The organism is Rhizobiaceae bacterium (assembly GCA_023953835.1).
Classification (GTDB): Bacteria; Pseudomonadota; Alphaproteobacteria; order Rhizobiales; family Rhizobiaceae; genus Mesorhizobium_G.
The window spans coordinates 2,669,157-2,726,827 of record JAMLJB010000001.1 but is presented as its reverse complement, the minus strand read 5'-3'; the positions used below and the strand labels follow the sequence as shown (position 1 = coordinate 2,726,827).

The 57,671-nt window shown below is 61.6% G+C and carries 48 protein-coding genes, 1 pseudogene and 1 riboswitch (2 of these 50 cut by a window edge); of the genes and pseudogenes, 25 read left to right on the top strand and 24 right to left on the bottom strand.

Features of this window, described 5'->3' with window-relative positions:
- From M9924_12840 to M9924_12825, 4 genes are all read right to left on the bottom strand, one after another.
- Window positions 1-1,850 carry the 5' portion of an alpha/beta fold hydrolase gene (locus M9924_12840; protein ID MCO5065283.1) on the bottom strand. 13 nt of this gene lie to the left of the window's left edge, so only the first 1,850 of its 1,863 coding nucleotides appear in the window; its start codon is at window positions 1,848-1,850; the stop codon falls past the left edge of the window.
- A 26-nt stretch (window positions 1,851-1,876) separates the two neighbouring features.
- The gene (locus tag M9924_12835) at window positions 1,877-2,260 is read right to left on the bottom strand and encodes a phasin family protein (protein MCO5065282.1); all 384 of its coding nucleotides are present in this window, start codon (window positions 2,258-2,260) and stop codon (window positions 1,877-1,879) included.
- Window positions 2,261-2,350: 90 nt separating this feature from the next.
- On the bottom strand, window positions 2,351-2,869 hold the full coding sequence (locus M9924_12830) for a GNAT family N-acetyltransferase (GenBank protein MCO5065281.1): 519 nt from the start codon (window positions 2,867-2,869) through the stop codon (window positions 2,351-2,353).
- A 51-nt stretch (window positions 2,870-2,920) separates the two neighbouring features.
- Window positions 2,921-3,961, bottom strand: a complete 1,041-nt coding sequence (locus tag M9924_12825; protein ID MCO5065280.1) for a zinc-dependent alcohol dehydrogenase family protein — start codon at window positions 3,959-3,961, stop codon at window positions 2,921-2,923.
- 140 nt (window positions 3,962-4,101) lie between these two features.
- Between M9924_12825 and M9924_12820 the strand changes: the two genes are divergently transcribed.
- The 6 genes from M9924_12820 (at window position 4,102) to M9924_12795 (ending at window position 10,850) form a co-directional block, all read left to right on the top strand.
- The gene (locus M9924_12820) at window positions 4,102-4,632 is read left to right on the top strand and encodes a flavin reductase family protein (GenBank protein ID MCO5065279.1); all 531 of its coding nucleotides are present in this window, start codon (window positions 4,102-4,104) and stop codon (window positions 4,630-4,632) included.
- On the top strand, window positions 4,633-5,226 hold the full coding sequence (locus M9924_12815) for an NAD(P)H-dependent oxidoreductase (GenBank protein MCO5065278.1): 594 nt from the start codon (window positions 4,633-4,635) through the stop codon (window positions 5,224-5,226). It abuts the gene before it with no gap.
- Between the two features lie 67 nt (window positions 5,227-5,293).
- Window positions 5,294-5,677, top strand: a complete 384-nt coding sequence (locus tag M9924_12810; GenBank protein MCO5065277.1) for a hypothetical protein — start codon at window positions 5,294-5,296, stop codon at window positions 5,675-5,677.
- A gap of 237 nt (window positions 5,678-5,914) precedes the next feature.
- A complete protein-coding gene (locus M9924_12805; protein ID MCO5065276.1) occupies window positions 5,915-6,985 on the top strand; it encodes an HlyD family efflux transporter periplasmic adaptor subunit in 1,071 nt (356 codons plus the stop codon).
- Complete coding sequence (rbbA, locus tag M9924_12800; GenBank protein ID MCO5065275.1) at window positions 6,982-9,738, top strand: ribosome-associated ATPase/putative transporter RbbA; 2,757 nt, start codon at window positions 6,982-6,984, stop codon at window positions 9,736-9,738. The genes M9924_12805 and rbbA overlap by 4 nt, the downstream gene beginning before the upstream one ends.
- On the top strand, window positions 9,738-10,850 hold the full coding sequence (locus M9924_12795) for an ABC transporter permease (GenBank protein ID MCO5065274.1): 1,113 nt from the start codon (window positions 9,738-9,740) through the stop codon (window positions 10,848-10,850). Before rbbA ends, M9924_12795 begins: the two co-directional genes overlap by 1 nt.
- A gap of 7 nt (window positions 10,851-10,857) precedes the next feature.
- Here the strand turns inward: M9924_12795 and M9924_12790 are convergent, their stop codons facing one another.
- The 12 genes from M9924_12790 to M9924_12735 form a co-directional block, all read right to left on the bottom strand.
- On the bottom strand, window positions 10,858-11,997 hold the full coding sequence (locus tag M9924_12790) for an amidohydrolase family protein (protein ID MCO5065273.1): 1,140 nt from the start codon (window positions 11,995-11,997) through the stop codon (window positions 10,858-10,860).
- Window positions 11,998-12,035: 38 nt separating this feature from the next.
- Window positions 12,036-12,740 carry an ABC transporter ATP-binding protein gene (locus M9924_12785; protein ID MCO5065272.1) on the bottom strand — a complete coding sequence of 235 codons (705 nt, stop codon included), beginning with the start codon at window positions 12,738-12,740 and terminating at the stop codon, window positions 12,036-12,038.
- A complete protein-coding gene (locus M9924_12780; protein ID MCO5065271.1) occupies window positions 12,733-13,500 on the bottom strand; it encodes an ABC transporter ATP-binding protein in 768 nt (255 codons plus the stop codon). The genes M9924_12785 and M9924_12780 overlap by 8 nt, the downstream gene beginning before the upstream one ends.
- Window positions 13,500-14,807, bottom strand: a complete 1,308-nt coding sequence (locus tag M9924_12775; protein ID MCO5065270.1) for a branched-chain amino acid ABC transporter permease — start codon at window positions 14,805-14,807, stop codon at window positions 13,500-13,502. Before M9924_12775 ends, M9924_12780 begins: the two co-directional genes overlap by 1 nt.
- Complete coding sequence (locus M9924_12770; GenBank protein ID MCO5065269.1) at window positions 14,804-15,745, bottom strand: branched-chain amino acid ABC transporter permease; 942 nt, start codon at window positions 15,743-15,745, stop codon at window positions 14,804-14,806. The genes M9924_12775 and M9924_12770 overlap by 4 nt, the downstream gene beginning before the upstream one ends.
- Before the next feature lie 46 nt (window positions 15,746-15,791).
- Window positions 15,792-17,039, bottom strand: a complete 1,248-nt coding sequence (locus M9924_12765; GenBank protein ID MCO5065268.1) for an ABC transporter substrate-binding protein — start codon at window positions 17,037-17,039, stop codon at window positions 15,792-15,794.
- 256 nt (window positions 17,040-17,295) lie between these two features.
- Window positions 17,296-18,546: an ABC transporter substrate-binding protein gene (locus M9924_12760; GenBank protein MCO5065267.1), complete on the bottom strand. Its 1,251-nt coding sequence runs from the start codon at window positions 18,544-18,546 to the stop codon at window positions 17,296-17,298.
- Between the two features lie 382 nt (window positions 18,547-18,928).
- A complete protein-coding gene (locus M9924_12755) occupies window positions 18,929-19,990 on the bottom strand; it encodes an amidohydrolase family protein (GenBank protein MCO5065266.1) in 1,062 nt (353 codons plus the stop codon).
- Between the two features lie 78 nt (window positions 19,991-20,068).
- Window positions 20,069-21,679, bottom strand: coding sequence for a choline dehydrogenase (locus M9924_12750; protein ID MCO5065265.1), 1,611 nt, complete (start codon window positions 21,677-21,679; stop codon window positions 20,069-20,071).
- Window positions 21,680-21,695: 16 nt separating this feature from the next.
- Window positions 21,696-22,691 carry a hypothetical protein gene (locus tag M9924_12745; GenBank protein MCO5065264.1) on the bottom strand — a complete coding sequence of 332 codons (996 nt, stop codon included), beginning with the start codon at window positions 22,689-22,691 and terminating at the stop codon, window positions 21,696-21,698.
- Window positions 22,688-23,470 (bottom strand): alpha/beta hydrolase, encoded by a 783-nt coding sequence (locus tag M9924_12740; GenBank protein MCO5065263.1) that lies wholly within the window; start codon window positions 23,468-23,470, stop codon window positions 22,688-22,690. The genes M9924_12745 and M9924_12740 overlap by 4 nt, the downstream gene beginning before the upstream one ends.
- 21 nt (window positions 23,471-23,491) lie before the next feature.
- On the bottom strand, window positions 23,492-24,553 hold the full coding sequence (locus M9924_12735; GenBank protein ID MCO5065262.1) for an aminopeptidase: 1,062 nt from the start codon (window positions 24,551-24,553) through the stop codon (window positions 23,492-23,494).
- A 294-nt stretch (window positions 24,554-24,847) separates the two neighbouring features.
- Here M9924_12735 and M9924_12730 point away from each other — a divergent pair, with 294 nt between their 5' ends.
- The 12 genes from M9924_12730 to larB all read left to right on the top strand — a co-directional run bounded on the left by M9924_12730 (window position 24,848) and on the right by larB (window position 36,834).
- On the top strand, window positions 24,848-25,603 hold the full coding sequence (locus tag M9924_12730; GenBank protein ID MCO5065261.1) for an SDR family oxidoreductase: 756 nt from the start codon (window positions 24,848-24,850) through the stop codon (window positions 25,601-25,603).
- 26 nt (window positions 25,604-25,629) lie between these two features.
- Complete coding sequence (locus M9924_12725; GenBank protein ID MCO5065260.1) at window positions 25,630-26,055, top strand: heme-binding protein; 426 nt, start codon at window positions 25,630-25,632, stop codon at window positions 26,053-26,055.
- Window positions 26,056-26,111: 56 nt separating this feature from the next.
- Window positions 26,112-27,188, top strand: a complete 1,077-nt coding sequence (gene torT / locus M9924_12720) for a TMAO reductase system periplasmic protein TorT (protein ID MCO5065259.1) — start codon at window positions 26,112-26,114, stop codon at window positions 27,186-27,188.
- A gap of 272 nt (window positions 27,189-27,460) precedes the next feature.
- Complete coding sequence (locus M9924_12715; protein ID MCO5065258.1) at window positions 27,461-28,213, top strand: GntR family transcriptional regulator; 753 nt, start codon at window positions 27,461-27,463, stop codon at window positions 28,211-28,213.
- A 612-nt stretch (window positions 28,214-28,825) separates the two neighbouring features.
- Entirely contained in the window at window positions 28,826-29,143 is a 318-nt protein-coding gene (locus M9924_12710) for a hypothetical protein (protein ID MCO5065257.1), read from the top strand.
- 55 nt (window positions 29,144-29,198) lie between these two features.
- Window positions 29,199-30,716 (top strand): sugar ABC transporter ATP-binding protein, encoded by a 1,518-nt coding sequence (locus tag M9924_12705; protein MCO5065256.1) that lies wholly within the window; start codon window positions 29,199-29,201, stop codon window positions 30,714-30,716.
- Window positions 30,713-31,735, top strand: a complete 1,023-nt coding sequence (locus M9924_12700; GenBank protein ID MCO5065255.1) for an ABC transporter permease — start codon at window positions 30,713-30,715, stop codon at window positions 31,733-31,735. The genes M9924_12705 and M9924_12700 overlap by 4 nt, the downstream gene beginning before the upstream one ends.
- A 5-nt stretch (window positions 31,736-31,740) precedes the next feature.
- A complete protein-coding gene (locus M9924_12695) occupies window positions 31,741-32,748 on the top strand; it encodes an ABC transporter permease (GenBank protein MCO5065254.1) in 1,008 nt (335 codons plus the stop codon).
- Window positions 32,749-32,847: 99 nt separating this feature from the next.
- Entirely contained in the window at window positions 32,848-34,140 is a 1,293-nt protein-coding gene (gene larA / locus M9924_12690; GenBank protein MCO5065253.1) for a nickel-dependent lactate racemase, read from the top strand.
- A 15-nt stretch (window positions 34,141-34,155) separates the two neighbouring features.
- Complete coding sequence (locus tag M9924_12685) at window positions 34,156-35,379, top strand: LarC family nickel insertion protein (protein ID MCO5065252.1); 1,224 nt, start codon at window positions 34,156-34,158, stop codon at window positions 35,377-35,379.
- Complete coding sequence (locus M9924_12680; GenBank protein ID MCO5065251.1) at window positions 35,369-36,166, top strand: adenine nucleotide alpha hydrolase; 798 nt, start codon at window positions 35,369-35,371, stop codon at window positions 36,164-36,166. The genes M9924_12685 and M9924_12680 overlap by 11 nt, the downstream gene beginning before the upstream one ends.
- Window positions 36,163-36,834 (top strand): nickel pincer cofactor biosynthesis protein LarB, encoded by a 672-nt coding sequence (gene larB / locus M9924_12675; GenBank protein MCO5065250.1) that lies wholly within the window; start codon window positions 36,163-36,165, stop codon window positions 36,832-36,834. The genes M9924_12680 and larB overlap by 4 nt, the downstream gene beginning before the upstream one ends.
- 141 nt (window positions 36,835-36,975) lie before the next feature.
- Here larB and M9924_12670 read toward each other — a convergent pair.
- Window positions 36,976-37,917, bottom strand: a pseudogene (locus M9924_12670) (aldo/keto reductase).
- Window positions 37,918-38,153: 236 nt separating this feature from the next.
- A riboswitch (guanidine-I (ykkC/yxkD leader) is annotated at window positions 38,154-38,263 on the top strand.
- Between the two features lie 222 nt (window positions 38,264-38,485).
- Here M9924_12670 and M9924_12665 point away from each other — a divergent pair.
- The 5 genes from M9924_12665 to M9924_12645 all read left to right on the top strand — a co-directional run bounded on the left by M9924_12665 (window position 38,486) and on the right by M9924_12645 (window position 46,694).
- Window positions 38,486-39,301, top strand: a complete 816-nt coding sequence (locus M9924_12665; protein MCO5065249.1) for a DUF1989 domain-containing protein — start codon at window positions 38,486-38,488, stop codon at window positions 39,299-39,301.
- Window positions 39,302-39,311: 10 nt separating this feature from the next.
- Window positions 39,312-39,962 (top strand): urea carboxylase-associated family protein, encoded by a 651-nt coding sequence (locus tag M9924_12660; protein ID MCO5065248.1) that lies wholly within the window; start codon window positions 39,312-39,314, stop codon window positions 39,960-39,962.
- Window positions 39,963-39,966: 4 nt separating this feature from the next.
- Window positions 39,967-43,503: an urea carboxylase gene (gene uca / locus M9924_12655; GenBank protein MCO5065247.1), complete on the top strand. Its 3,537-nt coding sequence runs from the start codon at window positions 39,967-39,969 to the stop codon at window positions 43,501-43,503.
- 265 nt (window positions 43,504-43,768) lie between these two features.
- Window positions 43,769-45,577 (top strand): allophanate hydrolase, encoded by a 1,809-nt coding sequence (atzF, locus tag M9924_12650; protein MCO5065246.1) that lies wholly within the window; start codon window positions 43,769-43,771, stop codon window positions 45,575-45,577.
- Window positions 45,578-45,782: 205 nt separating this feature from the next.
- On the top strand, window positions 45,783-46,694 hold the full coding sequence (locus tag M9924_12645) for an SH3 domain-containing protein (GenBank protein ID MCO5065245.1): 912 nt from the start codon (window positions 45,783-45,785) through the stop codon (window positions 46,692-46,694).
- Between the two features lie 49 nt (window positions 46,695-46,743).
- Here M9924_12645 and M9924_12640 read toward each other — a convergent pair whose 3' ends face one another.
- From M9924_12640 to M9924_12625, 4 genes are all read right to left on the bottom strand, one after another.
- On the bottom strand, window positions 46,744-48,891 hold the full coding sequence (locus M9924_12640) for an HAD-IIB family hydrolase (protein MCO5065244.1): 2,148 nt from the start codon (window positions 48,889-48,891) through the stop codon (window positions 46,744-46,746).
- A 143-nt stretch (window positions 48,892-49,034) separates the two neighbouring features.
- Window positions 49,035-51,299 carry a xanthine dehydrogenase family protein molybdopterin-binding subunit gene (locus M9924_12635; protein MCO5065243.1) on the bottom strand — a complete coding sequence of 755 codons (2,265 nt, stop codon included), beginning with the start codon at window positions 51,297-51,299 and terminating at the stop codon, window positions 49,035-49,037.
- Entirely contained in the window at window positions 51,289-52,347 is a 1,059-nt protein-coding gene (locus M9924_12630) for a xanthine dehydrogenase family protein subunit M (GenBank protein MCO5065242.1), read from the bottom strand. Before M9924_12630 ends, M9924_12635 begins: the two co-directional genes overlap by 11 nt.
- Entirely contained in the window at window positions 52,344-52,871 is a 528-nt protein-coding gene (locus M9924_12625; GenBank protein MCO5065241.1) for a (2Fe-2S)-binding protein, read from the bottom strand. Before M9924_12625 ends, M9924_12630 begins: the two co-directional genes overlap by 4 nt.
- A gap of 187 nt (window positions 52,872-53,058) precedes the next feature.
- Here M9924_12625 and M9924_12620 point away from each other — a divergent pair, with 187 nt between their 5' ends.
- Entirely contained in the window at window positions 53,059-53,652 is a 594-nt protein-coding gene (locus M9924_12620; protein MCO5065240.1) for a TetR/AcrR family transcriptional regulator, read from the top strand.
- 304 nt (window positions 53,653-53,956) lie between these two features.
- Here M9924_12620 and M9924_12615 read toward each other — a convergent pair whose 3' ends face one another.
- On the bottom strand, window positions 53,957-55,459 hold the full coding sequence (locus M9924_12615; GenBank protein MCO5065239.1) for an arylsulfatase: 1,503 nt from the start codon (window positions 55,457-55,459) through the stop codon (window positions 53,957-53,959).
- 262 nt (window positions 55,460-55,721) lie between these two features.
- Here M9924_12615 and M9924_12610 point away from each other — a divergent pair, with 262 nt between their 5' ends.
- Complete coding sequence (locus M9924_12610; protein ID MCO5065238.1) at window positions 55,722-56,606, top strand: helix-turn-helix domain-containing protein; 885 nt, start codon at window positions 55,722-55,724, stop codon at window positions 56,604-56,606.
- On the opposite strand, the gene M9924_12605 is transcribed toward M9924_12610, so the two are convergent.
- Both M9924_12605 and M9924_12600 read right to left on the bottom strand, forming a co-directional pair.
- Window positions 56,603-57,385, bottom strand: a complete 783-nt coding sequence (locus M9924_12605) for an ATP-binding cassette domain-containing protein (GenBank protein MCO5065237.1) — start codon at window positions 57,383-57,385, stop codon at window positions 56,603-56,605. The genes M9924_12610 and M9924_12605 overlap by 4 nt on opposite strands.
- A protein-coding gene (locus M9924_12600) for an ABC transporter permease (GenBank protein MCO5065236.1) crosses the window boundary here: on the bottom strand, window positions 57,382-57,671 show its final stretch. The gene runs 616 nt beyond the window's last position; only the last 290 of its 906 coding nucleotides appear in the window; its start codon lies beyond the right edge, outside the window — the gene reads right to left on this strand; its stop codon occupies window positions 57,382-57,384. The genes M9924_12605 and M9924_12600 overlap by 4 nt, the downstream gene beginning before the upstream one ends.

Sequence of the window (57,671 nt, the reverse complement as noted above, 5' to 3'; positions counted from 1 at the left end):
ACATAAGTGCCGGGCGCGGGACAAAGCGACGGCACTTCCACGGAATTCGCGGGCACATCATGTCCGGGGCGCGCCCTCAGCCAGTTCACCCAGGCCGGCCACCATGAGCCTTGCTGCTCGGTGGCCACTGCTGCCCATTCGTCGGGGTCGGGATGCGGCTCGCCGTGGCGGTATTTCAGATGCCGGTACGATCGGTGTGGGTGACCCGGCTCCGACACAATACCGGCATTGTGCCCGCCGCTGGTCAGCACGAAATCCATATCTGTGTCGAGCAGATGGGTAAGTTTGAAGACCGAGCGCCACGGAGCCACATGGTCCGTTACGGTGCCGACGCCAAAAACCGGAACGTCGATGTCCTCAACGTGCACGGCTCGACCGTCCGTCCGGAAACGACCCTGCGCAAGATCGTTGTGCAGATAGAGCTGCCGCAAATATTCGGAATGCATGCGAAAGGGCATGCGGGTTGCATCCGCGTTCCATGCCATCAGATCCGTCATCGGCGCGCGTTCGCCCATCAGATATTCATGAACCATTCGAGACCAGACAAGGTCCTGCGATCTCAGCATCTGGAAGGCGCCGGCCATGCGCCGCTGGTCGAGCATCCCCTCCGCCCACATCACGTCTTCGAGCAAAGAAATCTGGCTTTCGTCGATGAACAGTCCAAGCTCGCCGGGCTCCTCGAAATCGGCCTGCGCGGCGAAGAGCGAAAGGCTGGCGAGGCGGTTGTCGCCGTCCCGCGCCATGGCGGCGGCAGCGATGGTGAGCAGCGTTCCGCCCAGGCAGTAGCCGACGCCATGGACCTTTTGCACAGCGGTTAGCGCAGCAACCTCGTCAAGCGCCGCCATGATGCCCAGCTTGCGATAGTCCTCCAGACCAAGCTCGCTGTCCCCTCTTCCGGGATTGCGCCATGAGATGCAAAAGACCGTGAAGCCGCTGTCGACCAGATAGCGCACCAGCGAATTGCCGGGCGACAAATCCAGAATGTAGTACTTCATGATCCAGGCGGGCACGATCAGGATCGGTTCAGCCCGCACCGTTTCTGTCGTTGGCCGGTAGCGGATGAGTTCGATCAGTTCGTTCCGGAACACTACATCGCCCGGCGTGACGGCGACTTCGACGCCCGGTCGGAAATGCTCCGCGCCCGGCGGCGGCTTGCCTTCTGCCGTCCGCTGGAAATCCTCGACAAGGTTCTGGAACCCCGAAAGCAGGTTCGCGCCGCCTGCGCGCAGCGTCTTGTCGATCACCTCCGGATTGAGCGCCCACTGGTTCGACGGCGACAGCATGTCGAGAAGCTGGCGGCTGTAGAACTCCACAAGCTGTTCATGCTTTGCCGTGACGCCCTGCACGTCCGTGGTCGCGTTGTGCCACCATTGCTGGCTCAACAGGAATGACTGGTAGATCGCGCTGTAGGGGAAAGATTGCCAGGACGGATGCTGGAAGCGGCGGTCCTGCGGCAAAGGCGAGATGCACGGAGCGGCCGTATCCGGCTGGGCCATGCAACGGGCGAGGAAATGCTGGAAGCGCACCGCCTTTTCGACCGCCTTGGTCTGCAACTCGCGTTGCTTGCCGGGCGATGTCATCAGGTGCAGCGCCCAATCCTGCCACGCTTGCGCGAGGCTGACGGGCGAAAGACCGAGTGTCGCCGATGACATCCACGCATGGAAAAGCCGGTCGACATCGCGATAGACGCTCGAGGGAGCGGCCTGCGCCGTCTCGCCGCTTTCGGTCGCAGGCAAGCTTGCCGCATCACCCTTCGCGACTTGGGCGCTCAAGGCCCGATCGGCGCCATCCTCCGTGACCGTGGCTTTGCCCCGCGTGTCCAATGGCAATGCCGTTCCTGCGCCAGCCATTCCCTTGACCCCCGCGCGCCAGACCTTCAGGCGGCTGTCGCCGCCGCAATGTCCTCGATGGTCTGGTCGGTTTCTTCGCGCACGCGCTTTGCGGTCTCGGAAGCGAGCTTTGATCCCAGCGATGCGAATTTGCCGACCTCGGCGCTGTATTCCGACGCCGCGTTCTGCACGAAATTGCTCACGATATCGAACGTATCATTGAACTCGTCGCTTGAGGCAAGGTCGTCCATCAGCTTCATATCCTGCTCGCAACGCCGCTTCATGAAGCCGAGCGTTTCGATCTGATAGCGCATCAGTGCCTTGAATGCATGAGCCTGAAGTTGCGTCGTGGCATGAAAAAGCTTCTGGCCGTTCGCGATATACGGCGAGGACGGCATGGCAAGGGACGACAGGTCGAACTTTGCTTGCATGGTCAAATCTCCGAATTGCGTGCTGGTACAAACCGAATGATACGCGCGGCGTTCTTGCCGCGCGTTGATTTCGATCAAGGTGGCGCGGCTTCAGTTGAGCTTCTTGCGGATCAGCACCAGTGTCGGGTCCTCGGAATAGAATTCCGCGACGAAGCCCTGCTCCCGCTCCAGTTCGATTGCCTCATGATTTTCACGGCTTTCCAGCGATTCGAGCGTTTCAACGCCCTTTGCTTCGGCAAACCGGCAGATGTGGCGAAGCAGTTCCCAGCCGATACCCTTGTGCTTGTCTTCCGCGCGCACGGAGATTGCCACTTCGCCCTTCTTCAAGCCGCTGTCACAAGCCAGCATGGCCGTCGCGACGATGGTCTTTCCATCGTCCGCGAAGGCAAGGAAATTCTCGGTCTGCCGATGGTCGACCTGCGTCATCGCGACGAGACGGTCGTGGCTCACTTTGTGAATGCCGCCCAGGAACCGGAAGCGCAGATCTTCCGGCGTCACATGTTCGAAGAACTCCGCCAGCGCCGCCTCGTCGTCAGGCCGGACCGGGCGAACGTGAAGCGCCAGCCCGGCGCGCGTGGTGAGGTCGCGGCTCCAATCGTCTTTTGCCATGTCATTGCTCCAGAATGGTTTTTTCCAGCCGTTCGCACGTCCGGAGCCTCGTCATGCGTTCTCGATGATGACCTTGAGCGCATGTGTTTTTGCCGCACTGCCGAACGTCTCATAGGCGTCCAGTATCTGGTCCAGCTTGAAGCGGTGGGTGATGAGCTTGGATGGATCGATCTTGCCCGACCGAACGGTCTTGAGCAGCATCGGTGTGCTGACGGTGTCCACAAGGCGCGTTGTGATGTCGATATTGTGCGACCACAGCTTTTCGAGGTGCAGATCCGCCTTCACACCGTGGACGCCGACATTGGCTATGACGCCGCCCGGCGCGATGATCTCCTGGCACAACTCAAAGGTTGCCGGAATGCCGACCGCCTCGATTGCGGTGTCTACGCCGCGCCCCTCCGTCAGCGCCATCACCTGCGCCGCTGCATCCGCCCCGCTCGCCTTGACGACCGCGGTTGCTCCGAACCGTTTTGCCACCTCCAAACGGTTTTCGTCGAGATCGACCATGACAATCTCGCTTGGCGAATAGAATTGCGCCGTCAGCAAGGCCGCCAGTCCGATCGGGCCCGCGCCCACAATGCCCACAGTGCCGCCCGGCGCAACCTTGCCGTTGAGAACGCCGCACTCGAAGCCGGTCGGCAGGATGTCGCTCAGCATCACCAGCGCTTCCTCGTCGGCCCCTTCCGGGATTGGATAAAGGCTCGTGTCCGCATGCGGAATGCGCACAAACTCGGCCTGCGTGCCGTCGATGGTGTTGCCGAGGATCCAGCCACCTGTCGTGCAGTGCGAATACATGCCCTTGCGGCAATATTCGCATTTACCGCACGAGGAGATGCACGAAATCAGGACGCGATCGCCCTTCTTGAATTGGGTTACGCCAGCGCCGGTTTCCTCGACCACACCGACGCCTTCATGCCCGAGTATGCGACCGGGCGTGCAGGTCGGCACATCGCCTTTCAGAATATGCAGGTCGGTGCCGCAAATCGTCGTTCTTGTGATCCTGACGACGGCATCCGTCGGTGCGGCAATCTTCGGGACGGGCCGTTCTCCGAGCGACTTCTTGCCCGGTCCTTCATAGATGAGAGCTTTCATAGAATATCTCCTTCAGCGGCCCAGATGCCGGTTTTTTCCAGAGTGTTCGAAAATCGCAACCGCCGCATTGATATCGGTCAAAGCGAAGGGAATGCGTTTCGGGCATCTCTTTACATCCGTTGATGAACGGAGATGTGACGATGAACGAGCTCCCACTGGACAAGGTCTACCAGCTCATTGAGCCCGGCCCGGTCGTGCTTTTGACGACCAGCCAGAAGGGCCGCCCGAACGTCATGACGATGTCGTGGCACATGATGGTGGAGTTTACGCCGCCGCTCATTGCCTGCATCGTTTCGAGCGGAGATTTCAGCTTCGCCGCGCTCAAAGCCACGAAGGAATGCGTGATCGCCATTCCCGCTGTGGAGCTTGCTCGGAAGGTGGTCAAGGTCGGCAACTGCTCCGGTCAGGACACGGACAAGTTCGAGACCTGCGGGCTTACGCCCCTACCCGCCGCCTCGGCGAAGGCACCGCTTGTCGCGGAGTGCTTCGCCAATCTCGAGTGTCGGGTGGTCGATACAAAATTGGTGAACAAATACAACCTCTTCGTCTTGCAGGTCGTGAAAGCGTGGATCGATCCGGCGCAACCGGAGCCCAAGACCATCCACCATCGCGGCTATGGCAAATTCACGGTGGACGGCGAAGTCCTCCATCTTCAATCGAGGATGCCATAAATGCCACGCCGCATCCTCATCATTCTCGGCCATCCCGACGGCAGTCCGAAGCGTCTTTGCCGTGCACTTGCGGACAGCTATGCCGAAGGCGCGCTTTCGGCAGGTCATCAGGTCCGGCGCATCGACCTCGCCGAACTGGATTTTCCCCTCCTGCGAAGCACCGAGGAATTTCAGAACGGCACTGTTCCTCCCCCGCTCAGGGATGCGGTGGAAAAGATCGCCGAGGCCGAGCATATCGTCTTCGTTTTTCCGCTGTGGCTTGGCACGATGCCCGCGCTGCTCAAGGGTTTTCTGGAGCAGGTGATGCGGCCGGGCGTTGCCTTCGCCTACCCGGAGGCAGGCAAGCAAGGCTTTGCGAAAACGCTGCTCAAGGGCCGCTCGGCCCGCGTGGTCGTCACCATGGGCATGCCCGCCTTTTTCTACCGCCTCTGGTATCTTGGCCACGGCATCGCCGGGATGCGCCGCAACATCCTCAATTTCGTCGGCATCAGCCCTGTGAACGAGACGCTGTTCGGCATGGTCGAAGGTGCGGGCGACGCCAAACGCCGCGCATGGATCGAAAAGATGTGTGCGCTGGGAGCGCGCGCCGCCTGAACGTTTGATCCCAATCAAAGCACCCACCGCAAAAATGACCGATGGCTGCTGCAAAAGAGGAGATGCTATGACGAATCTGACCGATCTGACCCCCAATTTCCGCAGCATCCGGCTGCTTCTGGCGCGAGAAAAGGGCCATCCTGCCGGTGAACGCGAGGTGGGCTACGACATTCTCGCTCCGTTGGATGCGGAGGGAAAGCTGCTGGCGGCAGAATGGAAAACGCATCAGGCTGCGTGCCGGGTTCGCCAGTTCGGGACCGCAAGCGACCGCATCGGACGCTTGCGGCGCAAGCCGGGTGGCCAGTGGTATTTCGACTATGCCGAAGGCGAGCGTGACGATGAAATCGGCTTCCGCTTTGGCGACGAACGCTTCGTGGTCGGCGAATATGTGTCGATCAAGGCGGAAGGAAGCGAGCACACCTATCAGGTGGCGCGCGTCGAAAAGCCGTAACGCGGCACCGCCGCCGCCCTCATTCAGGGCCGCTGGAGCAACCCAGGATAGAACTGGGTTGCGAGCAGCGTCACGGATTGCTTCCGACGCCGTTCGCGGTCAGCATTGGCGGCGAATCGAGATGGCAATTGCCGAAATCCGATCCCGGACTCAACGAACGAGAAGCGAGCGAAACGCCATGATTGGTGTTCCACCAAGCCCCCAAAGAACCGGCCTCTTGCCGCAGAAGGTGCGCATATGAGCGGCGGGCGGCGTACATGGCTGATCGCAGGCCTGCTGGCGGCCATATTGGCCGGCGGCTACTATGTCTGGCGGCAAACGCAGCACGGCTCCCTTCCAGAGGGAATTGCGAGCGGCAACGGTCGCATCGAGGCGGTCGAGATCGACATCTCCGCAAAATCGCCGGGGCGCATCAAGGAAATTCTCGTGGACGAGGGCGCGCTTGTCAAAGCGGGCGACGTGCTCGCCCGCATGGACACCGCCCAGCTTGAGGCCCAGCATAGGCAGGCGGATGCACAGTTGCAGCGTGCAACCATAGGCGTGGACACGGCCCGGCTGCTGATCAACCAGCGCGAGGCTGAAAAGACGGCGGCGGCTGCGGTGGTCACACAACGTCAGGCTGAACTGGATGCCGCGCAGCGAAAACTGACGCGCACCGAGCAGCTTGCCGCGAACAACACAGCCTCACAGCAGGACCTCGACGACGATCGCGCTGCCTACCAGAGCGCAAAGGCGGCTGTCGCCGCGTCCGAGGCGCAACTGGCCGCGAACGAGGCGGCGATCAACGCGGCGAAAGCGCTGGTCGTGGACGCCGAGGCGGCGGTCGATTCGGCGCGCGCCGCAATCGAAGCCATCGATACGGAAATTGACGACGCGACCCTGCGCTCCCCGCGCGACGGGCGCGTGCAGTATCGTGTTGCCGAGCCCGGCGAAGTGCTGGGCAGCGGCGGCAGGGTGCTCAACCTCGTTGACCTGGAGGATGTCTACATGACGTTCTTCCTGCCCACGGCGCAGGCCGGGCGCGTGGCGATCGGCACGGAGGTGCGACTCGTTCTCGACGCCGCGCCGCAATACGTCATTCCGGCAAAGGCTACCTTTGTCGCCGATGTGGCGCAGTTCACGCCAAAGACAGTCGAAACCGAGGAGGAACGGCAGAAGCTGATGTTCCGGATCAAGGCGCGGATCACGCCCGAACTGCTGCGTAAATATATCCAGCAGGTGAAAACCGGCCTTCCGGGGGTGGCCTATATCATGCTCGACCCCAACGCCGACTGGCCGGCCAACCTGAACGGAACGCTGCTTCAATGAGCCGGGAAGCGCCGGTCGGCGGTTTTGCGGCCCGGCTGGAAGGCATCACCCTTTCCTACGGCAGCACGCTCGCGCTCGACGGCATCACCCTCGACATTCCCTCAGGCTGCATGGTCGGCCTGATCGGCCCGGACGGCGTCGGCAAATCCAGCCTTTTGTCGCTTATCGCGGGCGCGCGAACGATCCAGCAGGGCCGCGTCGAGGTGCTGGGTGGCGATATGGCCAGTTCCGCGCACCGCAATGTCGCCTATCCCCGCATCGCATATATGCCGCAGGGTCTCGGGCGGAACCTCTACCCAACCCTGTCCGTGTTCGACAATATCGACTTCTTCGGCAGGCTTTTCGGCCATCGGCGCGAGGAGCGGGAACGCCGCATCGAGGAGCTTCTGGAAAGCACCGGGCTCGCGCCTTTCGCGGACCGGCCCGCCGCCAAGCTCTCGGGCGGCATGAAGCAGAAGCTCGGCCTTTGTTGCGCGCTGATCCATGACCCCGACCTGTTGATCCTCGACGAGCCTACGACGGGTGTCGACCCCTTGTCGCGCCGCCAGTTCTGGGAGCTCATCGAGCGTATCCGCGCCGGCCGCGAAGGCATGAGCGTGATTGTGGCGACGGCCTACATGGAAGAGGCCGCGCGCTTCGACTGGCTGGTCGCGATGGACGACGCGCGCATCCTGGCTTGTGGCACGCCCGCCGAACTCCTTCACCGCACGAAGACGTCCGACCTCGATGCGGCGTTCATCGCGCTGCTTCCGGCGGAAAAACACGACGGCTATCGAAAAGTGGTCATACCGCCCCGCCCTCCCGGCTCCGATGGCGAGACGGCGATTGAGACCGAGCATCTGACGCGGCGGTTTGGCGACTTCACCGCCGTCGACGATGTCACCTTGAAGATTTCGCGCGGCGAAATCTTCGGCTTTCTCGGATCGAACGGCTGCGGCAAAACCACCACCATGAAGATGCTGACCGGGCTTCTGGAAGCCAGCAGCGGAACTGCACGGCTCTTCGGAAAGCAGGTCGACCCTCGCGACATCGAAGTGCGTCGGCGCGTCGGCTACATGTCGCAGGGCTTCTCACTCTATTCAGAGCTTACCGTTCGCCAGAATCTTGAACTGCATGCGCGCCTGTTCGGCATTCCCGCGCAGGACATTCCCGCGCGCGTCGCCGAAATGGCCGGTCAGTTCAATCTCGCCGACCAAATGGACGCCCTTCCAAACGCCCTGCCGCTCGGCATCCGCCAGCGGCTGTCGCTGGCGGTGGCGACCATCCATGCGCCCGACATATTGATCCTCGACGAGCCGACTTCCGGCGTCGATCCCGTCGCGCGGGACAACTTCTGGCGCATTCTCGCGGACCTTTCGCGGCGCCAGGGTGTCACGATCTTCGTATCGACGCATTTCATGAACGAGGCCGAGCGCTGCGACCGCATTTCGCTGATGCATGCCGGGAAGATTCTCGTCACCGACACGCCGGAGGCCATCGTCGCCAGTCGTTCGGCAGCAAGCCTTGAGGCGGCGTTTGTGGACTATCTTGAAGAAGCGGCATCGCCGGACGATGCGCCGCTGGCAGCCACTGCTGAAACCGGGCCTGCACTTATGCCCACGCCGGAAAGGGCCTCGCGGTCCCGCTTTTTCGACTTCGGCCGCATGTTCGCCTACACGCGCCGGGAGACGCTCGAACTTCTGCGCGATCCGATCCGGGCGACGCTCGCCACGCTCGGCAGCCTGCTGCTCATGTTCGTGATCGGCTACGGCATCAACATGGATGTCGAAGACCTTTCTTTCGCCGTCCTCGACAATGACGACACAACGATCAGCCGGGACTATGTGCTCCAGCTTTCAGGCTCGCGCTACTTTACGGAGAAGCCGCCGCTGAGCGGTTATGCCGACATGGACCGGCGCATGGAGAACGGCGAAATCAGCCTCGCGCTCGAAATCCCGCCGGGCTTCGGTCGCGACCTCACACGTGGTCGCGATGTCGCCGTCGGCGCATGGATTGACGGGGCGATGCCGACGCGAGCGGAAACTGTCCGTGGCTATGTCGAAGGAATGCACATGGACTGGCTCGCGCAAAAGGCCCGCGAGACATATGGGGAGGCGGCGACGCAAGGCAGTTTCCAGCTTGAGGTGCGATACCGCTACAACCCCGATGTCCGCAGCCTCGACGCCATCGCGCCCGCCGTGATCCCGATGCTTCTCCTGATGATACCGTCGATGCTGGCGGTGCTCAGCGTCGTGCGCGAGAAGGAACTCGGCTCCATCATCAACTTTTACGTCACGCCGGTGACCCGGCTCGAATTTCTGCTCGGCAAGCAGATTCCGTACATCGTCGTGGCGATGATGAATTTCCTGCTGCTGACCGCTTTCGCCATCTACGGCTTCGGCGTGCCTTTCACCGGCAGCTTCGCCACTTTCGCAGCGGCAGCACTTCTCTACGTTATCGTGACGACCGCGATGGGCCTGTTCCTCTCCACATTCATGAACAGCCAAATCGCGGCGATCTTCGCGACCGCCCTCATCACGATGATCCCCGCGTCCCAATATTCCGGGCTGATCGATCCCGTTTCGTCGCTGCAGGGCGTGGGAGCATTCATCGGCCAGATCTATCCGACGACCTATTTCGTGACCATTTCGCGCGGCACCTTCTCCAAGGGGCTCGGCTTCGAGGAATTGTCGAGTGCCTTCGTGCCGCTGCTGATCGCGGTTCCGGTGCTCATCAGCCTCGGCGCGGCGTTCCTCAGAAAGCAGGCCCGCTGATGCGCGCGGCGAACATCTTCCATCTGGGCGTCAAGGAATTGCGCGGGCTGCTGCGCGACCCGATGCTGCTGATCCTGATTGTCTATGCATTCACGGTGGCAATCTACACCGCCTCCAAGGCAATGCCGGAAACGCTTAACAGGGCGCCGATCGCCATTGTCGACGAGGACCAGTCCGCCATCTCGACACGCATCGTCAGCGCGTTCTATCCACCCTATTTCGTGCCGCCCCGGCTCATATCGCAGCAGGAGATGGACAGCCGCATGGACGCCGGCCTCGACACTTTCGCGCTCGACATCCCGCCGAATTTCGAACGCGACCTGCTTGCCGGCAACACGCCCACAATCCAGCTCAACATCGACGCCACCAGAATGTCGCAGGCATTCACCGGAGGCGGCTATGTGCAATCGATCGTCTCCGGCGAAGTCTCCGAATTTCTCGCGCGGCACAAGTCGGACGCGACATTGGCGGTCGGTCTCGATCTGAGGGCGCGCTTCAATCCCGAACTCAACAAGGGCTGGTTCGGCGCCATATCCGACGTCATCACCTCGATCACAATGCTCTCGATCATCCTGACGGGCGCAGCGCTCATCCGCGAACGCGAACACGGCACCATAGAGCACCTGCTGGTGATGCCCGTCACCGCATTTGAAATCATGGTCAGCAAGGTCTGGTCGATGGGCCTCGTGGTGCTGGTCGCGGCAGCGCTTTGCCTCGTCTTTGTCGTACAGGGCGCGCTTGCCGTGCCGATCAACGGCTCTCTCGGCCTTTTTCTTGCAGGCGCCGCTTTGGATATCTTTGCCATGACCTGCCTCGGCATTTTCCTTGCGACCGTCGCCGGTTCGATGCCGCAGTTCGGCCTGCTGCTTATGATGGTGCTCATGCCGTTGCAATTGCTTTCGGGAGGCATAACGCCGCGCGAAAGCATGCCCGAGATCATACAGTTCATCATGTTCGCAGCGCCCAACACGCATTTCGTGATGCTTGCGCAATCGGTGCTTTTCCGGGGCGCGGGGCTGGACGTGGTATGGCCGCAGCTCGCCGCCATGTTCGTCATCGGCGCAGCTTTGTTCGCCTTTTCCCTGCAACGCTTCCGGCAGTTCCTGAAATAGCCGCCGATCAGAACGACAATTGCCGGAACACGATGTCGCCCTCGCGGATCGTCATCTGCGGCAGGAGCATCTGCGGCAACGTCATCGTTTCGCCGAGCGCATTGGTCAGGCTGCGCCCGGATAGGTCGACGGCGAAAATCGCGACGTCGGCCACGGCGCCCGGCGCAAGCGTCCCTGCCCCATCGCCCAGTCCCAGCACCCTTGCCGGCGTGGCCGTGCAGGCGCGAACGACCTCCAAGAGAGAAATGCCGTGGGCCATATATCTCGACATGGTCAGCGGCAGCCCGAAGGAGATGTCGCGAAACAGCCCCGACTTGACCAGGTCGGTGCTTATGATGTCGGGGAGAAAACCGTCCGCAATCGCCCTTTGGGCGACCGCTTGCGAATGGTTCTTCTGGCCGTCCGCGGTGTCGAACAGGACACCCCTTTCCCGAGCCGCGCGTATTTTGGGCTTCACCCGTCCGTCGCCGTCGAGGATCGTGTACCCCAGTCCGTGATAGACATGGCAGGCGACATCGCCCGCGCGCAGAAGTTCGACAAGATCGCCGGGGTCGCAGGGCGGATTGGTGATGTGGACCGTGAGATTGCAGCGCAATTCGTCGGCCAGTTCAACAGCCTTTGCCAAGGGCCGAAGTCCTAGCGCGCCGACCATCTCGGCCCCGCAGCGAATTTTCAGGCCCTTCACCGTTTCGGGATAGCGGGCGAAAAACTCCTTCAGACGCCCCTTGTCGAACTTCGTGGGGTCGAGGTCTTCCGTGTGGAGGCTCGTCGTCAGCCCCTCCGAAGAGACGTTGAGCAGGGAGAGGATGCGCATCCGGCTTTGCAGCGCAACGCCCTTGATGAACGATTCCGCCGCATCGACACCTGTGCTGCCCGCATCCAGCACCGTGGTTATGCCCATCGGCAACAGCGACACGTCGGCGTCAAGGCCGTGAACGCTGCCGCCGTGGAACACATGCGCATGATGATCGATCAGCCCCGGGGTGACGATGCATCCGGTTGCGTCGATCACATCGGTCTCAGGAGAAAGCTCGCAGTCCGCCGCTGAGGCGATCCGGCCGCCCGCGATGACGATTTCGTCCTCGTGTGCATCCCCGCGGGAAGGATCGACGACCGTTCCGCCTCTGATGACGATATCTGCGTGCATTGGAAATCCTTTCGCGCCGGGTATCGCTCGTTCGGTGCTCAGGAAACCTCAAGCCATTTGCGCTTGATTTCGCCGTTGTTTGAAAATTCCGAAGGTGTCCCCTCAAAGACGACGGTGCCGTGCCCGACAACGATAACCCGCTCGACGACTTTCAGTGCAATTGTCAGTTTCTGTTCGACAAGGATGACCGCGATTCCCTTGCGCTGAATGTCGACGATCACGTTCATGACCACGTCGACGATCTTCGGCGCCAGCCCTTCGGTCGGTTCGTCGATCAGGATGAGCTTGGGATTGGTCAGGAGCGAGCGCGCCATCGTCAGCATCTGCTGCTCTCCGCCTGACAAATGCCGCGCAAGCGTATCGCGACGTTCCGCAAGGCGCGGAAAATAGGCGTACATCTGGTCGACGGTCCATTCCTCGGACGCTTGCACCGAAGAGCGTCGTCCGAGCGACAGATTTTCGTCCACCGTGAGATTCGTGAAAACCAGCCGCTCTTCCGGGACATAGGCGATGCCGCGCCGCACGATCTGGAACGGCTTTGCCCCGGTGATGTCCTCCCCTTCCATCTGGACGGAGCCGGAATATGGGACCAGGACCCCCATTATCGATTTAAGCAGCGTCGAACGGCCCGAGCCATTGCGGCCAAGTATGCTGATCGCTTCACCTTTTCCGATCCGGAACGAGAAATCCTGCAGGATCTGGCTCTCGCCATAGCCTGCGCACAAAGCTGAAACCTCAAGCATGCTCGTCGATCTCCACGCCGAGATAGGCTTCCTGCACTTTCCTGTTGCTGCGGATTTCCTCCGGCGTGCCTGTGGCGATGATCTGCCCGTAGACCAGCACCGACACCACGTCGCACAGCGAAAAGACCACATCCATGTCGTGCTCGACCACCAGCAGCGTCTTTCCCTCGGTGGTCCGTCGAATGAGTTCCACCGCACGCCGGGTCTCGTCGCGCGACATGCCTGCGGTTGGCTCGTCGAGCAGGATGATGTCGGGATCGGTGGAAAGCGACATGCCGATCTCGAGGCTGCGCTGCTCCGAATAGGAAAGGCTCCCGCCGGCCTCCTCGCTGCGATGCGAAAGCCCGATATCCTGCAACAGCGACCGCGTCTCCTCGCCTGCCCCGCGCCATGACGAAGCCGGACGCAGGAAGGAATAGCGGATGCCCTGCCGCGAAAGCCGACCGAAGCGAAGATGCTCGAAGGTCGAAAGCTGCGGGAAGAGCGAATTGATCTGGAACGAGCGGCCAAGGCCGGCGCGATTGATCAGGTGCGGAGCCTTGGTTTCGATCGGCGTGCCGTTCAGCAGGATGGAGCCGCTGGTTGCCCTCAGCCTTCCCGAAATCAGATTGAACAGCGTGGATTTGCCCGCGCCGTTCGGGCCGATGATTGCGTGCCGCTCGTTGCGCCTGACGGTGAGATCGACGCCACGAATGATCTCGATCTCGCCGAAGCTTTTCTTCAGATCGCGAATGTCCAGCACGATATCCGATTGTGCCATTATCTTCCTCCCGTCTGGCGTTGCGCCAGCGCCGTCATCAGCTTGTAGCTCCAGCGGCAAAGCGAAATTCCGACCGCGAAGCTGACGACAATAATCGCCCATGTGAACGGGCTTTCCGGGTTCCACGTCACACCGAGCACGCCAATTCCCTGTTGATCGGTCGCCGGGATCAGGGTGGTGTCGAAGACCGCATGGCCAAGCTCGACCGCCAGGATGATCGCAAGCGCGACGAGTGCCGCGCCAACCACAAAGAGAATCCACGACTTCAGCACGCCCGCAAGGCCGTAGCGCTGGAGCATCTGCCACTGGCCCTGCGCCAGTCCGAGGATCCCCGTCGGCATATACATGACGATCAGGACGAACAGGATGCCCTGATACAGCGGCCATGAGCGCGACATATCGGAGACGATGTTGCCCGCCAGCGTCATGATCGCCGCGCCGACCGCGGGCCCGAGGAACACACCGATGCCGCCGATGAAGGAATTGAGCACCACTTCGGCGGAGATGCTGTCGCTGAACACCAGATAGGTCGCGGACTCCCGGTTGATGGCCATGAGCGCGCCCGCCACGCCGGCAAACAGGCAGGCGAGGCTGAAGATCAAGGTCTTGGCGATGTGCACGTCGTAGCCGAGGAATGCGAGGCGCTCGTCATTGTCGCGGATTGCCTCGGCGGCACGGCCAAGCGGCGTGCCGATCCAGTAGCGGATCGCGATGATGCAGATGACCACCCAAAAGAGCGTCAGATAGTAGACCTGGGTGATATCGCCAAAATCGAAGCCGAGCCATGCCGGACGCCAGGCCGAGATGCCGCCCTCGCCTCCGAAAATCAGGTCGAAGGGCGTCGCGATCGACAGCATGATCTGGGCGAAGGCGACGGTGATGAGCGCGAAATAAACGCCGGTTCGCCGCGTCGCGAGCAGGCCGACCAGGCATCCGACAATCATCGCCGCGAGGCCGCCGGCAAGCGGGATGAGCGGCGTCGGAATGCTGATATCGCTCGTCTCCGCTGCCTGCATGGCGTGGATTGCCGCAAAGGTGCCGATGCCGAGATAAGCGCCATGGCCGAAGGAGAGCATTCCGGCCTGACCGTAGAGCATGTTGAAGGACATGGCGAACAGGCCCGCCACAAGCGCGTCGGCCGCAAGGCCGACATAGGCCGAGGACAGATAATAGGGCAGCACCGCAAGTATCGCGATGCCGGCGATCGGCAGCAGCCAGTAGAATGCACGGATGCTGCTCTTGCCGTTCGGCGTCATAAGCGCGCTCCCTTTGTGGACGCCCGAAGCGGGGTGCGAATTATGTGTCATCGTCCCTTCCCCAGAAGCCCTTCTGGACGCGCAAGCAGAACCAGCAGCATCAGCATGAACGGCGTTGCGCCCGAAAGCTGGGAGAGTTCAACCGTCAGGATCGAGGGACCGTCGGGCGCGGGAACATTGAAGCCCAGCGCCTGAATGAGAGTGAGCAGCGACCAGTCGAGGCCCGCCGTGAAGGATGTCACCAGGCCTACCAGCAGGGAGCCGATCAGCGCGCCGCCGAGCGAGCCGAGCCCGCCGATGACGATGACCACGAAAACCATCAACCCGACATCGGCGGCCATCGTGGGACTGGTGACGAAATAGGCCCCGGCGATTGCGCCCGCCAGCCCCGCAAGGCCGGTGCCGACGGCAAAGACCAGGAGGTGGACAAGCGGCACGTTATGCCCGAGCAATCCCACCATTTCAGGCTGGTAAACCGCCGCGCGAATAACGAGGCCGACGCGCGTGCGCGCCAGCAGCAGGTAGAGGCTGAGAAAGATGACCAGCGCTGCCAGCGCCATGAAAACGCGGTAGAACGGATATTGCGAACCCGAAAGGGACAGGATCGGGAAGCGCATATAGGCGGGCATCGAATAGTCGACCGACAGGTCGCCGAAACCCAGCCGGATCAACTCGCGTATCACCAGCGCGACCCCGAATGTCAGCAGCAGTTCATGGCCGTGACCGAGCTTGTGGACGCCTGACAGCATGTAGCGCTCCATGACGATGCCGAGCGCGCCGCAGACCAGCGGGGCGGCGACGACGCCCCACCAGAAATGGCCGGTCCCCGCCAGCACATAGCCCACATAGGCGCCAATCATGTAGAAGGAAGCGTGCGCGAAGTTGAGCACGCCCATCATGCCGAATATCAGCGTCAGCCCCGCCGAGACCAGGAACAGTATCATCCCGTAGCTGAGACCGTTGAGCAGGGAGAATGTTACATATTCCATGGCGGAACCTACATCCTGTCAAAGCGAACCAAATTTGAGCCGAGGGTCAAAGACCGGTCGGCCGTTCCATCTTGCAGGTCGGCTGGACCGCGGACACCGCGTCCTCTCCATTGATCACCTTAATCGGCTTGAAGCCCATATCGGTGCCGTCGACCTTGTACTTCGCGTCCTTGCTGACCTGCGAAACAATTACCGGCGCAATGATCTGGTGGTCTTCCTTGCGATAGTGGATCGCACCCGCGCCGGTCTGCATCGTGGTGTTTTCGAGCGCCACCGCCATGTCCTCGGCAGTCACCTTGTCCTTGCCCGCAAGCGAGTTGAGCGCCTTGAAGAACAGCGTAAGGCTTTGCACGGTTTTCGGGGCCGTCATGACCGGGTATTTGCCCGTCTTGGCCTTGTAGTCCTCGGCAAGCGCGGCGCTGTCGGCGTCGAGTTCGGCATTGAATGTGTTGACCGCAAAACCGCCCTCCGCGCTCGGCCCGGCTGCCGCCAGCGTGCCCGGCGTGTCGAGCTGATAGGCGCCGAGCGCATATTTCTGCCCGGCATCGCGAGAGGCTTTCAGAAACAGCAGGAGGTCGTTGCCGTAGTTTCCAGTGATCACCGAATCCGGCGATTTTGACGCGAGCGCCGCGACATAGGGCGCGAAATCCTGGATCTTCTGCACTTCATGCAATGTCTCGCCGACAACCGTATAGCCGCCGATGCCGGCATATTCGTTCACGGCCTTGTTGATGTCCTGTCCGAACGTATAGTTCTGGTTGAAGGCATAAACCTTGGTGCCAAGCGCACCGGCATCCTTCATGCCGAGCACGATCGCCTTGATCGCGGTGCTGACGTCCGACGATCCCCGGAAGTGATAGAACTGGCACTTGGTGCCGGTCAGTTCCATCGCCGCGCCGACCGTGTCCAGAAACAGCACGGTGTGGTCGGGGTTGCGCTTGTTGTTGCGCACCACCGCTTCGCTTATCAATGCTGCCGCAGCCGAGTTGCCGTTGACAATCACGTTGGCGCCATCGTCGAGGGCCTGCCTCAAACGGTCGGACACGAGGTTGGAAAGACCTTGCGTATCATACTCCCTCAACTCGACCTTGGGGCCCTTGTAGTCAGGCTTCGCCGTCTCGGTTTCCACCGTATATCTTGTCGCGCTCGCCATGAGATTGGCAATGAGCGAGTTTGGCCCGGACAGCGCCTCGATAACGGCCATCTTTACAACGGGCGGCTCGCTGTCTTGCGCGAGCGCGGGGTTCGTGGCCAGGACAGATACACAGCCAAGCACGAAAAAAGACTTCTTCATTGAGCATTCCTCCGAATTGATCGACTGCGAAAAAAAAGAAATTCAGGAAGTCTCACTCGTCTCGCCATCGACTGACGGCCGCTGCCTCAGAGAATGGAAGACATCGCAAGACGTGTGGCGGACGCCAGTTGCGTCCGATCGCTTCGACAAAAGTCAGCAAGGGTCGACCGCCGCGCTTCCTTGCGGGAAACGGCGCCCCCCGATCGGGAAGCGCCGTGCCTGTCGGGAAAGATGCACCGGCGGCCCACCCTCGGGTCTAAAGACCTTTCGGGCGTTCCATCTTGCAGTTGTCCTGCACGGCGGAGATGGCTTCAGAACCCGGGATCACCTTGACCGGCTTGAAGCCCATGTCGGTGCCATCTGCCTTGTACTTGGCATCCTTGCTGACCTTCGACACGACCACGGGCGTGATGATCTGGTGGTCTTCCTTCCGGTACGAGATTTCACCAATGCTGGTTTGCATCTTGGTGTTCTCCAGCGCAATGACCATGTCCTCAGCCGTCACCTTGTCCTTACCGGCAAGGGAGTTCAGCGCCTGGAAGAAAAGCTGCAGGCTCTTGACGGTCTTGGGAGCGACCATCACGGGATATTCGCCGATCTTCGCCTTGTAGTCCTCCGCGAGCGCAGCGCTGTCGGCGTCGAGTTCGGCATTGAAGGTGTTGACCGCAAAGCCGCCTTCCGCGCTCGGTCCGGCTGCCGCAAGCGTGCCCGGCGCATCGAGCTGGAACGCGCCGAGGGCATATTTCTGCCCGGCTTCGCGCGATGCTCTCAGAAACAGCAGCAGATCGTTGCCGTAGTTCCCGGTAATCACGGAATCTGGCGATTTCGATGCGATTGCAGCAACATAGGGCGCAAAGTCCTGAATCTTCTGCACTTCGTGCAACGTCTCGCCGACCACCGTGTAGCCGCCGATGCCGGCATATTCGTTCACCGCCTTGTTGATGTCCTGGCCGAAGGAATAATTCTGGTTCAGGGCATAGACCTTGGTGCCGAGCGCGCCCGCATCCTTCATGCCGATCACGATGGCTTTGATGACGCTGCTGACGTCAGGCGATCCACGGAAATGATAGAACTGGCACTTTGCACCGGTAAGCTCCATCGCGGCGGCGACAGTGTTGAGAAACAGAACAGTATGTTCGGGGTTGCGCGCATTGTGGCGGGCAATCGCCTCGCTCACCTGCGCGGCCAGCGCCGAGGAATTTCCCTGCACGATCACGTTTGCGCCTTCATCGATGGCCTGGCGCAAACGATCCGACACGAGGTTGGAAAGACCCTGCGTGTCATATTCTTTCAGTTCGATCTTCGGACCCTTGTAGTCGGGCTTCGCCATTTCGGTTTCAACCGTATAGCGCGTGGCGTTGGCGATATGCTTGGCCACCAGCGAATTGGGACCTGAAAGCGCCTCAAGCACAGCCATTTTCAGCACCGGACGATTGTCGTCCTGCGCCAACGCATGGCCCGCCGACAAGGTCAGCAGGCAGCCCAGAACCGCAGAATACTTCTTCATCAATACTTCCTCCCGGATAATCTTAAGCGACGGTCGACCCAGCACACCGTCACAACCCAAACCCCCATCCCTCATCCCGTAGAATGAAACATCATCTGCCCGGGGGTATCGCCAGATACGCTGCCACCTCCGCCTTGACCCGCAATCTTGCCTTCGCGGGGAGCCATTCAAAGGCTCCTGTCAGGCTTCCAGTGCGTCACATCTGTCGACATTTATAACGCGGTGTCAAGCCAAAAACGCCGGAATTTCATCAAAAAAATGTCACTAGTGTCGACATAATGAGTGCGTTTGACCGGCAATAGCCAAGAGCGCCGCGAGCGAGGCCACAGCCCCGGTCGCGTCGCGCCGTTGTCTTACATCCGTGTCGGCGTCGAGGTGGAACTCAGTCCGGCGGCGCCGCCAGGCGATAGGTCCTTGCCGCCGTTTCGTAGAACATCAGATCCTTTTCGTGCGAAGATGCCCCCGCAGCCAGCCGCTTGAAAGCATTCCACATTGTTCGATATGTAAAAAATGCCATATCGACCGGAAAATTACTTTCAAACATGCAGCGTTCGGGACCAAACGCTTCGATGCAATGATTCGCGAAGGGCTCCCAGATTCCGGCCAGATATTCCGACGACGCCGGAACTGGCCTGTCGCGCAGGTCGAAGCCGAAAAGCTGCATGCCGAGGCCTCCGATCTTCATGAGAACGTTCGGTCGTCGCGCAATGTCGGAGACAGCCGCGCGCCATTGCGCAAATGTCTCATCGAGGCGGTCGCGATAGGAACCCGTGCGGATGATTCCGCCGATGTGGTTCACGACGATCGTCGTCTGGGGAAACGCATCCGCCAGATCGGCCAGTTCGCCGAGTTGCGGATGATATACCCAGGCATCGAAAGTCAGGCCCATTTGCCCGAGATGCGCGAACCCCTGCCGGAAACGCGGATCGGGGATCATGCCCTCGACGAGTGTGCGCCGTGGCGGGCCGAGCGGGGTCTGCACCGTTTCGTCCGCGTCCCAGGCCGTGATGTGGCGAATGCCCCTGAAGCGGCCCTGCCCCGCTTCCATATGTGCTTCCAGAACCGGACGCACGGCATCGCCGAGAATGAGATCGGCATACCCCACAATCGCGGCATTGATGTTCACCTGCGGGTCCTGCGAGGACCACGCATGGCCGAGGCCCGCCATGATCTCGGTTTCTCCGACAGGCCGCATGTCGGCTGGTCCGTAGGAACGATAGCCTGCCTCGTCCTCCACATGCACCGTCGCAACGACGCGGTGCCCGTCATGAATGTCCAGCAGCATGTCCGGTGGCAGATAGCGCCAGCCGGGGCGATCCCACATGTGGTGATGCGCGTCGATGATCCGCTGGTCCGGTTCGAGCACATCCTCGCGGCGAAGCGCCAGCCAGTCGTGATCGACGGACGGATTGCGCATATTCGCGCCGATTGTCCTGTCCTTCATTCTTCCTCCACGAGAAACCGGACTAAGCCCCGCACAATCCGGGAGCCATGTCCCATCTCAAGCGACACGGTTCACTCCTCAGGCGCGCGCGTCGCTCTTGACCATGTCCGCGCACTTCTCGCCGATCATGATCGAGGTCACGTTCGTGTTGGCCGAGGTGATCTGCGGCATGATGGAAGCGTCGGCGACGCGCAGGCCCTCCAGCCCGTGGACGCGCAGGCGCTCGTCGACCACGGCCATTTTCGCGGTTTTCATCCCCATCCGGCAACTACCGCAAAGATGATAGGTCGAATCGCCGTTGGCGCGCGCATAGGCAAGCAGCTCTTCGTCGCTCTGCACCTTTTGCCCGGGCTTCATCTCGTTCACGTAAAACGGCTTCATCGCATCGGTGCCGAATAGCCTGCGGACAAATCTCAACCCGGCAACCGTCGTCTTCTGGTCGATCTCTTCCTTCAGATAGTTGACCAGAATCGAAGGCGCTTGCCGCGCGTCCGCCGACTTGATGTGCACATGGCCGCGACTTTGCGGGATATGCTGGTTGACGATTGCGGTCACGCCGGAAAAAGTGTGCGGAGCAACCGACAGGTCGTCGCCCGAAAACGGGAAGAAGTGGACCTGAAGGTCCGGCACTTCGAGGTCCGGCCTGCTCTTGGCGAACACGCCGACGACACCCGCCGCAACCGTCAGCGCGCCGTTGCGATGCAATGCATATTGCAGGCCCGCAAGCGCGCGGCGATACCAGTTCTTGACCTGGTCGTTGACGGTCAGCGGCGCGCTGACGCGGATAGATGTCTTGCAGTTGAAGTGGTCGTGAAGGTTCTCGCCCACGCCCGGCAGTTCGTGCTGCACGGCAATCCCGTGTTGGGAAAGCAGGTCACCCGGCCCGATGCCGGAAAGCTGGAGCAATTGGGGCGAGTTGATCGCGCCGCCCGATACGATGATTTCGCGGCCGGCGGACGCCCGACGCTTTTCACCGCCAACGCTGTATTCCACGCCCGTCGCGCGGCTGCCGTCGAGGATCACCCGCTCGACCAGTGCATCGGTCACGATGTGGAGGTTCTGGCGGTTGCGCGCAGGCTTGAGATAGCCGCGCGCGGTCGAGTTGCGCAGGCCGTTCTTCTGCGAGAGGTTGAAATAGCCGATGCCTTCCTGCGTCGGCCCGTTGAAGCCGTCATTGCGCGGCAGCCCAAGCTCGCGACCGGCGGCTATGAAGGCTTCCGTCAGGTCGTTGCGCCATTCCGCGTCGGTAACTTCGATCGGGCCGCTGCGCCCGCGATATTCGTCGTCGCCGCCCGCATAGGATTCGAGCTTGCGGAAAAACGGCAGAACGTCGTCGTAGCCCCAACCGGCATTGCCCATCTGGCGCCAGTGGTTGAAATCGGTCGGCACTCCGCGCAGGTAGATCATGCCATTGATCGAGCTGCTCCCGCCAAGCGTTTTGCCACGCGGCGTGAACATCTGTCGCCCGTCGATGTAAGGCTCCGGATCGGTGCTGTACATCCAGTTGTACTTGGCATTGGTGAACAGCTTGGCAAAGCCGATCGGCACATGCAGCCACACGCTCTTGTTCGGCGGACCCGCTTCGAGCAGCAGCACCTTCCAGGATGGGTTTTCGCTCAGCCGCGCGGCAATGACAGCGCCGGCAGAACCCGCACCGACCACAATAAAATCATAGTTTCCTTCCGCCATGACGCGCTCCTCCAGGTCACTTTGCCATGGGCGCGTGAAAGTTCGGGCGCCCGGATTTCGAATAGGCGTCTTCGATCAGCCCCATTACCGGAATCATGTCGGAGAGCGAGGCCAGCGGCTTTGCGCCGGTCCTTGCCCGTTCGAGGACATCGAAGACGAACGTGCGATAGTGCGGCACGTTGGTGGTTACGGATTCCCATGTCCGGCTGGCGCCATCGTTCTCGAGGCTTTCCACCGTGCCCGGATCATGGGCGATTGTGTAATGATGCGGCGAGCGAAACGCATAGTGCATATCGAAGGAACTGGTCGGCGCAGGATAGAGATAGCCTGTCTCGATCACGCACAGCGCGCCGTCCCGTTCGAGCGTGACAAGCGAATAGTCCTCGACGGGAAAATTCCAGGCCGTGTTGGCCATGGTCGCGGAGAGAACGCGCGTGCCCGGACCCAGAAGCCGCAATCCGAGATCGAAGAAATGCACCGCAAGATTGATGGTCGAGCCGCCGCCCGACAATGCGGGGTCGAGCATCCATTCGCACCCCGCCGCGATATAGCGCGCGGGAAAACCGGCGATGAAGCGGAAGCTCATATAGTGAAAGTCTTCTTCCGATTTCTGCCGCAGCAGGTGATCGGTGAAGTCGCCATTGCGCATCACCAGCGGAACGGCGGCGAACGAACCGCTCTTCTCGGCCCTGGCCGCAATGGCTTCGACCGCGGCCTGCGTCATGCCGCAGGGCTTTTCCAGCGCGAAGGGAATGCCTTCCGCAATCAGAAACTCCGCTTCGTCGGGCATGTCGATGTGTCGTCCGAGCGCAAAAACGAAATCCGGCTTGAGCCTGCGGCACAGGCGCTTGAAATCGACATCCCCTTCACAACCGAGACGGGCGGACATCTCCTTCACCACATCGGGGTTCGGGTCGCTGATGCCGACCAGCTCGACACCGGGCACGTCGCTGAACGGAACGAAATAGAGATCGAAATGCCAGTGGGAGGCGCCGAAAAAGACAACTCTCATTCCAACCCGCCTCCTTTGCCCGCCTGCGCACCTTGCCCCAAGAAATCCTGCACGATGCGCGCGAAGGCGGCGGCTGTTTCCAGTTGCAGCATATGAGGTGCGCCGGGGATCACCGTCATCGTCGCCCCCGCTATACCGCTTGCGATTGCCTCGGACGCTTCGCGCGGCGTGGCCTTGTCATTTTCCCCCGCGACCACCAATGTGCGGGCGCGAATTTCATTAAGGCGTGGCCGGGCGTCAAAACCCGCGATGGCGTTCCAGCCGTCCGACCAACCTTGTACATCGTTTGTCAACAGCCGTTCGCGCACCTGCGCGACGACCGGGCTGTCCTGAAACGCCGGATTGAACCAGCGCTCGAGAGTCGTGGGCACGATGCTCGCCATTCCATCGCGCTCTGCGGCCAGGCCACGTTCGCGTATCGCCTCACGAGCCGGTTCCCCGATGCCCGGGGGACAGGCGCACAGGATCAGGCGCGATACGTGCCCCGGATGGGACAAGGCCAAAGTCTGCGCGACCATGCCTCCGAACGAAACGCCGAGCACGGCGGCTTGCTCCATGCCGTGGTCAGACATCGTTTCAGCGACATCGTCGGCATAGACAGCGATCGCAGGCCGGTGCCCGGAAACGCGGGACTGGCCGTGGCCCCTCAGGTCAAGCCTGAGCACACGAAACCCGTCGAGCAGTCCCTCCAACCCTTCCCAGAAGGTAGCGTCCAGGCCGATGGGGTGCAGAAGAACCAGCGGCTCCCCCTGGCCGGTCGCGACCCCGTTCAACAGCATGATGCGTCCTCCCCAGGCGGCTTATGCGTCGCCTTCGATCGGCACGAGGAAGCGTCCATGCTCGATCCGCTTGACTCCGTCGACATACAGCGTCGGCTCAAGGATCACACCATCCATGTGGACCTTCGACATGATCGAGCCGCCCACGTCGACATTGGTGCCGAGACCGAAATGCATGGTTCCCATGATATTCTTGTCCTCGCGCTGGATGCCGCGAACGACAGCCTTGGCGTTGACACCCACGGACGCTTCCGCGGGACACATATAGGCGTTCTCGTCGCCATAGGTCGCGAGAAAATCGCGAAGGATTCGCGCATCGACGCCGCCCTCGATCTCGATGACGCGCCCGTCCTTGATCGTCAGCTCGATCGGGCTGCCGAGCAGGCCGAGATGGTGCATGGTGAGGTCGATCACCAGCTTGCCGTTGGCCGTCCCCTCGATTGGCGCCACGTTGAATTCGCCGGTCGGATACAGATAGTAGTACAGCTTTCCGGCAGGACGGTTCTCGTCCTTCTGGAAGTTGATGATCTTGTAAGGATCGAAATCCGCCGACGGCAGCGGCGGGATCCAGATCTTGTCCTCGACGCTATAGGTAAAATCGGTACCGTATTTCGAGGTGACGCGGCAAATCTTGGCGTCCGCGCCAAAGACGTTCTTGCCGACATAGTGCTTTCGCACCGCGATCTGGCGCATGTCGTCGGAAATCGCGCCCGACTGCAACCACTCCAGCTTCATGCCGCCATCGAGGCAGATCGACGGAATTCCCGCCTCCATCGAGCGCAGGCTTGCCCGGCAGTGCAGCATGCCCGTTGAAGAAACAAGGATGTTGGCGTCGGACTTCATCATCGCCTCGCAGACCGCTTCAGGCGGATCGTAGTAGTCTGCCGGTCGGCGGCTGAAAAGGGCCAGCGTCGCGTCCGCGCCAATGTCCGCCAGAATGGTCATGATCGCCTGCCACACCCTCGGGTCATGTTCGGTATCGGACAGGACCAATATGCGCTGGCCTTCCTTGATGTTGCGAACAAGTGGTCGGCGCAGATGCTCCAGCGTCCCCGTCAAAAGGCCGCTCGATCCTGTTGTCATGTCGTTTCTCCCGCTGGCGTTTTAATAGATATGCGTACCATATTGGTCGCGCCGCTTGCGGGCACACCTGTCGACATTTTCATTCTGATGTCAAGCTGACCGTCATTACAAAAATACTTACATGCAATTTTTGCACTGCAATATAGCAAATAATAGGTTTTAAAGCCTATAATTGGCAAAATATGTTAACTAGTGTCGACATTGCACATCAAATAGACATTCTTTTTCATATTAAGTGTCGACATATGAAAATCGACTTGCTATAGAGGCACTGCCAAAAAACGGGAGGTGGCGATGGCTGGCCGCATGGCGGGAAAGAAGGTCCTTCTGACCGGGGGCGCAACCGGAATCGGACGCGCGACGGCGGAGCTTCTTGTCTCGGAAGGTGCCCGCATCGTCATAGCCGACATCAACGTGGCCGAGGGAGAGAACCTTGCCGAACGGCTCGGCCCGGCAGCCCGCTTCCAGCGCTGCGACGTGACTGAAGAGGATGACATCCGCGCCACAATCGATGCGGCGGTCGCGTTCCTCGGCGGGCTGGATATTCTCGTAAACAATGCGGGCATGATCACGCACAAGCCCATCGCCGAGATGGACCCTGATCTTTGGGACCGCGTTTTTCGCGTCAATGTCCGATCCACATTCCTGATGAGCAAATATGCCGTTCCGCATCTGAAGGCTTCGGCGGGCGGCTCGATCGTCAACATGTCATCCATGGCGGGGCTTCGCGGCGCTCCAGGGCTTGCCGCCTATTCCGCCTCGAAGGCGGCCATCAACGGCTTCACCGTTTCGCTGGCGCTGGAACTGGCGCGAAGCCGCATCAGGGTCAATGCCATCTGCCCCGGCTGGGTCGATACGCCCTTCAACAAGCCGGTGATCGATTTCCTCGGCGGACCCGTCGCAACGCAGGAGGCGGTTCAGGCGGGCACGCCACTTGGACGCCAGGGCACCGTTCAGGAAATCGCCGCACTGGTTCTTTACCTGGCCTGCGACGAATCCGCGTTTATGACGGCACAGGCCATTTCCATCAACGGCGGTGCCCACAACTGACAGCGCCACAGGGAGGTATCTTGAAGATGAGCACCAGAATCGATGCGGCAGCGGCGCAGGCGGCAATCGCGGCGGCTGCCGACAAGGCGCGCCAGATCGGCGTCGCGATGAGCATTGCGATCATCGACGATGGCCGCGCCCTGGTCGCCTTCCTCAGGATGGACGGCGCGTTGCTTGGCTCCATCGAGATTTCACAGGCGAAGGCGTTCACCGCAAGGACGGTCAATGCACGCACCGCGGACCTGATGGCGGCAGTGCAGCCGGGCGGCCCGTTCTACGGCCTCGAGGTTTCGCACCGCCAGCCGATGGTCGTGTTCGGCGGCGGCGTGCCGATCGAAATCAATGGCGAGGTCGTCGGCGCAATCGGCGTCTCCGGCGGGTCCGCCGAACAGGACATCGAAGTTGCCGAAGCAGGCGCAGCCTCCTTCGCATCCGGGCGTCGCCCGTCATGAATCTCCGTCGAAGCAGATCTTCACACCAACCGCATCCAACAAGGGAGGATTCGAACATGAAGAAAAAACTCGGTCTGGCATTGGGCATTGCCCTTGCCGCTGTCATCGCCGGCACCTCGGCTCGCGCGGAAGACGTCAAGGAGTGGGGCTGGGCGCCCTACCCGGTCAATGCGTGGGAAGGCGACAAGTCGACGGCCAAGGAATATGAACTCCTGAAGCCGGAAGAAGTGCAGAAGAAGTGGCACCTGTGCGTGCTGATGCCGACGCTGACGGACAGCGTTTTCATCGGCATCAACTACGGCTTCGTGCAGGAAGCCCGGCGTCTCGGCCTCAAGATGACCATCTTCGACGCGGGCGGTTTCCAGAACCTGACCAAGCAGATCGCGCAATATGACAACTGCGTCGCCCTCGGGGCGGACGCGATCCTCTTCCAGGCAATCTCGGAAGAAGGTCTCGTGCGCAAGATCGAGGAAGGCAAGGCCGCCGGCATCGCGCAGATCGCCGTCGACAACATGGTCTCCGACAAGATGCCCTATGACGCGGGCGTGTTCCCGGACAATTATTCACAGGCGCAGGCTTCCGCCAAGTTCCTTCAGGACATGTTCAAGGACCAGGGCGAAGTCGGCATTCTTGACTTCCCCGGACCACAGGCCGCGAACTGGGCCGCCGTCTCCGCACAGGGCCACGAGGACCAGTTGAAGGGCAGCAATGTCAAGATCCTGGCCACGATCTGGGGCAATACCACGAAGAACGAGCAGCAGCGGCTTGTCGAGGATGCGCTCCACACCTATCCCGACGCCAAGGCGATCATCGGCAACGCGGTCATGAACGAGGTCGCGCCGAATGCGATCCGTGATTCCGGTCATGCCGAGATTCCCGTAGTCGGCGACTACCTCAACACCGGGTCGCTGGCAGCCGTGCGCGCCGGGCGCGTCACGACCGCGCCGCTGCAGGGCAGCGTCGCCACAACCGTTATCGGCGTCGACCAGGCTGTGCGCGTTTTGCAGAAGATGCCATATGACAAGCGTCTCACCGCAACGCCGATCATGGTCACCAAAGACAATTTGAAGGACTATGACCTTTCCGGCGAGTTCGGCCCCGACGACTGGAAGCCGGTCTTTTCGGTGGAATGACCCGGTGAACAACCCGGAACGTCGGATTGATTTCGACGTTCCGTCTCCGGAACCGGAGCCAGGCGGGTGACTCACATCCTCCAACCATCCTGGTTCCGGTTCTTCACCTTCGCACCCCCGCGCAGCAATGGGTCAACACTTCGGGTGAAACCTCGACGCACCGGCCTTCCTGCCGACAGTGCGCAGGTGTTGCACAGTTTGCCGAACCTGTGGGTCTCGATATCATTCGCCCTCATATGCCATACAAGGGGTGGCCAAAGAGGTACGCGCCTATGAACCATGACCACGAGACGCACGAAAAATTCAAGGCTTTCATCCGCAGGATCATCAGTGATCGCCATGATCGCCCGTCGCTGGTTTCGGACATCGCATGTTCCGTCGGCGCGGACATTCTCATAGGGATCCGTCCGCCGGGGGCCGACATCAACTCGGTCGAACTTGCACGAACCTTCCACACGAGCCGCACCCCGACGCGCGAGGGACTGATGCTGCTCGAAAAGGAGGGGCTGGTCGAAATCCCGCCGCGTCGCCGCCCGCGTGTCGCCACCCCCACAGCCGAGGAAATCGGAGAACTCTACGAAATCCGAACTACGATCATGATGGCGATTGTCGCGGACGCCGCGACGCGCGCGAATGCCGAAGGACTTGAGCGCTTGCGCCAGACGGCAAACAAGCTGCGCACCGCTTTCGGAGACGCGGAGGAATATTTCTGGGCAGGCGTCGAGTTTCACGAGCGAATCGCCGAAATATCCGCCAGCCGGACGCTCGAACGCTTCCTGAACTCGCTCGTCCTACGCACTCTGCGCCTGCGCCGCCTCAGCATCAAGCAGCCGGGACGAATGGACAGGTCGCTTGAGGATCATCTAAGGCTGTTCCGCGCAATCGAGGAGCGGGACGTCGAACTGGCCAAAGCGCTCGTCCGGTCCAATCTGAACGGCGCCTTTCGCGCCATCCAGCCGCTTGTCGAAATAGAGGCCCGTACGGGCATGTTGACGGATGAAGTCCAGCAACACAAAGCATCATAGCCGAAAACGTGTCGACACATATTGCGCCGCACATTCCGGTTTCGAAGCTGCCGTTCAATTTCCGTTGAACCTCGACGGCGCCGCAGGTCCGTCGCGGTTTACAGCAGCAAGCGGGCACAGATTCAATTTTATGGAAGCAGGCCTCGGCCGCCATCCCACGCAAAGACCGCAGCGCCTTGACGCGCGCCGCATCTCCGGCATCAGCCGCCTGCCTTTGCCCGTGTACGCAAGGATCGCCAGATCGCGCCCACCAGCGCGGCATTTGCCGATCTGTTTTCTATGATACTGGAATCACTTCAAAAAGAGGACGGGCACATTCGTCCTGCGCCATGCGGTAGAGCGCGCGAAACAACGCCACGGAAGGATTGTTTCGGAGCTAAGGATTGATCAGCGACCAACAACTCGACACAGCAGGACAGGACGCATCAGCCGGAGCCCGGACGTTCACAGAGACTTGCATACATCCGGGCCTGGTCCAAATGTTCCTGTGACAAGAATCGGCGCAGGCACTTGACTTCGCGGTCCAGTACTGAGAGTGTCGACACGTAGAATGCGGACTGAGCGGGCCGGCTTGGCCGTCCGGCAAGGTCCCAAAACAAGAAAATGAGAGAGATGGAAATTACCAAGCGCGAGCGGGGCCTGTTGCTCGTAATGATCGAGATCGATCCCGCATATGAGGACGACTTCAACCGCTGGTACCGGGAGGAACACTATCCCGAGCGGATGGCTTGCCCCGGCTTCCTGTCAGGCAAACGCTACCTCGCCACCGAGGGCGAACCGAAATATCTGGCGATCTACGAGCTTGAATCTCCGGCGGTTCTCGAAAGCGAGGACTACAAGAAGATCGCAGGCCCGTCCGAGTGGACGCGGCGGCTGGAGCCGCATTTCGTGAAGCGCGTTCGCAACGTCTATGTCGAGATCGATCCGTGATCACGCGATTTCGCTTTTGCCGGCATCCGCTGCCGAATTTCCAGGTGGTGCAAGAATGAGCGCGCCCGGCTCCCTTCTGCGGATGTCTCACGTCACCAAGCAGTTTCACGGCGTTAAGGCGCTCGACAATGTGGAACTGGAAATGGCCCCCGGCGAGATTCATGCGCTGGTTGGGGAAAACGGCGCGGGCAAGTCGACGCTCATCAGCATCATTGCCGGTTCGCAGCGCACCTATTCCGGCGAATATACCTATCGCGGCCAGCCGATACGCGGCCTGACCCCGCATCGCGCCCGTCTGCTCGGCATCAGCCCAGTCTTTCAGGAATTCAGCCTGATCCCGGAGCTCGATGTCAGCGCCAACCTGTTCCTTGGCCGGGAACTGACGAGCAACGGCCTGCTGAGAATGGCCGACATGCGCGCCACCGCGCGCAAGCTCCTCGACGAACTCGGCTTCGAACTCGACGAACGGGCGATGGTCAGCGAACTGTCGCGCGCGCAGCAGCAGATGGTCGAAATCGCCAAGGCGCTCTTGCAGGACGTGCATCTTCTCATCCTCGACGAGCCGACTGCTTCATTGACGGAGCGTGAAACGGAACGGCTTTTCGACCTCGTTCTCAGGCTGAAGGCGCGCGGCGTCGGAATCCTCTATGTGTCGCATCGCATGGCGGAGCTGCGCCGCCTGGCAGACCGTTTCACGGTGCTGCGCGACGGCAAGCACATCGCTTCGGGCGCAATGGCCGATGTAAGCGACAAGCGCCTCGTCGAACTGATGACGGGCCGTGAGATCGACCTGCTGTTTCCCGAGATGCATCATCGTCCCGCCAAGCCGCTGCTGGAAGTTTCCAGCCTCCGTACCGAGAACGGTCGGGTGCGCGACGTATCGATCACAGTGCATGCCGGAGAGGTCGTCGGCCTCGCAGGGCTGGTTGGCTGCGGCAAATCCGAAATCGGGCGCGCGGTGTTCGGCCTCGATGCCGTCGAAAGCGGCCGCATCGTCGTCAAGGGCGAGGAGATCGAGAAGCCGGTGCCGAGCGAGATGCTCGACCGCGGCCTGTGCTATTTCCCTTCCGACCGCGGCGCCGAAGGTCTCGCCATGCCGCGTGCCGTGCGCGAGAACGCGTCGATGGCCGCGATCCTCGAACCGGCCTTCTCCAGCAAGGGCCTGCTTCGGCGCAAGAACGAGCGGTCGATTGTCCAGAACATCGCCGAGCGCCTGCAATTGCGGCCCCGGAACATCGAACGGCGCGTCGCCGCGCTGTCGGGCGGCAACCGGCAGAAGGTCATGCTGATGCGCGGCCTGAGCCGCCCCACGGAAGTGTTCATCTTTGATGAGCCCACCGTCGGGATCGATGTCGGCGCCAAGGCGGAGATCTACGAACTGATCGCCAAGCTTTCCGCCGATGGCGCGGCGGTGCTGGTCATTTCGTCCGAGTTGCCTGAAATCCTCCACCTCTCCAACAGGGTCTATGTCGTGCGCGACGGCAACCTCGTGGGCGAGTTTTCCGGCAAGGATATTTCGGAAAAGAACGTGCTCAACGCCTTCTTCAATGTCGACGCCGAGGCTGTCCAATGACCGCCAAGCTATCCCATCCCACCTTTGACGGCACGGCGGCTCGTTCAAGACATCCCTTCGCCTCGATTCTGGCGTCCCTCGGGATTTCGTCGATCCTTATCGTGCTGCTGCTGATCCTGTTCGGCCTCCTGAATCGAAACTTCTTCGCGCCGACCAATGTGGTGGACATCGTTCGCAACGCATCGAACATCGTCATCGTCTCGGTCGGCCAGGCCATCGTGCTCATCGTCGGGGGCTTCGATTTGTCCGTGGGCGCCGTGATCGCACTGGCGAGCGTGGTCTGCGCCCTCGTCATGGCATGGCTCGACCCGTTGATGCCCGGCAATCCCTACATGGTCGTCGCCCTCGGCATACTCGCGGCGCTGGCGGCGGGGGCAGCCATTGGCCTCATAAACGGACTTTGCGTCGCGCTCCTGAAAGTCTCGCCCTTCATGGTCACACTAGGCACGATGCTGATCGCGAGCGGCATCGCGCTCTACAGCGCGGGTGGCACGCCCATCTACGGCATGCCCGAAGCCTTCGTCACCGATTTCGCGCAACTCAGATGGCTGGGATTGCCATCAAACTTCTATCTTGCGATCCTCGTCCTTGCCCTTGTCTGGCTGGTCATGCGGCGCACCGCCTTCGGTCGGCATCTCTATGCCATCGGCGGCAACATCGAGGCCGCCCGGGCATCCGGCGTCCGGTCCACGGCCTGCCTCGTCTCGGCCTATGTGCTTTGCGGCTTTCTCGCCGCGCTGACGGGCGTTTTGCTGACCGCGCGGGTCGGGTCGGGAGAAGGAACGCTCGGCGACGAGTTCATGCTGCAAAGCCTCGCGGCTGCGGTCATCGGCGGCGTATCGCTGCGCGGCGGCATCGGTCGGATCGAGCGGGTGGCCATCAGCGCGCTGCTGATCGCAATTCTCGCCAACGGAATGAACCTGAGCCGCGTCGATACCAGGTTGCAGGCAATGGTGATCGGCGTGCTGCTGGTCGCGGCGGTCGCGATCGAGGGCGCCGAGCGCTGGAAGAAGCGGTGATTGTCATGAGCTCCGTAGCGTCAGCACCCACCGCAAACTTCGGCACCCGCATTCGTCATCTGGCCTCCTACGGCCTTCTGCCGCTCGTGCTGGTCATCGCCTGCGCCTTCTTCGGCTATTCGGAGCCGGTCTTTCTGGCCCCGCGCAACATTCTGAACGTACTCAACCAGGCGAGCTATCTCATCATGCTCTCAGCCGCGCAGATGATCGTGCTGATCGTGCGTGGGTTCGACCTGTCCATGGGCACCACGCTTTCGGCAATCAGCGTTCTGCTCGGCCTCATCATGACCGGCATCCTGGCCGGCAATCCCGGGCTGGTGGGCGTCACCATCGCACTGACCATTGTGGTCGCCCTCGCCATGGGCGCGCTCGTGGGCATTGTGAACGGGGCCTGCGTGGTGTTCCTCGGCGTCAATCCCTTCGTCGTCACGCTTGGAACCCAGGGTGTGGCGGCAGGCTTCGCGGCGACCGTATCCGGAGGCTTTCCGATCTTCGGCCTGCCGGTCGAGTTCACCGACATCTTCAGCCGCGCAAGCGTCGCGGGTATTCCGGTCGCGGTCGTCGCCTGCATCCTCGTGCTGGCGCTGCTGCATTTCATCCTGAACTACACCACTTTCGGTCGCGGGCTCTACCTCGTCGGTTCCAATCCCCGGGCGGCGGCGGTAGCAGGGCTTCCGATCCGCAAATATACGCTCGGCGCCTATGTGCTCTGCTCGCTTCTGGTGGCGCTGGTCGCCATATTGCTGACGGCACGGACCGGATCTGGCGAGCCGAACATGGGCGGCGGCCTGATGCTGCAAAGCATCGCGGCTGCGGTCATCGGCGGCGTGTCGTTGCGCGGAGGTCTGGGCAATGTTTTCAATTGCCTGCTTGGTGGCATCTTCATCACCGTTCTGCAGAACGGCATGGACCTGTCGCAGGTCGACAGCTTCCTGCAGATGGTGGCGCTCGGCACCGTCATCATCCTCGCCGTTTTCATTGACCAGTTCTATTCGGCAGCCCGAAACTCATAGCCGCCATGCTGCTTGATCCATGGGAGAATTGCGGCCAGAATTGGCTGCCGATGCGCCGCAAGGCTTCCGAATAATGCGCGTTCCGGGATGGATATGAGCATGGATTCTTCTGAAATATCCCTTCTCTACGGACAGGGCCGCGTGTCGCTCCGCCTTCCCGCAAAGGCGCAGCCGACACTGATACGCAAGAAGGAACTCCCCAAGCTGCCCGACCCGCACGGCGCAATAGCCGGCGCGCTGAAGCACGCAGTCGGCTCGAAGCCGCTGCACGAACTGGCGGCGGGCCGCAAGAGCGCCTGCATCCTGATCTGCGACATCACCCGCCCGGTGCCGAACCGACTGTTCTTGCAACCAATGATCCGCACCATCAACGCCGCGGGCGTTCCGCTGGAGAATATTTCGGTGCTGGTCGCGACAGGGCTTCACCGGCCCAATCTTGGCGAAGAGCTTGCGGAACTGGTCGGCGATCCCTGGGTCCTGGAAAACGTCCGGCTGGAAAACCACGATGCGCGCGACGAAGCCGCCCATGTCGATCTCGGCGCGACCAGGACCCGCAACACGCCCGTGAAGCTGGACAAATTGTTTGTCGAGGCCGAACTGCGCATCGCGACCGGCCTCGTTGAACCGCATTTCATGGCGGGCTGGTCTGGCGGGCGCAAGGTCGTCGCCCCGGGCGTCGCCCATCATGAAACGATCCGCACCTTCCATTCCGCGCGCTTTATGGAAGACCCTCTCGCCGTGCAGTGCAATCTGGTCGGCAATCCGCTGCATGAAGAGCAGCTCGAAATCGTCCGCATGCTGGGGGAGGTTTATGCGCTGAACACCGTGCTGGACGAAGACCGCGATCTGGTCTGCGTGACCTTCGGCGAGATCATCGCCAGCCATCAGGCCGCGGTGGACTTCGTGACGGATTCGACCAGCATCCCCGTGCCCGGAAAATTCGCGACCGTCGTGACCTCCTCCGCCGGCTACCCGCTCGACAAGACCTACTACCAGACCATCAAGGGCATGGTGACGCCGCTCGACATCCTCGAACCCGGAGGCACGCTCATCATCGCGTCGGCATGTTCGGAGGGCTTCGGCTCGGCCGAGTTTCGCGATGCGCAGGCCCGGCTGGTCGAGCTGGGCCCGGAACGCTTCCTCGCCACGCTGACGGCCAAGACGCTTGCCGAAATCGACGAATGGCAGACCGAAATGCAGTTGAAGCCGATGCGGCTCGGCCAGGTCGAACTCTTTTCGACCGGGCTTTCCGGCGACGACCGCCGACTGACCGGCGTGACCATGATCGACGACCTGTCGAGGGCGGTGGAGGAAAGCATCGCGCGCAGCGGCGACCCGCGCGTCGCGATCATACCGGAAGGGCCTTACGTCGTTCCGCGCCATGTCTCCTGAAATCCGCACGACGCCATGCTGACCATCCATCTCGATCCTGTGGGCGGCATTGCGGGCGACATGTTCGTCGCCGCCTTGCTCGACCTCCGGCCGGATCTGGAGGCGGGTCTTCTAAAGGTTCTCGCGCAATGTCCGCTGCTGGAAGGCGTGACTTTCGAACTGGCTGGCCACAATGACGGGGTGCTGACGGGCAAGCGCTTCCTCGTGCGTCGCAACGGCGCCCCGGCGGAGACCCATCAGCACCATCATCACCACGACCACCATGACCATGCGGACTGGCGCGTCATTCGCGAGGCGCTGAATGCGTCCGCACTCGACCCGCAAACGCGCGCGCATGCGCTGGGCATCTTCACCCACCTTGCCGAGGCCGAGGCAAAGGTCCACGGCGTCGCGCCCGACGATGTCCGTTTCCACGAGGTCGGCGCATGGGACTCGGTGGCCGATATTGTCGCGGCGGCATGGCTGGCTGGCATGATCGGACCTGCGCACTGGTCGGTCGGTCCGGTGCCGCTCGGCTCGGGGCGCATCCGAACCGCGCATGGCCTCCTGCCGGTTCCCGCACCCGCCACAGCACTCCTCCTCGAAGGCTTCGCGTTCATCGACGACGGTATTGCGGGAGAGCGCGTCACGCCTACCGGCGCGGCGATCCTGCGGCATCTTAGCGATCCGTCACAGGCCGTGCATGGCGAACGCAGGCTGATCGGCACGGCGCATGGCTTCGGCACCAGACGCATGGCCGGCGTGAGCAATTGCCTGCGCGTGCTGTCGTTCGAGACCGGAAGCAATGTCGTCCACAGTGACCATGTCGCGGTGCTGGAATGCGAGATCGACGACCAGACCGCCGAGGACCTGTCGCAGGCCATCGACTATCTTCGAAGCCATCCCGGCGTTCTCGACATCGTGCAGGTCCCGGTCTTCGGCAAGAAGGGGCGAATGATGACGCATGTGCGGATACTGGCCCTGCCTCAGGCGCGCGACGCCATTCTTGCCACCTTGTTCGATGAAACCACGACGATCGGCGTGCGGCATTCGCTGGTCGAGCGCGCACTCCTGCCGAGGCGCGGCGCGGAAATACAGGCGCAAGGCCGCAAGCTTCGCATCAAGACCGTCAACCGCCCTTCCGGGCGCACCACGAAAGTGGAAGCTGACGATCTCGCCGATGTGCCGGGGCGCGCCGGGCGCGACGCGCTTCGAGCCAGTGTCCGCGATGCGCTGGAGAAGGCTCCCGATGAAGCATGACCTAGCCGACATCCTGCTGGGTACCGAGGCGGCTGCCATCGCCGTCAGCGGCGGCGTGGATTCGATGACGCTCGCCGTCTTTGCAAATCGCCTGCTGGACAACCGGCGGGTCACGATGATGCACGCGGTTTCCCCCGCCGTTCCGCCTGAGGCGACGGCGCGCGTCGAGGCCTGGGCGCGCGACGAAAACTGGACGCTGAGAATATTGCATGCCGGAGAGTTTGAAGACCGCGATTACCTTGCGAACCCGGTCAACCGCTGCTTCTTCTGCAAGAGCCGGCTGTATGGCGCGATGAGCGGATTCACCGACCGGCAGATATTCTCCGGCGCGAATATGGATGATCTGGGCGAATTTCGCCCCGGCCTCGATGCAGCCCGCAACCACGCTGTGCGTCATCCCTATCTTGAAGCAGGCATCGACAAGAAAGGCGTTCGCGCGCTTGCCCGCGAACTCGGCATGGGCGAACTGGCCGAACTGCCTGCCTCGCCCTGCCTGTCGAGCCGCGTCGAGACCTCGATCGCCATTGACGCGGAGACCCTGCAGGCAATCCATGCCGTCGAGCAACTGGTCGGGAAGGCGATCGGGCCAAGGACGGTGCGGTGCCGCGTGCGCGCCGAAGGCGTCGTCATCGAGGTCGACCCGCAGGCGCTCGAAGCCATCGCGCCAGACACGGAGCAAAGCCTGTCGGCTACAATCCTTGCGCACCTGCCCCCTCGCCTCGCGCGCAAGCCTGTCCGCTTCGAACGCTATCGCAACGGCAGCGCATTCCTGAAGGAAAGAGCGTGACGGATTCCGTTTCCGATTTCCACCGCGCCGAGCGCATCGGTTTGAGCGAGGCGATCTATTGCGAGGACAAGACCGCCGCGCAGATTGCCGCGATCCTCGCCGAAGCGGCGGACAAGCAGGCGGGCCTGCTTCTCACGCGGCTCGACGCACGGAAACTCGAAGCGCTGCCCGCTGACCTTGCTGCGCCCATCGACCATTGCGCCCTGTCGCGAACAGGGTTTTTCGGCGCGGTGCCGCCGGTCTCGACAGCGGGCGGTGTCGCGATTGTCGCGGCGGGCACGTCCGATGCGGCGGTCGCGCGCGAGGCATCCCGCACCCTGCGCCATGCCGGCATCGATGCGACGCTGATTGTCGATGTCGGCGTCGCCGGCCTGTGGCGGCTGATGGAGCGCATTGACGAAATAAGGACGCACCCGGTGGTGATCGTCGTCGCAGGCATGGACGCAGCACTCGCCAGCGTTGTCGGCGGCCTTATCCCCGGCGCGGTGATCGCGGTGCCGACTTCGGTGGGCTACGGCGTCGCCGACGGAGGGCGCACCGCCCTCAATGCCATGCTCGCCAGTTGCGCCTCGGGCATAACCGTCTGCAACATCGACAATGGCTATGGCGCGGCCTGCGCCGCCTTGCGCATATTGAATGCCTTGAACATGGGTCCCGCCAAACCGTGACGTCGGGCGTTGGCGGCGCGCCTCAAGCGGATCGCCCGGACTTCAGCGGGAGGGGGCCGAGATTCCGACCCGCGCCGCGATGCGCGCCAGCACTGCGGGATCGGAGACGCCCTGGAAGTCGTGCCGCGGTGTGTAATGGGCCTCTAGCTTTTCCGCCTCGTCATCGGTCAGCGTGATTTCAAGCGACGCCACCGCATCGTCGATATGCCGGGTCTTGCTGGCACCCACGATCGGCGCGACGACCACCTTGTTGCGCCGCAGCCAGGCAAGCGCGATCTGCGCCCGGCTCGCCCCTCTCTCGTTCGCGATCTCTCCAAGTGCCTCCAGAATGAGGCGGTCGCTTGAGGCCGTCGCGTCGTAGAGCAGACCGGCAAACGGATCGGTTTCAGAGCGCGTCGTGGTCTCACCCCAGGCGCGCGTCAGGCGTCCGCGAGCGAGCGGGCTCCAGACCATCGTGCCCACCCCTTCACTCGCGCACAGCGGCAGCATCTCGCGCTCCTCCTCGCGAGCGAGGAGATTGTAGTGATCCTGCATCGACACGAAGCGCGCCCAGCCATTCGCCTTTTGAAGGTGCAGCGCCTTGCTGAATTCCCATGCCATCATCGATGAGGCGCCGAGATAGCGGACCTTGCCCGCCTTCACGATGTCATGCAGCGCTTCCAGCGTCTCTTCCCATGGCGTCGTCGGGTCGGCGCGGTGAATCTGGTAAAGGTCCACATAGTCGGTGCCGAGCCTGCGCAGGCTGTGATCGATCTCGGTCATGATCGCCTTGCGCGACAGCCCCTGCCCGTTCGGCCCGGGGCGCATCGCGTAGCGAAGCTTGGTGGCGATCACCACATCGTCGCGATTGATAAAATCCTTGAGCGCCCGGCCCAGTATCTCCTCGCTCGACCCCTGCGAATACATGTTGGCGGTATCGAAGAAATTGATGCCAGCCTCCACCGCGTGGCGGATCAGCGGACGGCTTGCCTCCTCGTCGAGCGACCACACCGGATGGCCGCGCGCGGGATCGCCATATGTCATTGCGCCGATACAGATGGGAGAGACTTCAAGGCCAGTGTGCCCGAGCTTTATGTACCGCATAACGGCCCCCTTGCTGGAATGTGAATTGGAGACCTCCCGGACTGCTGGAACAAGGTATACGGAGAAGTTTTCGCCCGATCAAGCTCGAGTCGAAACCGCTCGCGCGCGCCACAGACAACAGCCCCCGAATTAATCATGCCCTTGCGCATATTGGTCAATTTTTAGTCAGCTCAGCCCCGGATTGTCCCACAAGCCCCGGAAATGCGTATTGGCATGATGCTTGCATAAATAACCCAGAGTTTAGTGGCTAGGGTTCCGGCGCGTCATGGCGATGCGCGGCTGGTCCGAGAGCCGCTACCGGTGGGCGTGATCCATCGGCGCACGGCGGGATAAAAGCCCGGGAGACCTCGTAAGCCAAGGGATTGGCGACGTTGGTCCGTGCCGATCCCTTTTGGAATGCGAAAGGGATTCAACGTGCCGGATATCGCTTCTGGATATTGCAGCTATTTCATTGCTGAACGCTGCGCTCGCTCACGCAATCCGCGAACCATGCCCATGCCGGGCCGTCGCATTTCATTCGGCTGAAATCGAACAACGCAGGGAAATTCCGAAGCAGGGAGTTTGCAAAGTGCATGTGAGACGTTCGCCCGAAGAAATAGCCGTCAATCGCGCGCGCTACGAGGAGCACCAGAAGAAAGGCCTTGAATTTGTTCCGAAAAGCCGACCCGATCTCAGCCCCCTGCCGGAGCCTGCCGTAGAGGCCCCCGCCATCATGCACAGCGAGTCGATACCTGGCGGCTGGTACTGGTCGACGACGATCCGCCGCGAAGAGAGCCTGCGCATCAGCCTCGATCATGGCTTCTCGTCGGTCGCCCTCATTGCTTGGAATGCCGGGGACCCCACGGAAAGGTTGAATCTGCCGGATACGGTGAAGGTCCAATGGACCACCGCTCTTTCAAAGGGCCGCGTCATCTTTTCCGACATGGGCCGCGTCATGTTCTCGATCACCGAGGACTCCTGCGGCGCGCATGACTGCCTCGCGGGCGGCTCCACCGCCGCCACCAACGCGCGCTACGGCAAGGCGAACCTGCGCGATACCCGCGACAATTTCGTCAAGCTCGCCATGAAGCGCGGGCTGACGCGACGCGATATTCCCGCGGCACTTTCATTGTTCGCGCCTGTTCGAACGAATGAGGACGGAAGCTTCTTCTGGAACCACGACCTCCTCCGCACGGGCGACTATGTGGAGCTTCGCGCCGAAATGGACATGGTGGTCGGCTTTTCTAACTGTCCCCACCCGCTCGACCCCAACCCGGACTATGCGCCGAACCCGGTGCGGGTGACGCGCATCGCCGCAAGGCCCGTCGCGGCAAACGACCATTGCCGCACGGCGACCGCCGAAGCCGCACGCGGCTTTGAAAACAACGCCCTCGCAAATCTCTGAGACCACCGACATGACGCCATTCATCCAGACCGATGAAACCCGCACGCTGGAAAACGCGGTGCACATTCATCACATCCCCGCCGAGCGACCCTTTTCCTCGATCATCCGCAAAGGCCAGACGGTCCGCATCGAAGACAGCTACGGCCAGCAGGCCATCGACACGCTGTTCTACAGCGCCGACGACCATTCGGAGCGCTATTCCAATCAGGAAACGATGCGTGCGCAGAACGGAGCATACATATCGACGGGCACGAAAATCATGTCGAGCGAAGGGCGTGTGATGCTGTCCATGACCGCCGACAGTTGCGGACGTCACGACACCTCCGCCGGAGCCTGTTCATGCGAGAGCAATACGGTGCGCTTCGGGCAGGAGACTCGATACCAGCATGCGTGCCGCGACAACTTCGTCGCCGAACTGTCGAAGCACGGCATGGACAAGCGCGACATCGCGCCGAACATCAACTTCTTCATGAATGTGCCGATCTCCTCCAAAGGTGAAATGACCATCGTCGACGGCATTTCCTCGCCCGGCGACTATGTCGAGCTGAAAGCCGAGATGGACGTGCTGCTGGTCATTTCCAACTGCCCGCAGATCAACAATCCCTGCAATGGCTTCGACCCCACTCCGATCCGCGTGCTGGTCTGGGACGGCGAGGCCTAGAAGCATGTTCCAGAAGGTCCTCGTCGCAAATCGCGGCGAAATAGCCGTCAGGATAATCAGGACGCTCGACCGGATGGGCATAGCTTCGGTTGCGGTCTATTCCGACGCCGACCGGTTTGCCATGGCGACGCGGCTTGCGCGCGAGTCCGTCCGCCTGGGGCCGTCACCCGCGACTGAGAGCTATCTCGACATCGAGGCGGTCATCGCCGCCTGCAAGGCGACTGGGGCGCAGGCGGTGCACCCGGGCTACGGCTTCCTGTCGGAAAACACCCGCTTCGTGGAGCGGCTCCGGCAGGAAGGCATTGTCTTCATCGGCCCCACGCAAAGCAACATTGCGGATTTCGGCTTGAAGCACACGGCCCGCGAACTGGCGAGAACATGCGGCGTCCCCCTGCTTCCCGGTTCGGACCTGATCGACGGCATCGAAGGCGCGCTCGCAGCTGCGCGCCGCATCGGCTTTCCTGTCATGCTCAAATCAACCGCCGGCGGCGGCGGAATAGGCATGCAGCTAAGCGCCGACGAGGGCGCACTTCGAACCGCCTTCGAAGGTGTGCAGCGCACGGCGAAGGCCAGCTTCGGCGACGCGCGCGTCTATCTGGAGCGCTTCGTTGCGGGAGCGCGTCATGTCGAGGTGCAGATATTCGGCAATGGCAAGGGCCGCGTCATCGCGCTCGGCGAGCGTGACTGTACACTGCAACGCCGCAACCAGAAGGTGCTTGAAGAAACGCCCGCCCCCGGCCTTTCGGACGCGGTTCGCGCGCGGTTGCGCGAGGCGGCCGTCGCGCTCGGCCAAGAGGTGCGATATGAATCGGCGGGCACCGTGGAATTCATCTACGATCCGGCGCTGGAAGAGTCCTATTTCCTTGAAGTGAACACCCGCCTCCAGGTCGAGCATCCCGTGACTGAAGCAGTGCTCGGCATCGATCTTGTCGAGTGGATGATCCGCCAGGCAGCGGGCGAGGATGTGCTGTCAGGCAAAGGGGACATGACGCCAAGCGGCGCTGCCATGGAAGCGCGCATCTATGCCGAAATGCCCCATGCCGGTTTTCGTCCGAGCGCCGGGCTGCTCACCGAAGTGGCCTTTCCCGACGACGTGCGCGTCGATGGCTGGATCGAGACGGGCACGGAAGTCACGGCCTTCTACGATCCGATGCTCGCAAAGGTCATCGTGCACGGCGAAACGCGGGCCGAAGCCATTTCGGCCCTGAAGGCCGCGCTGGCGAACGTGTCGATCTTCGGCATCGAGACCAATCTTGAATATCTCCGGGAGATCGCTGGTTCAGAGCTTCTCTCGGGTTCGGATATCAGCACCGCCGCGCTTGCCTATTTTCCGTTCGAGCCGGACCTTGTCGAAGTGATCGTGCCCGGCGCCCAATCGAGCCTTCAGGAACTGCCGGGGCGTCTCGGCCTGTGGCATGTCGGCGTTCCGCCGAGCGGACCGATGGACGAACGTTCGTTTCGGCACGCAAACAGGCTGGTCGGAAACCACGACACCACCGCCGCGCTGGAGTTGACCGTCGCAGGCCCTCAGCTGCGGTTTTTCTCAAGCGCCACGATAGCGCTGAGCGGCGCGCGCATGCCCATGACGCTGGACGGCGAGCGGGTCGACCACAGCGCCGCAATCGCAGTGAAACCCGGCCAGATCCTCTCTATCGGCTCCATCGAGGGGGCGGGACAGCGATCCTATCTGGCGGTGCATGGCGGCTTCGACGCGCCGGTCGTTCTGGATTCGCGCGCCACCTTCGGTCCTGGACAGTTCGGCGGCAACGCCACCGGCCCACTGCGCTCCGGTCATGTGCTGCGCCTTGCCCGCGCGACACAGGCGGACGCGCAGGAGCCGCTTGCGCCTGCCGCGTTGAGCCGCGAATGGTCGATAGGCGTGGTCTACGGTCCGCATGGCGCACCCGATTTCTTCCTCGACGAGGACATCGAGACGCTGTTTTCTGCACCCTACGAGGTGCATTTCAATTCCGACCGCACGGGTGTTCGCCTGATCGGCCCGTCGCCGAAATGGGCGCGCGCGGATGGGGGCGAGGCGGGCCTTCATCCCTCCAACCTGCACGACAACGCCTACGCCATCGGCTCAATCGATTTCACCGGCGATATGCCCATCATTCTCGGACCCGACGGGCCATCGCTCGGCGGCTTTGTCTGTCCGGCGGTGATCGCCGCCGACGAGCAATGGAAGATGGGCCAACTGAAGCCCGGCGACAAAATACAATTCTTACCGGTCGAGCGCGCGCAGGACCCGATTGCAGGCCCGACAGTCAAGCTGCGCGGCGCGAATGCCGGATCGCCCATCGTGGGCCTGCGGGAGGACACGGACACGCCAGTCGTCTATCGTCGTCAGGGTGACAACAATCTGCTGGTCGAATACGGCCCGATGCGGCTCGACATCGGGCTCAGGCTGCGGGCGCATCTGCTGATGCAGGCCCTGCTGGAAGCCCGTCTGCCGGGCGTCATCGACCTGACGCCCGGCATTCGCTCCCTCCAGATCCACTATGACGGCGAGCAGCTGACGCGCATGCGGCTGCTGGGCCTGCTTGGCGAACTGGAAGACGGCATGCCCTCCATCGATTCGGTCAGCGTTCCGAGCCGCACTGTCTGGCTGCCGCTTTCCTGGGATGACCCGGCTGCGCGGCTCGCCATGCGGAAATATCAGGAACTGGTGCGCCCGAATGCGCCATGGTGTCCGTCGAACATCGAGTTCATTCGCCGCATCAACGGGCTGGCCGACGAACAGGCGTTGAAGGACATGATCTTCAGCGCATCCTACCTCGTCATGGGCCTGGGCGATGTCTATCTTGGCGCTCCGGTGGCGACGCCGCTCGATCCCCGCCATCGCCTCGTCACCACGAAGTACAATCCGGCGCGCACATGGACGCCGGAAAATGCCGTCGGCATCGGCGGGGCGTATATGTGCATCTACGGGATGGAAGGCCCCGGCGGCTACCAGCTTTTCGGTCGCACGATCCAGATGTGGAACACCTGGCGGCAGACCCAGGTCTTTGCACGCGATAAGCCCTGGCTGCTCGATTTCTTCGACCAGATACGCTTCTTTCCGGTGTCGAGCGCCGAACTGTCGGAAGCCCGCGCGGCCTTTCCTCACGGGGAATATCCGGTTCGCATCGACGATGGCATATTTTCGTTTGCCGCCTATCAGGCGGAACTGGCGCGAAACGACATGGAGATACGTGCGTTCAAGACCGCCCAGCAGCAAGCATATGAGGCCGAGCGCCTGTACTGGAAGGAACATGGCCTCGACAGGTTCACGGTCGAGGAACAATCTATGGACGGCCTTGTGGCCGGGATACCGGAGGGATGCTTCGGCGTGGAAAGCGCCGTTCCGGGCAATGTCTGGAAAGTGCTTGTCGAAACCGGACAGGCCGTCGCCGCGGGCGAAACGCTCGCCATCATCGAATCGATGAAAATGGAAATCCCCGTCACCGCCCATGCGCCGGGCCGCATCCGCGACATGCGCGCATCCCCGGGCCGAAGCATCAAGGCCGGTGACATACTGGCCGTACTGGAGACCGTCTAGGGTCAGGACCTATTGATTTGAACGAAATGGCACCTGAAACGGCAAGAAGATGCAAGGAGAAGCGCGAAGGTCGATGGGGTTCCATCGTCCGAGCGGTTCGACGCGGCAGCTTGCAGCCGTTTCGGTGTCCTTCGGATGTGGTCCATCCAGCCCGCAACTTCGTCGCAAGGACCTTGAAAATGCCCACATTTCCTTCGTCCTTGCTCCTCGTATCGGACCGGATGGCCTCACACCATTTCGTCCAAATCAACAGGTCCTGACCCTTATGCTACCCGACTTCCTCGATCTCGCCACGCTCAGGTCAGCCTATGCCTCGGGCATGACTCCGCTAGACCTCGTCAACGAGGTGCTGGACCGCATCGAGAATTGCGACGATCCGGCGGTGTTCATCAGCAGGACGCCTGAGGACCAGTTGCGTACCGCAGCCTTCGAACTGATGGCGTCCCATCCGGAACCGAACAGCCTCCCGCTTTGGGGCGTGCCCTTTGCGGTCAAGGACAATATCGACGTCGCGGGGATTGCGACCACCGCCGCTTGCCCCGCCTTTGCATATGTCCCTGAAAAGGATGCCACGGCCGTCGCGCGGCTGAAGGCGGCGGGCGCGCTCGTCATCGGTAAGACCAATCTCGACCAGTTCGCCACAGGGCTCAACGGCACGCGCTCGCCATACGGCGCTCCGCGTTCGGTGTTCGACAAGGCCTATGTATCCGGAGGCTCGTCGTCCGGCTCGGCGGTCGCGGTCGCCGCCGGCATTGTGAGTTTCGCGCTCGGCACCGATACGGCAGGCTCGGGCCGCGTGCCTGCTGCCTTTAACAACATCGTCGGCATCAAACCGACGCCCGGCCTTGTGCCCAATGTCGGTGTCGTGCCCGCATGCCGGTCGGTGGACGTGGTGACAGTGATGGCGGGAACCGTTGGCGACGGCATTGCGGTTCGCCGCATCATGGACGGCTACGGGGCCGCCGATCCCTATTCCAAAGTCGCCGCCCCGGTGCGGTTGCCCGCGTCTGGTCTGCGCGTCGGCGTGCTCCACGGTGCAGAGCGCGAGTTTTACGGCAATGCGGCCTTCGAGGCGCTCTATGACGCTGCGATTGAGCGGGCGAAGGCGCTTGGCGCGCAGATCGTTCCGTTTGACTACGCGCCGTTCCGGCAGGCGGCGGAACTGCTCTACAACGGTCCGTGGGTGGCGGAAAGGCTGGCCGCGGTGAAGGATTTCATCGCGACCAATGCCGACGATTTCGACCCGACCGTGCGGCAGATCATCGAGGGTGCGCGCGCTTATGATGCCGTCGACGCCTTCGAGGGCCAATACAGGCTGGAAGCTTTGCGACAGCGGACGCTGGGCGAATGGAAAAAGGTGGACGTGCTGATGCTGCCCACCTCCCCCACCACCTACACGGTGGAGGAGATGCGCGCCGACCCGATCGTCAGGAACGGCCATTTCGGACGTTACACCAACTTCGCCAACCTGTTCGGCTATGCGGCGATTGCCGTGCCTGCCGGGTTCACCGAAGGCGGCCACCTCCCCGCCGGGGTGACGTTCTTTGGCCCGGCCTTTTCCGATGACGCGCTGGCGACGTTTGCCGATGCCATGCACAGGTCGCTCGCTCCCGGCATGGGCAAGGACCGGGCAGCCGCGCTGCCGCTCGAATCGGCGGTTGCAGAACCGGATGACGGGCTGGTCGAAATCGTCGTGGTCGGCGCGCATCTGACCGGCATGCCCCTGAACCGCGAACTAACCGAACGGGGCGGCAAGCTCGTCAAAGCCTGTCGCACGGCTGCCGACTATCGGCTCTATGCGCTGGCGAACACCGTACCCGCCAAGCCGGGTCTTGTCCGCGATCCTTCCTTTGCCGGTCCCGGCCTCGCCGTTGAAGTGTGGAAGCTTTCGCCGGAAGCCTTCGGCCTGTTCGTGCAGGCCATTCCCGCACCGCTCGGCATTGGAAAGATCACGCTTGAGGACGGAACTCAGGCCAGCGGCTTCCTGTGCGAGCGCCACGCCATCGGCGACGCGCAAGAGATAACGTATCTGGGCGGATGGAGAGCCTTTGTCCAGTCCGCGATGAAAGCCTGATCGATTAGCGGATTGCATTTGCTGTCGAAGCGCCTGCTTCACCTGCAACAAGCTGTTCCTCTTCGCGTTGTGAAGCATTCAAAGATGCTTCAAACCGCAAATTTTTCTCATGTATCGATCAGATTTGTCATTGGACGAGTAAACTGTTTTGTGGCGCATCGGGCATTCAAGGCGGTTGGCGGATCGTGAACGGGAGGACACGCAAATGCGGAAAATAGCCTATTTGCTGCTGATCTGGACCTTTGCGACCCTCGCGCACGCCGATGAAATCGACGTACAGCGAGTGCGCTTTCCGGCTGGCCAGACAGGCACAACAATCGAAGCAGCGATCAAGGGATACTCGATCAAGGACTATATTCTCGGCGCAAACGCCGGGCAGCGCATGACCGTCAGCATGAAAACCAGCAACGGGGCCAGCTATTTCAACGTTCTTCCAGCCAATAGCGAAACCGCGATTTTTGTCGGCTCGACCAGCGGCAACAATTTCGAAGGCGTCCTGCCTGCGAACGGCGACTATCGAATCCGCGTATATCTCATGCGGAGCGCCGCACGGCGCAACGAGACCGCCAAATACACGCTTTCCATCGCGATACATGGTGGCAGCGCACAAAATCCGGCACCGGCGAACCCCGACTATGCGGACGGCCTTTCAGGCGGGCCGGACTTCTGGCAGGTCAGCGGCGTTCCAGCCAACGATGCGCTCAACATCCGCAGCGGCCCGTCGGCAAGCAGCCGGATTCTGATCAGTGTGCCGAATGGCACGGTGTTCAGAAATCTCGGCTGCAAGATGGCGGGCGGCCAGCGATGGTGTCAGTTGCAGCAACCGGATCGCGGTGTACGCGGATGGGCCGCCGGGCGCTATCTGCGCGAGGCGGCCGCGCCGGCAACTCCCAGGCCGCCGGCAGCTTCCAATGGCGCGAATGTGGATCAAAAAGCCTGTCTGCAGGCGGTCGCCAAGGTCACGAGCAATGACGTGACGGTCCTGAGCTACGAATTTTCAGAAGCAAACAGCGAGGTCATCATCGGCGTGGGTCCGAACCGCGCCCGTTGGCGATGCCTGGTATCGCGTGGCCGGGTGGCGGACGTGATGTCATTGACGGATGAAGGCGCACTGTAGTCGGCCGCGCTGCCTGCTCGACGACCGCTAGACGGGATTCAATGCCGCGTCATTTCGATGACGGCATTTGCGCAGGTTGTGCGGCAATCAATCCGTAATGTGCCAATCCATCGAGAATTCCCGCCGCCGAGTGCAGCGTGGAGAAATACGTATTGGAATCCTCTCGAAGCGCTTCAAGTTCGCCGCTGTGGTTTCCGACCACGGTTGCCTTGACCAGCCCGCTCAGCATGTCCAGGTCGTTGCCGGAATCGCCTGCGGTAAAAATACTGCCAAGATCAATATTCCATTGCGCGGCGAGGAACCGCAGCGCATGACCTTTGGAAGCCCTGACCGGCACAACGTCGACACAGTAATTGCGCGAGACGATGACACGCGCCTGCAACTTGTTCTTGCGAAGGACGCTTTTGATTTCAGCGGCCGTCGAAGCGCCTGCTCCCTCGCAATAGTAACTGATCTTGTAGTGCGACTGGGCTTCGTCCTCCTGCGGCCGAAGTTGCGATAGCTTTGCGAGGACTTCTCGCACATCCTGCGGCTTCCAGCGGAATTTAAGGTGTCTGTTCCACATGCTGTTGGGCACGAGATTTCCGAAGTTGGTATGGATCTCGGTACCAACGGAGGTAATCAGAAATTGCGGTTCGATCACCGACCATGATTTCAGTGTTTCCATCGCATCGGAAAGGTTGCGGCCCGTCGAAATTCCAAATGTGATGTCATCTCTTTCCTCAACGAATCTGTTGAAGCGGTGCACGGCGCGCCGGTTGCCGGTAAGCGTATCGTCGATGTCGCAGATCAGCAGCTTCGTAATTTTTGAAAGCGGCTTGGGCTGCGCACTGCGGACGACTGGCGTCGCCTGGGCTTTGACGATCTCGCGCACCGCTGGCAGGTAACGATCCAAATGGCTTTTCCAGCTCAGCTTCGCGCGGCTGGCGACCTTGCCGCTCTTCGCCATACGATTCCATCGCGATCGATCCGTGACCAGTTTGCGAATGCGACGGGCAGTTTCACCGAAACGATCGGGGTTGACGAAGATTCCATTGTTGCAGATCTCGACGATATCCGACATGCCGCCCGCACCTGAAGTGACCACAGGCAAGCCGGCGGCCGCAGCTTCAACAAGCGTCAGTCCGAAATTCTCATGGCGTGACAAACCAAGCAAAGCGCCTCCGGTTTTGCTCGCATAGTGGAAAAGCGCAGCCGCAACCTCGGGCGGGTTGCGCTTGGGGTATGCGATGCTGCCGTAGAGGTCATGGCGGTCGACCAGATAGAGCACCTCCTGGAGCAATTTCCTTTGAGGCGCCTCGAATTCCCGAATGTCGTCGCGGGCACCGAGAAACAGAACCAGATTGCACAGCTCCCGCAATTCCTCCGCCGCAAATGTCTCGATCGCGGCCAGAATATTCTTTTGCGGGTCGGGCCTCGCCAACATGATCAAGGCGGGCTTATCCGGATCGTTGAGAAATCGGCCCAACGTGTGGTTGAGTTCCCGGACGGCGGGCTTTTTCGGCTCGGCACCGAATTTCTCGATATCGCAGCCCGGCGGGTTCACCATGATTCGATTCGGGTCGAAATGGTCATAAAGCTTGTATTGTTCGTGTTCCTCGTTCTTGCTGCTCGCCACGAGCAGAGCGGCATTCTCGATGGTCTCTTCCTCGGCCTCGATGCGTGCATCGAGAGCAAACGCTTCATTTGCCTTGCCGCGCTTCATTCCACGCGCCATGAGGTTCGCAAGTTTGAAGCGGCCCAATGAATGGCCGGTGAAGACAACCGGGATTCCCAGAACCTTGCTAAGCCTGACAGCGACGAGTCCTGCATCGGCATAGTGCGCATGCAGCACATCGGGAAGCTCGGCCTGCTCGCGGATCATGGTCAACGCCCCATCGACGAACTCGGTCAGATGCGGCCACAACAACTCCTTGCGGATATACCGCGCCGGTCCGCACGGGATCCGCCGGATCGTAACCTTCGGAGAGAGCATTTCGGTGTCGCGCGCATAGTCAGGCGAAATGCGCGCATCGGCGATCTTGCGCGTCAAAAGATCGACTTTTCGTATGCTGGGATGGGCATCCATCGCTTCAACCAGATCGAGCACATATCGCACCTGCCCGCCTGTATCGATATCTGTGCCGACCTCGGGATTGGTTGCCCGCAAAAGCCCGTGAATTGATATGTGCATGACATAAAGCTGATTGTCGGCCAAAGGCCCCGGTGCCTCCTGTATGTGTTAGGATGCAAGTTTCATATTGGGTGCAGCTCCGATATGAAAGGCCCCGCATTCGAAAACCGTGCGGCTGGCGAACATTTGCGGTTCGCCAGCCTTTGCCAGCTACGGCCGGAAGCGATTCAGTTTGTGTTCGAACCGACGAGAATATCCTCGAGGCGGATCGGAAAACGCCTGACGCGGACACCGGTCGCATGCCATACGGCGTTGGCGATTGCACCCACCGTTCCTGTGATGCCGATCTCGCCTACACCTTTGACGCCGAGCGCGTTTATATGTGGATCGTCTTCCGGGACCATGATCGCCTCAAGCGAAGGTATGTCGGCATTCACCGGCACGTGATATTCGGCGAGGTCCGCGTTCATGATCCTGCCGGTGCGCCGGTCGACGATCGCCTCTTCGTGCAACGCGAAGGAAACACCCCAGATCATTCCGCCGAAATACTGGCTGCGCACGAGGTGAGGATTTATGATGCGTCCCGCCGCGAAGGCGCCGACCACTCTGGTCGCACGTATCTGCCCGAGATCCGGATCCACCTTGACCTCCGCGAAAACTGCGCCGTGCGAAAACAGGGCATGCGCTTCTGCCGTTGCCGGATCGCGTGCCGCCTTGGCGGAACCGATGACGTTTTCGAGCTTTGCACGGGCGAGTATGTCGGCGTAGCTTTCGCTGCGCGTCTCGTCGTCACGTCGATGCAAGTGCCCGCTGCGCGGCACGACGCCAATATTGCCCGCACCGTAAAGCGGCGAAGCCGGGTGTGAGGTCGCCAGTTCCGCCAATCTCGAAATCGCATCCCGCCCGGCATGGTGGATGGCAAGCCCGGCACTGGCGGTATGGCCTGACCCTCCGGCAATGCCGCCATCCGGCAAGGTGGAAATACCCGAATGAAGCTCAACCTTGTCCGGGTGGAGACCAAGCGTTTCGGCGGCGATCTGCGCGAGCGCGGTCCACGCGCCCTGGCCCATATCCGCCCCGGCGGTTTCCACCAGCGCGGTGCCGTCCGCGCGCAACGTAGCGCGCGCCTCGGCCGGAAAATGAGGACACGGGAAAACCGCCGTGCCCATGCCCCAACCCACCAGAAACCCGTTCTCGTCACGCATGCTGCGCGGCTCCATCGGACGACTGGACCACCCGAAACGTCGCGCGCCATCCTCGTAGCATTCGCGCAATGACTTGGAGGAATAGGGCTTGCCGCTGCCGGGTTCGCGCTCAGCGTAGTTGGCAAGCCGGAAAGCCAGCGGGTCCATCCGACAGGCCTCAGCGGCCTCGTCAATCGCAACCTCAAGCGCTGCGGAACCGGATGCTTCTCCTGGCGCGCGCATGGGGCCGGGCGTTCCGACATCGAGCCGCAAGCCTTCATGCTCGACCAGAATATTGGGACTGTCATACAGCGGAAGCGACGCGTTGGCGGCAGGCTCGATGAATTCGTCGAAGCTCGAAGTCTCCGCAAGCGCACGATGATGCAGCGCCGAGAGGCGACCGTTGCTGAGCGTGCCTATGCGGATTTTCTGCCACGTATGGCCCCGATGTCCCACGGGCCCGTACATTTGAGCGCGGGTCAGCACCAGCTTCACCGGACGCTGAAGCATGCGCGCCGCGATGATCGCCAGAATCTGGGGGCCGTTGAGGATGGCCTTGGAGCCGAAGCCGCCGCCCAGGAAGGGCGAACGGATGACGACATTTTCCGGAGCTATCCCGAAATAGGCCGCATAGGCCGCGCAACTCAGGGCCAACGCCTGATTGGGCATGTCGAGCGTGACCTTGTCGCCATCCCATTCGGCCACGACCGCATGCGGTTCCATTGCATTGTGGTACTGCGCGGGCGTGACGTACTCCGCCTCCGTGATGTTCTTTGCCGCCGAGAACCCGGCCTCAATATCGCCATGCGCGGTGCGCGGCGGCGCTCCAATGCCGATTGCCGGCGGGTTGAATTGTTCTCCGCTATCCCGTCCCGTTCGGGCGGTTTCGACATCGTATCGCGGGTTAAGCAGCGCCGCGCCTTCAGTCGCGGCTTCCAGCGATTCCGCTACCACCAGCGCGATCGGCTGATTGGCGTAACGCACGCGGTCGTCCTGCAATACCTCGATGCGGAAGCCGAAAGGCGGCATCTTGTCATTGGGATCGTGCGCGAGCGCCGGGCGATTTGCAGAAGTGATCACTTCAACGACGCCGGGATGGGCCTTTGCGGCGTCAACGTCAAGAAACGCCACGCGTCCCCGTGCAATGCTGCTTACCGCCGTGACCGCATAGAGCATCCCCTTCGGATGATTGTCCGCGGCATAGGTCGCCGCGCCGGTCACCTTCAGCACACCGTCGCGACGCGTCAGCGGCTGCCCGGAGTTCGATCCGTAGCGTGCTGATGATTGTGGCATGGTTTCAAGCGACATGTCTTGCTCCTGAATGTGTGGAGAAGGGCGAAGCCGGAAGTGCAGGCATGGTGTCCGGCGTGCCTTCCAATGCAAGGTTCAGCGCCCGCACGACGATGCGGCGCGCGAGTTCGATCTTGAAGGCGTTGTCTCCTGAAGGTCGCGCCTCGGCCAAGGCAGCCTCCGCTGCCGTTTCGAACGCGGCGGCAGATGCCGTCACGCCTTCGAGAACGGCTTCGGCCTGGCGCGCGCGCCATGGCTTTGCGGCGACGCCACCAAGCGCTATGCGCGCTTCACGGATCGTATCTCCTTCGAGCCTCAGTGCAGCGGCAGCCGAAACGACGGCGAATGCATAAGACGTCCGTTCGCGCAGCTTCAGGTAGCGGGCATTGGCCGAAAAGGCAGTTGCTTCGGAGGGAAGCGTCAACGCCGTCATCAATTCGCCAGGCGACAGCGTGTTCTCCTGTTCCGGCGTGTTTCCGGGAAGCGCGTGCAATGCGTCGAGCGGAATGCTGCGCGCACCGTGCGGTCCTTCCACCTCCACGACCGCGTCAAATGCGGCGAGCGGAACGCAGAAATCGGATGAATGCGTCGCAATGCAGTGATCACTCCACCCGAGCACGGCGTGCAGGCGGTTCTCGCCTCCTCTCGCGTCGCAGCCGGAGCCCGGCGCGCGTCGGTTGCATGCGCTCGCGAGATCGTGGAAATAGGCGCAGCGCGTGCGCTGCATGAGGTTGCCGCCGACGGTCGCGGCATTGCGCAACTGGGCGGATGCGCCGGAAAGCAGGGCCTCGGCGACCGAAGGAAACGACCTCGAAAAGCGTTTGTCATAGGCAAGATCGGCATTGCGAACCAGCGCACCGATGCGCACGCTGCCGTCGTCGCGCCATTCGATCTTGTCGAGACCCGGCAATTTCGAGATGTCGATAACCCGCTCCGGTCGCGAAACGCCAAGCTTCATGAGGTCGAGAAGATTCGTTCCGGCTGCGAGGTAGACGGAACCGGGTATGGTTGCGGCGGCAATCGCCTCGGTCACGCTTTGGGGACGGATATAGTCGAACCTGTTCATGCCGCATCCCTCCCCTTGCCGGATTCGTTCGGCCTGTTTTCGTTCTGTTTGTCGGCGATCGCCTTCTGCGCCTCCAGCACCGCTTCCGTGATGCCCTGATAGGCGCCGCACCGGCAGATATTGCCGCTCATGAGTTCGCGGACGCGTTCGGGATCGGCGCCCGCATGCGCCTCCCGAAGAAGGCCGATTGCGCTCATGATCTGGCCCGGCGTGCAGTAGCCGCACTGGAAGCCGTCATGGGCGATGAATGCCGCCTGCACGGGATGCAGCGTACCGCCTTCAGCGATACCTTCGATCGTGGTGATCTCGGAACCGTCGGCACTGGCCGCAAGCGTCAGGCAGGCGTTGATGCGACGACCGTCCATAAGCACGGTGCAGGCGCCGCACTGGCCCCGGTCGCAACCCTTCTTGGTGCCGGTCATCTGAAGCCTCTCACGCAACAGGTCGAGCAGCGTGACCCGATTATCATCGAGCACAATGTTGTGGGGCCGACCATTGATGACGAGGCTGATGGAGAGTGACATGATGTACTCCATGCAGTGTTTGTGATGTAAGGTTGAGATGTCGAGCAGCGGTTGCGCGGAACTGAATGCCACCGCTCCGTAGGTCCGTTCAGGAATGCGTGCCTTTTGTGCGTTTTCCCGATCCGTACCTATTTATACGGAGGATGCCTCCGTTTATCAAGAGGCCACAGGTGATATTCTGAAGGAAATGGTGTCCGGGATCGAAAAGACAAGTCGAAAGCCGCGTTCGGATTCTGTCCGCAACCGTGAAAAACTGCTGGATGCCGCGACACGGATCTTCAGCGCGGGCGGCTCACAGGCCAGTCTTGAAGCTGTCGCGCGCGAGGCAGGCGTCGGCATCGGAACGCTCTATCGCCATTTTCCGACCCGCGAATCCCTGTTCGAGGCAGTGTATCGTCACGAGGTCGATCATCTGAGCGAACTGGCGGCAGAGCTCGCCCGGGAGGCCGATCCCGTGGACGCCCTGCGAAGGTGGCTGCACGCAAACGTGCGGCTTGTCGCGACCAAGAAAGGCATGATTTCCGCACTTCAGGAGGCGGCTCAGGCATCGAACGAACTGAGAGCCTATTCGCTCGAAAGGCTGACCGACGCCATCGGCCTGCTGCTCGGGCGCGGTATCGCTTCGGGCGAATTGCGGGACGACATTTCGCCGGACGAGTTGCTGCGCACGCTTCTCGGCATCTTCTATTCGCAAGGCCCCGCCGACTGGCAGCCAGGGGCATTGCGGCTGGTGGATGTGTTCGTTGACGGCCTCAGGACGCGCCAGGTCATGGACTCATAAATGCGTTTGAAATGGCGCCTGAAACGGCAAGAAGCTGCGAGGAGAAGCGCGAAGGGCGATGGGGTTCCATCGTCCGAGCGGTTCGACGCGGCGGCTTGCAGCCGTTTCGGCGTCCTTCGGATGTGGTCCATCGGTCCGGCTGCTTTGTCGGAAAGACTTGAAAATGAACCACATTTCCTGCGTCTATCCTCCGCGCATCCGAACCGATGGCCTCACACCATTTCAATCGGATTTATGAGTTCATGACCTAGAGCGTAAGAGGGCGTAACAACCGGCAGATCAGTCAGCCCCGGTTCGGAAACGATCAGTCACCTCCATTGAAAAGGACTGACGGATCGCCGGTCACGGGCAGTGTGTAATATGTCAGCTTGATCGCCTCCATCAGCAGCAATGGCGGCGCCATTTCCTTGGCCAGTTCTTCGGCGCGCATGCGCAGACCGGCCGCCTTGTCCGGGTGTTCACCCAGCAGATTCTTCGTCTCGGAGGGATCGGCAGTGACGTTGAACAGCTCTTGCTGTTGCGGGAGCGCGGCTTTCCAGACCAGCTTCCAATCACCCTGCCGGATGCCGGCCGACATCGGATCGACGTTATAGACGATTTCCTTGCGCGGAGATGGCTTGCCCTCGGCAAACACCGGCCAGATATCCATGCCGTCGAGCGGCTTCGCTTTCGACGTGTTCGCACCCGCGACGGCAGCGAGCGTCGGGTACATGTCGACGACATGCATCGGCTCATTCAATGAGCCCGGCTTGATCCTGCCGGGCCAATTGGCCAAAGCCACCACGCGAGTGCCTCCTTCATAGAGAGTGCCCTTGCCGCTGCGAAAAGGCCCATTGCTGGCAGGAAGTCCGCCCGAAACCTTTGTATCTCCGGCGAACAGGGAATCTCTGGTGCCCCCATTGTCGGAATGAAAGATGACAAGGGTGTTGTCCCTCATGCCGCGCTCCTCAAGCGCCGCCAGAACCTTGCCGATCGCTTCATCCATCACGGTGACCATCGCTGCATAGGCCCGGCGGTTCTCGTCGGCTATGTCCGCATATTGGTCGAGATATTCCTGCGGCGCCTGGAACGGCGTGTGAGGGGCCGTGAAGGCCAGGTAAAGGAAGAGCGGATTCGAAATGTCATGGTCGCGCACGACGCGCGCCGCCTCGTTTCCGAAGAGCACATTGTCGAAGCCCTCTTCGACGAGGGGTGCATTGTCTCGATACCAGTCCGGCACGCCATGCGATGAGTGCTTGAAATGGTCGATCTCGCCCACCAGCGGGCCATAGAAATAGTCAAAGCCGCGCTGCCGTGGCCAATATTCCGCGTTGGCGTGTCCAAGGTGCCATTTGCCGACCAGCGCCGTCCCATAACCGGCGTCTTTCAACGCCTGCGGCAGGAGGTATTCGTCAGTGGCCAGCCCATATGTTCCCGCGCCGGGAATCACGCCTGTCTGCAAGCCGTAGCGCAGCGGGTAGCGGCCCGTCATCAGGGCCGCACGTGTCGGCGTGCACATCGGCTGCGTGTAGAATTGCTCCAGCGTCGCGCCATCCCTGGCAAGGTCGTCGAGAACTGGCGTCCTGATGTCGGACCCGCGAAACCCTGCATCGGCCCACCCCAGATCGTCTGCAAGGATGTAGACAATATTCGGTTTGGGAGCGTCCGCCGCATGCGCCTCGCCAAGAAGCGCCGCCAGAACAGAAGAACCGGCCAGCAGACGCGCAGATTGCGCTATCCCGATTGCGCTGCCCCCGAGCAGCACCTCGCGGCGGCTTATTGAGTTGGCCGAGGGTGAAGCAGGTCGCGGTCTGTTGGTGTTTGGCATGCGTCTCTCCCGTAAGCGAATGTGCCATATTCGTCGACGAATGCCGGCCGAGTCGAGGCGGATCGAAGGTACCTTAAAACAGGGAATCCCAAGATGATCGGCGTCATGGACTCTCCCGCGCAACGGCTGGATTTGTATTGGATTTCGCTTATCGTGCTATCCGTTTTGCGCAAAACGGTTCCGGGCTATGAATAGTCTCGCTTCCCCTCCCCTCTCCCAGACAGTCGAGCTTGTTCCGGAAGAGCTTGGGAGTGCGGCGTCCATGACGGCGCTTGAGGTGGATGTTCTGTCGAGCAGCGGCGGCCTGTCCCGAATTCACAAGACCCAGTCGGCAGGAGGCTGGGCCTTCGACACCACCCGGTTGAACAGCCATGTTCGCGCGCGCGGCGCGTTCGCCAAAGGTCATATCGTGCTGCTCACGGTCGCTCAGGGTGGAGAAGCCGATATCTGCGGCGTTCCGCTCGAAAATGGCGTGATCCTGATGTTGCCGGTCGGAGCGGAGATAACGGCATGCATCCGCGGCAAAGTTATCTATTCGGCCTCGGTCCTGCGCGCCGACATTTGGGCTGAAATCTTCGAGACCGCAACCGGGCAACCCGGCGAGACGGTATTGAGCCAACCACGAGCAAGGCGAGAGGGACCTGAAGACGGTTGCGCGATTGCCACGTCCTTGATGACGGCACAGCAAAGCTTCGAAGGTGCGGACAGGCACTATGATGAGATGCCCGGGTCCTATCTCGACTACCTTGGTGCTGTCGCATTGAAAATTGCAGATACCGACAGTTTCGGGCGATATCTGAATCGGTCATTGCGCCAAAGATTGAAACAAGCCAGGCAGGGCGAAGATATAATACGCGAAAATCTGAACCGACCCCTGCCCGTCATGAGCATCTGCCGCACGATGGGTGTCAGCCGCAGGCAGCTTGAATATGCTTTTCACACAGCCTTTGGAGTTGGCCCAAGAGAATACACGCACCTTCTGCGCCTGAACGAGAGCAGACGACAGCTAAGGCAGGCGCGCACGAAATCAGGCACCGTGACCGAAATAGCGATGGGGGTTGGCGTGACCCACCTTGGCCGGTTTGCAGAGAGCTATCGTTTTCTGTTTGGAGAAACGCCAATTCAAACCCTGCGCGGGGGCCGCTAGGGCCGGGCTGGGCCGACCATCGCGGCCACTTTGGCCTCTTCCTGTCGAGACGCCCGCAGCTTTCGATCGAGCTTCAGATCGTAGGTTATCGTCGCGCCGTAGGCGGACGGGAATTGCGGATCATGGCGCACCTTGTCGAAAACCAGAACCCGCGTGCCGAGCTTGAAGGCTTCGCCGATGTCATGCGTGACCATCACCACCGTCATGCCGTGCTCGGTCCAGATCTCGTTGAGCAGCCCGTGCATTTCGACGCGAATACCGGGGTCGAGAGCACCGAACGGTTCGTCCAACAGCAGAATCTTCGGTCGTCCGAGCAAGGTCTGCGCGATTGCGAGCCGCTGCTGCATCCCGCCCGAAAGCGACGCAGGATAAAGATTGCGCGCGTGAACCAGACCGACGCGCTCCAGCATCGCTTCGGCCTCTTGCAGGGCAGCCTTGCGCTTCCCTCCAAAGACGCGACCGGACGCTCCCCCTGAACGAAAATCCTCAACCAGAAGGAGATTCTGCAACGTGGTGAGATGCGGAAACACCGAATAGCGTTGAAAGACGATGCCGCGTTCGGGCGTAGGTTCCGGCACGATCGGGCTGTCACCGATGACGACCACGCCGCTGCTCGCCTGATCCTGCCCAAGAAGGATGCGCAGGAAGGTGGATTTTCCGCAGCCGCTTGCGCCCACCAGCGATAGGAATTCCCCGCGCTCCGCAACGAGATTGACGCGCTCGAGGACCCGCACGTCGCCGAAGCTCTTTTCGAGGCCATGAACGACGATGCGGCTCATTTGGCCTCCTGCGGGTGTGCCCAGGGGAACAACGCATGCGACAGCCGGACGAGGAGCCAGTCGGTTACGACGGCAAGCAGCGTGATCCATGCCACGTAGGGCAGGATAATATCCATCGACAGATAGCGGCGGACCAGAAAGATTCGATATCCCAGCCCTTCTGTGGAGGCTATCGCTTCGGCGGCGATCAGGAACAGCCAGGCCGGCCCAAGCGCCAGCCGCACGCAGGTGATCAGCCGCGGCATGATCTGCGGCAGGATCAGCCTCAGAACCATCGTCCAGCTGT

Bases quoted from the DNA above. Each gene is read 5' to 3' on its own strand.
- M9924_12710 (MCO5065257.1), top strand. From the start codon at position 28,826: ATGGAAATTACCAAGCGCGAGCGGGGCCTGTTGCTCGTAATGATCGAG.
- M9924_12660 (MCO5065248.1), top strand. From the start codon at position 39,312: ATGACGCCATTCATCCAGACCGATGAAACCCGCACGCTGGAAAACGCG.
- M9924_12735 (MCO5065262.1), bottom strand. From the start codon at position 24,553: ATGACAACAGGATCGAGCGGCCTTTTGACGGGGACGCTGGAGCATCTG.
- M9924_12820 (MCO5065279.1), top strand. From the start codon at position 4,102: ATGAACGAGCTCCCACTGGACAAGGTCTACCAGCTCATTGAGCCCGGC.
- M9924_12695 (MCO5065254.1), top strand. From the start codon at position 31,741: ATGAGCTCCGTAGCGTCAGCACCCACCGCAAACTTCGGCACCCGCATT.
- M9924_12795 (MCO5065274.1), top strand. From the start codon at position 9,738: ATGCGCGCGGCGAACATCTTCCATCTGGGCGTCAAGGAATTGCGCGGG.
- M9924_12750 (MCO5065265.1), bottom strand. From the start codon at position 21,679: ATGGCGGAAGGAAACTATGATTTTATTGTGGTCGGTGCGGGTTCTGCC.
- M9924_12745 (MCO5065264.1), bottom strand. From the start codon at position 22,691: ATGAGAGTTGTCTTTTTCGGCGCCTCCCACTGGCATTTCGATCTCTAT.
- M9924_12775 (MCO5065270.1), bottom strand. From the start codon at position 14,807: ATGACACATAATTCGCACCCCGCTTCGGGCGTCCACAAAGGGAGCGCG.
- M9924_12620 (MCO5065240.1), top strand. From the start codon at position 53,059: ATGGTGTCCGGGATCGAAAAGACAAGTCGAAAGCCGCGTTCGGATTCT.
- M9924_12810 (MCO5065277.1), top strand. From the start codon at position 5,294: ATGACGAATCTGACCGATCTGACCCCCAATTTCCGCAGCATCCGGCTG.
- M9924_12805 (MCO5065276.1), top strand. From the start codon at position 5,915: ATGAGCGGCGGGCGGCGTACATGGCTGATCGCAGGCCTGCTGGCGGCC.
- M9924_12765 (MCO5065268.1), bottom strand. From the start codon at position 17,039: ATGAAGAAGTCTTTTTTCGTGCTTGGCTGTGTATCTGTCCTGGCCACG.
- M9924_12835 (MCO5065282.1), bottom strand. From the start codon at position 2,260: ATGCAAGCAAAGTTCGACCTGTCGTCCCTTGCCATGCCGTCCTCGCCG.
- M9924_12715 (MCO5065258.1), top strand. From the start codon at position 27,461: ATGAACCATGACCACGAGACGCACGAAAAATTCAAGGCTTTCATCCGC.
- larA (MCO5065253.1), top strand. From the start codon at position 32,848: ATGGATTCTTCTGAAATATCCCTTCTCTACGGACAGGGCCGCGTGTCG.
- M9924_12825 (MCO5065280.1), bottom strand. From the start codon at position 3,961: ATGAAAGCTCTCATCTATGAAGGACCGGGCAAGAAGTCGCTCGGAGAA.
- M9924_12770 (MCO5065269.1), bottom strand. From the start codon at position 15,745: ATGGAATATGTAACATTCTCCCTGCTCAACGGTCTCAGCTACGGGATG.
- M9924_12605 (MCO5065237.1), bottom strand. From the start codon at position 57,385: ATGAGCCGCATCGTCGTTCATGGCCTCGAAAAGAGCTTCGGCGACGTG.
- M9924_12815 (MCO5065278.1), top strand. From the start codon at position 4,633: ATGCCACGCCGCATCCTCATCATTCTCGGCCATCCCGACGGCAGTCCG.
- M9924_12705 (MCO5065256.1), top strand. From the start codon at position 29,199: ATGAGCGCGCCCGGCTCCCTTCTGCGGATGTCTCACGTCACCAAGCAG.
- rbbA (MCO5065275.1), top strand. From the start codon at position 6,982: ATGAGCCGGGAAGCGCCGGTCGGCGGTTTTGCGGCCCGGCTGGAAGGC.
- M9924_12725 (MCO5065260.1), top strand. From the start codon at position 25,630: ATGAGCACCAGAATCGATGCGGCAGCGGCGCAGGCGGCAATCGCGGCG.
- atzF (MCO5065246.1), top strand. From the start codon at position 43,769: ATGCTACCCGACTTCCTCGATCTCGCCACGCTCAGGTCAGCCTATGCC.
- M9924_12730 (MCO5065261.1), top strand. From the start codon at position 24,848: ATGGCTGGCCGCATGGCGGGAAAGAAGGTCCTTCTGACCGGGGGCGCA.
- M9924_12625 (MCO5065241.1), bottom strand. From the start codon at position 52,871: ATGTCACTCTCCATCAGCCTCGTCATCAATGGTCGGCCCCACAACATT.
- M9924_12740 (MCO5065263.1), bottom strand. From the start codon at position 23,470: ATGCTGTTGAACGGGGTCGCGACCGGCCAGGGGGAGCCGCTGGTTCTT.
- uca (MCO5065247.1), top strand. From the start codon at position 39,967: ATGTTCCAGAAGGTCCTCGTCGCAAATCGCGGCGAAATAGCCGTCAGG.
- M9924_12700 (MCO5065255.1), top strand. From the start codon at position 30,713: ATGACCGCCAAGCTATCCCATCCCACCTTTGACGGCACGGCGGCTCGT.
- M9924_12610 (MCO5065238.1), top strand. From the start codon at position 55,722: ATGACGGCGCTTGAGGTGGATGTTCTGTCGAGCAGCGGCGGCCTGTCC.
- M9924_12760 (MCO5065267.1), bottom strand. From the start codon at position 18,546: ATGAAGAAGTATTCTGCGGTTCTGGGCTGCCTGCTGACCTTGTCGGCG.
- M9924_12685 (MCO5065252.1), top strand. From the start codon at position 34,156: ATGCTGACCATCCATCTCGATCCTGTGGGCGGCATTGCGGGCGACATG.
- M9924_12830 (MCO5065281.1), bottom strand. From the start codon at position 2,869: ATGGCAAAAGACGATTGGAGCCGCGACCTCACCACGCGCGCCGGGCTG.
- M9924_12630 (MCO5065242.1), bottom strand. From the start codon at position 52,347: ATGAACAGGTTCGACTATATCCGTCCCCAAAGCGTGACCGAGGCGATT.
- torT (MCO5065259.1), top strand. From the start codon at position 26,112: ATGAAGAAAAAACTCGGTCTGGCATTGGGCATTGCCCTTGCCGCTGTC.
- M9924_12790 (MCO5065273.1), bottom strand. From the start codon at position 11,997: ATGCACGCAGATATCGTCATCAGAGGCGGAACGGTCGTCGATCCTTCC.
- M9924_12755 (MCO5065266.1), bottom strand. From the start codon at position 19,990: ATGAAGGACAGGACAATCGGCGCGAATATGCGCAATCCGTCCGTCGAT.
- M9924_12615 (MCO5065239.1), bottom strand. From the start codon at position 55,459: ATGCCAAACACCAACAGACCGCGACCTGCTTCACCCTCGGCCAACTCA.
- M9924_12785 (MCO5065272.1), bottom strand. From the start codon at position 12,740: ATGCTTGAGGTTTCAGCTTTGTGCGCAGGCTATGGCGAGAGCCAGATC.
- M9924_12635 (MCO5065243.1), bottom strand. From the start codon at position 51,299: ATGTCGCTTGAAACCATGCCACAATCATCAGCACGCTACGGATCGAAC.
- M9924_12680 (MCO5065251.1), top strand. From the start codon at position 35,369: ATGAAGCATGACCTAGCCGACATCCTGCTGGGTACCGAGGCGGCTGCC.
- M9924_12645 (MCO5065245.1), top strand. From the start codon at position 45,783: ATGCGGAAAATAGCCTATTTGCTGCTGATCTGGACCTTTGCGACCCTC.
- M9924_12780 (MCO5065271.1), bottom strand. From the start codon at position 13,500: ATGGCACAATCGGATATCGTGCTGGACATTCGCGATCTGAAGAAAAGC.